Raw genomic sequence first — 56,549 nt, 5'->3', positions numbered from 1 at the left:
GCAGATCGGCCGCCTGGTGGCCAACAACTTCAAGTCCAGCATCATCGACGTGCCGCTGCTCGAGTCCTACCCGGACCCGCAAGACCAGGGCCGCCTGATCAAACTCGACTACCAGCAGTTCTCCCACCAGCTCGAAGAGAAGATCCGCAACAAGTACCAGGCGCAGAACCCGGACATACAGGTTCACATCATCGGTTTCGCCAAGAAGGTTGGTGACCTGATCGACGGCCTGGTGATGGTCGCGCTGTTCTTCGGCGTGGCACTGCTGATCACCTTCGTGCTGCTGTACTGGTTCACCTGGTGCATCCGCAGCACCATCGCCGTGCTGATCACCACCCTCGTGGCGGTGGGCTGGCAGCTGGGCCTTATGCACACGGTGGGCTTCGGCCTCGACCCGTACTCGATGCTGGTGCCGTTTTTGATCTTCGCCATCGGTATTTCCCATGGCGTGCAGAAGATCAACGGCATCGCCTTGCAGTCCGGCGGCTGCGACAACTCGCTGACCGCCGCGCGGCTGACCTTCCGCCAGCTGTTCCTGCCGGGCATGATCGCCATCCTCGCCGACGCCGTGGGCTTCATCACCCTGCTGCTGATCGATATCGGCGTGATCCGCGAGCTGGCCATCGGCGCCTCCATCGGTGTGGCGGTCATCGTGTTCACCAACCTGATCCTGCTGCCGGTGGCGATTTCCTATATCGGCATCAGCAGGAAGGCCGTGGAGCGCAGCAAGCGCGACGCGGTGAGCGAGCATCCTTTCTGGCGCCGCCTGTCCAACTTCGCCAGTGGCCGCGTAGCACCGATTTCCGTGAGCCTGGCGCTGATCGCCGCGGTCGGCGGCTTCTGGTACCAGCACCAGCACCTGCAGGTGGGTGACCTCGACCAGGGCGCGCCTGAGCTGCGCCCGGATTCGCGCTACAACCTGGACAACGACTTCGTGATCCGCAACTACTCGACCAGCTCCGACGTGCTGGTGGTGATGGTCAAGACCGCGTCCGAAGGCTGCTCGACCTTTGAGGCCATGGCGGCCATGGACGAGCTGATGTGGACCATGGAAAACACCCAGGGCGTGCAATCGGCGATCTCCATGGTCAGCGTGTCGCGCCAGGTGATCAAGGGCATGAACGAGGGCAACCTGAAGTGGGAAACCCTGTCGCGCAACCCTGACGTGCTCAACAACTCCATCGCCCGCGCCGACGGCCTCTATAACGCCGACTGCTCGGTGGCGCCGGTGCTGGTGTTCCTCGAAGACCACAAGGCCGAAACCCTCAAGCGTGCGGTGAATGCGGTAGAGGGCTTCGTCGCCGAGCATCAGTCCGACAACGTCGAGTTCCTGCTGGCCGCCGGTAACGCCGGTATCGAAGCGGCCACCAACGAAGTGATCAGCACCTCGGAACTGCTGATCCTGATCCTGGTGTACCTGTGCGTCGGCGCGATGTGCATGATCACCTTCCGCTCCTTCGCCGCGACCATCTGCATCGTGCTGCCGCTGATCCTCACCTCGATCCTCGGCAATGCCCTGATGGCCTTCCTGGGCATCGGCGTGAAGGTCGCGACCCTACCGGTGATCGCCCTGGGCGTCGGCATCGGCGTGGACTACGGCATCTACATCTACAGCCGCCTGGAAACCTTCCTGCGCGCCGGCCTGCCGCTGCAGGAAGCCTACTACCAGACCCTACGCTCGACCGGTAAAGCCGTGCTGTTCACCGGCCTGTGCCTGGCCATCGGCGTGGCCACCTGGATGTTCTCGGCGATCAAGTTCCAGGCCGACATGGGCCTGATGCTGACCTTCATGTTCATCGTCAACATGTTCGGCGCACTGTGGCTGTTGCCGGCCCTGGCCCATTACCTGATCAAACCCGAGAAACTGGCGGGCAAGAAGGGCGGTTCGCTGCTGGCGCACTGACGGGTTGGTTCTGTAAAAGGCGCGCCCTCTACGGTATTTGCATGCTGTAGAGGGCGTTTTGCTACTGCACGATGGGGCTGATTTTTATAGGGCAGTGCTGGCCGTGGAAATGCGGGATTCAGGCGAATACAGGTGGTGCGGTGCTGTAGGTCGGCAAACTACTGATTGATATGGATTTTAATTTTTGCTAATACGGGTAGGGCGCGCTTATACAGAACGCTTTACTATTGCGTTAATGCAGCATTCTGTTTAATCACTGTTATCCACGCAATATATAGACCGAGTTCAAGGAGCCGTAAATGCCAAGGACTCAGGCTGGCGAAAAATCGAAAAAGCAGCTATTGCGCAGTATGGACACTCGGCGGCGCTTAACTAAGCTAATGCACACGCCGAGTCTCTATACTGCGTTACAACGTGATTTTTCATTTTTATCCCGCCCGAACTTTCATTGCATTTACAGCTCTGCTGCGCAGAGCGGAGTGTATTGATGGATAACAAGTCGCTGAAGCACACGCTCGCCAAAATCGCGCGAACGGTGCTTAGCGTCCCACGTTAGATTCTTTGGGAGTACTAAATGAGTAGCGGACAAGAATTAATTCCAAGTGCAAATATGGAAATCATCGAAGCTTCTGGTGTTAATGCTTTGCTGTTACAAATTCGTCCACATTGGCAAGCGAAAAACCTTATCCAGCGTGTCACAAAATTGCTGCATGTTGACCCTAGTAGTGCTTGCCAGAGACTATTTAACGCATCTATTCATGATCTTAGAGAGAAAATATTATTTGCGGGTATCGATATCGCTGCTGAAGCTGCAAAACAACATAAACTACCACCGATATCATCAGCGGAAAATATAGAAAACTATTCAACCCTGCGAATGATTGATCTAGCTTATCGCATGGGGCTTCTTTCTCGTCCAGAATATCGACGAATTCTTCGTGCTTACGATATTCGCAAAGACTTAGAGCACGAAGATGATGAGTACGAGGCGGGAGTTGAAGATTGCGTATACATTTTCAGAACTTGTGTGGATGTAATCCTATCTAAAGATCCTATCGAGCTTATTAAGCTTACGGATATTAAAGAAATTGTTGAACGTTCCGAGGCAACCTCTCTCAATGAAAGTCTTCTTGAGGAGTTTAGTCATGCGCCCGAACCTAGACAAATGGAAATCTATAAATTCTTAATAAGCTCCTCGCTGAATGTTGAACTACCTGATGTTGTTCGTCACAACTGCTACATGGCTCTTTATTCATTAAGGTCAATGGTGCATAATCAAGTTTTAATTACTTGTGCTAGGGAGTTTGTTCAGCGCATTGGGAAACGTGGTCCGACTCTAATAGAAGCTCGTGTTGCTTATGGTTCAGGTCTTTTACCCTATTTAAAGCAAGCGCAAATCAAAGATTTTTATGATAGCTATTTTGATGAAATGAAAAAGGTTGGGTATTCATGGGGGCACATAATTCCCATGGAGAGCTTTTACGAAATCTTGAAGAAATTGGTGGCTTGGAGTTTTGTCCAGAAGAGTCTTTGGCCCAATATGTGGAGTGGCTAGTATTGTGCTACATCGGATCATCTGGCGGGAGAACTTCATATGGTAATGTGCGTAATGTTTTTTATAGCAATGTTGGTGCTCCAATAGCTATTAATATTTTGAAAATCAAATCGCGAAATATATATCCAATCGTTGCTGGCTTAGAGAAAAAGAGTAAGCCCGTTAGATACGCAATAAGCGACGAACATGTAGCACGCCGTTTTAACTCAGTTTTAGATGAGCTAGAGCCTTGAAGGCGGAATCTAATAATCACAAACGCTGCGACGTCCTTTGCATTGTGGCTTCGGCTTCATTGCAAAGCCGCGAATGCTGCGGCCGTTAAGTGTCCAGTAGGAGAGAATAATATGATTGAAGGAATATCTCATGTTCCTCCAGCTTTAATAATTTTGCACCAAGAACTAGCAGGGAAAGAGTCTTGGTCTGATATGAGAAAAACATTAAAAGGGATGCTAAAGGAGTTGAGAGATCAATCCGAAGGTTATTTCTATTATCAGGCAAAGCATGGAAGAGATATAGATTCACAAAATAATTTTGAAGTTCATCTTCATGGAGCCATGGATTTATTGATAGGTGCCGGTTGTGAGGAACTCCCCTGCAGAGTCGCAACTGCCGAAAGAATATCACGAAGCATGGGGTTGATTTCTGATCGAGTGTGGATGACAGATCTTTTGACTGAAAGGTTTATTGATTTTGGTCGGCCCACAAATGAGAAATTAGACTACATGCTTGAAGACTTGATGGTCTTGTTTACCCTGTTTCCATTGATTTCTAAGGGAATTATAAAATTCAGAACCCCTTGGGCGATCACGTGTTCCTCCTGCTTCGCTGAGTTCTACTCAAGAATTGAAGAAGCCACCGAAGTAATAGCAAAGGAATTTAAAGCAGAGTTCAGCTTGGAAAAAACGTCTGATGGCTTTGTGGCAGATGTCGGATCATGTGTTTACCCTTCAATCAAACTCACGGGGTTTAATCAAAAAAAGCCCAAGAAAATGGATTTCGCGCGAGCATGGACAGCGGAGCAAATTAGGTCAATTTTCTGGACTGCGCGAGAGGCTTCTTTAACTGGTGGTTCCGTTGTTTCTAATTCAAGAATAGGTTTGGCTGGCTTATTGCATAGCGAGGGGCGGTTCGTAAATCACTCTGCGCTACAGCTATTGGATAATGAAAGAGAGTTCTCTATTCCTTGGGTAAGCTCTCTTAACCCAGCACAAATTTTGGAGTTGAGAGAAGAAGCTAGTGAGGCTTTACCGCTATTCAGAGAAAAATTATTTCAGATAATGTCCGGCTCTACCTCAAGTGGAAAATCGTCTAGAGAGCAAATAATGGAGCTGAGGGAGCAGGCTGCGCAAGTCAGAGCAGAGTTGCAACGAACCCAAAAGCATTCAGCCAAATATTGGAAAGTTACCTATGGGCTCTTGGGCCTCGGCCTATCGGCATATGGGGTTGCAACAGATCAAGTATTGCCAGGTGTTGGAGGACTGTTGCCAATATTGCAGCTGCTAATTGGACATAAATCTGGTCATGAATTGGATGTCAATAGTCAATTACATAAGCCTGCATATGTGTTGCTTAAAGCGCAGGACATACTGGCTCATGCACACGAGCAATGAACACTTAACAAGGCGCTGCTGTCGGGAAAATTTTCCGCTGCGCGTAAATTTGCCGCGGAGCGCGGCGTTAAGCGCAATTAGGAATTACTGATAATTTATGAGTGAAAATTATCTATGAAAAAGGGATAGATTTATTTATGGCACTGTGCCATTTGTCTAAAGTAAATTTGTCCGCTTATTTAGAGATGATCGGTAAATGAAAAACCGCGGCCTGGCCGCGGTTTTTTCGTTTCAGAGCATGCAAATTTTCTTCAATACGCCCGCATTGGCGCTGCGTAACGTGCCCCACTCGATCAGCAGTGAGGTATGCGTGATGATGAGTCTGTATCTGTCCATGGCGGCGTTCGCGCTGGCCGCTTCCATTTCACCCGGGCCGGTCAATCTGGTTTCGCTGAGTGCGGGTGCCCGATATGGCCTGCGGGTAGCCATGAGGCATGTTGCCGGGGCGACCCTGGGCTTTACGTTACTGCTGGTGTTGATTGGCCTGGGGTTGCATCAGTTGCTGGTGCTGTTGCCCTGGCTGACGGCGGCGATCCAGTGGGCTGGCGTGGCCTTTCTGCTTTATCTGGCCTGGCGCTTGGTTGTCGATAATGCCGCGTTGCACAGCGCTGAAGGTGGGGCGGTTGCGTCCTTTGCTGGCGGTGCGCTGATGCAATGGCTCAACCCCAAGGCGTGGCTGGCAGCGATTGCCGGCACGGGTGCCTTTGCCGCCGATGGTGATATCGGGCTGGTGGTTCAGTTCGCGGCGATCTACTGCGTGGTCTGTTATTTGTCGCTGGCTTGCTGGGCTATCGCCGGTACCTGTTTGCAGCCGTACCTGCAGGCGCCGCAGCGGGTGCGGGTTTTCAATCGAGTGCTGGCGGGGTTGTTGGTGGCTAGTGCGGGGTATCTGGTGTTGGGGTAAGCCCGTAAAGCCTGTTCGCAGTCTTTATGCTCGTGAAGTTGCAACTACAAGGCGGAAACGGACTTTCCCCGTGGGAGAGGCTTTAGCCTCAAGCTTTTTATTAAGGCAAATAAAGAGCTCGGGGCTAAAGCCCCTCCCACGAGATCGCGAACAGTACGGTAGGGCGTACTCGCGAAGCAGTACGCCGTTGCGGTGGTGTCAGGATCGGCATGAATCGGCGGACTGTTCGCTTCGCTCCTGATACCGCCCTACGAGCTGAGCACGCAAGCAACTCGGTAATGCTGGCGAACTCATTGTGGGGACGGCGGGGACGCCCAGTTCATGCCCGTGATTTTTCGCGGGCATGGCCCGCTCCCACAGTTAGAGACCGCGCGTCCCCCCACCACTTAGCTGCCAAAATCGGCGAGCCTGGGTTGAAAGATTATGAGCAGGTCCTTGGAGCACACAGAACCGTAGCCCGTGGTTGAGCGTAGCGATACCCGGGATGAGCTGGTCGATGATTCCTGGGTATCGCTGCGCTCAACGCCAGGCTACCGGCTTGGGTCAGACTACGGGTTTTGTCGCTAGCCGCGGTACTGGCCGGGGGTGGCGGCGAGGAGTTGTTTGAAGGTGCGCTGGAAGTGCGCCTGGTCGGCGAAGCCGGCTTCCTGGGCGACTTCGGCCAGGGCTGCGCCGCTTTTCAGGCGCGCATGGGCGAACTGGATGCGGCGGTTGAGCAGGTAGGCATGGGGCGTCATGCCGTAGCGCTGCTTGAAGCCGCGAATCAATTGGGACGGCGACAGCTGCGCCGCTTCGCACAGGGTATCGAGGCGCAGCGGCTCGCCGCAGTGCTGCTCGATCAGTTCGGCGGCGATTTCCAGACGCGGATTCAGGCTGTCGTCCCGTTCGCCTTCGAGTACCAGCCGCTGCAGCGTCAGACCAAAGAATGCCTCGGCCTCGGCGCGCTTCTCGGTGGTGCTGAGCAATGGACCGAGCAGGCCACTCCGCAATGCCAGCAGGCCCTGATACAGCTCGGCATCGTCGCTGGCGATATCGGCGAAGCGCTGAAAGGCGGGCGCGTCGGTGAAGCCCTGGGCATGCTGCAACTCGCCCAGCCACTGCGGGTCGACGTAGCACATCAGGTACGACCAGGGGTCGCCGTCGATGGGGTTGCAGGCGTGCACATCGCCGGGGTTCATCAGCACCACTGTGCCCTGGCTCACCTGGCGATCCATCTCGCGGTTGCTGTAGGTGCTCTGGCCGCCGGTGATCGCGCCGATCGAGAAGAACGCATGGCTGTGCCGCCCATAGCAGACCTTTCTGCCGTCTTCGATGGAGCGCAGCTCGATGAAGGGTAGGGCGGCATCACGCCAGAAGCTGGGGATGGGCGAGGCGGGGCGAGCGTCCATGGTGGCTCCCTTCAGCGCGGGTAGAGCGGCGGCAACTGGCCGCTGTCTTGCCCGTTGTCCTGGGTTTTTTCCGCCGCCGGCAATTCGCCGATGGCCTGCCAGAGCTGCTTGCCTTGCCAGTGCTGGCCGGCTTCGCTGTACAGCGCGCCGTTCAGGCCATCGAGAGCTTCTGACAGCGGCGCGAAGCGGGCGGCCATGTCGGCCAGAGTTTCCGGTTGCTGGCGCGCCCAGGCATCGAGGGCCTGGCGGGTGGCCTGGCTGTCGTTGGCCAGGCAGGCGCGCTTGAGGTCGTCGAGCAGGGTGCGCGGGCTGGGCCCGACCTGGGCGCTGCGCTGCACCGCCGGCTGGCTGCGTGCGTGCCACCACAGACCAAAGCCGAGCAGAGTGGTCAGCGCCAGCAGCACGGTGCTCAATTGCCACGGCCACAGCAGCACATCTACGGCACTGCTTCCGCGTGGGCGCGTTTCCACCGGCTGTTCGACGCTCAGGGCCGGATCGGCCGCCACGTTCAGGGTGCGTGCTGGCAGGCTGGTGTGTTCCAGGCGGTCTTCATGGGTGTTCCACCACACCACGTCCACGGCAGGCAGTTCCAGGTTGCCGGCTTTGCCTGCCACCAGGGCTTCGCGTTCTTCACGGCTGCCGATCACCCCACGCTCGCTGGCTTCATTGTTCAGCTGGGGCTGATCGGGGTAGCGGCGCAGGCCCTCCACCTGGGTCGCCGGCAGTGGCGGCAACTGGGCGCTGGAGAGTCCATCGGCCTTGAGCATCAGGCTGCGGGTCAGCGAGTCGCCGACTTTTACCTGACCCGGTTCCGGGCTCCAGGCCTCGGCCAGGCTCAGGGCGCGGGCCGGCAGCCAGGGCGCGTCGGCCGGGTAGCCGGCGGGCTTGGCCTTGACCGTCAGGGGAATCTCCGGAGAACGCACGCGGGTGACCTTGCCCGGGCGCGGGCCGAACGGCGTATAGCCGTTGCGGCTGCTACGGTCGGCCAGGGTCGCACTGAATACCTGGCTGGGGATGGTCAGCTGGCCGCTCTTCTGCGGGAAGATGGCGTAGCGCAGCTCGATCACGCCATGACGCACGCCGCCGATATCCTGCTCGTAGGTGCGGGGTTCACCCAGGGATTCGACCCGGGCATCGGCGATCTCCAGCGGCGTCAGGCTGCTGTCGTCGTACAGCGATACCGAGTGATAGATGCGCAGGGTCAGCACGCTCTGCGCCTGCACGTAGACGCTTTCGTGATCCAGGCTGGCATCGATGAACACCGGCGCCATCTGCTCGTCCGTGCCCTGGCTGGACGATTCCACTATGTGCAGGCTGACGGGCTGGCTCTGTGAGTCGCCCAGGCGTAGCGGCGGCACCACCACATAGCCGCTGTGCCGCGGCTTGATAGTGACGATCCAGCGGGTGCTGGCGCGCGCCTGGCCATCCAGGGTGGTCAGGCGGTTGACCTGGCGCGTGGCAAGTACGTCGAACAGCTCGTTGAGCGGCGTCAGGTCGGGCTTGCCGAACTCGGTGGCGTCCGCCGATTCGAGAATCAGGTCGAGGCTTTCGCCCAGGTTCAGCCGGCTGCGGTCGACGCTGGCGGTAAATTCCTGCGCGCTGGCCTGGAATGCCAGCAGGCAGAAAAGCAGGGTGCAGAGCAGGCGGGTCATCGGGGTTGTTCCTGGCGCTGTTGCTGTTCGTACCAGAATTTGCGGCGCAGCAATTCGCCCGGGTCATCGGGAATCTGCCGCAGCCATTGTTCCAGAGCCTGGCGACGCTCGCCATCGAGCGGTGCATCGGCGTCCTGGGCCTCGCCGTCTGGCGGCGAGGCCTGCGCCGGCTCGGCCTTTTCGTCGGGCTCGCCGGCCTGGCTGGGCGCCTGCTCCTGCTTGGCGGGTGGCTGATCCTCGCTGGTCGGCGGCTGGCCCTGGCCTTGCTGCTGCTCGTCTTCGCTGGAGGCCGAGGACTGGCCGGGCGGCTGCTGCTCGTTGGGCTGGTCCGTGGATTGCTCGTCGTCACCGGTGTCCGGCTGCTCTTGCTCTTGTTGCTGATGCTGGCGCAGCAGCTCCTCGACCAGGGCCTTGTTCTTCGCGGCCTGCTGCAGTTGCGGATCGATTTCCAGCGCCCGTTCGTAGGCATCGATGGCCGCCTCCAACTCGTTGCTGCGGGCCAGGGCATTGCCGCGGTTATAGAGCGAGGGCGCGCTGTCATCCTTGGCGAACTGTTCGGCGGCCGCCGCGTAGTCGCCTGCTTCATAGAGCGCCGTGCCGCGCCAGCGTGGGTCCTCGAAGCGCTCGGCAGCCTCCTTGGGGCGGCCCGCGTCGAGCAGGCGCTGGCCCTGCTGGTCGGCGCGCAGCCAGAGGTCGTCGAGGCTCATGGCCATGCTGCTTTGCGGCGTGCCGAGCAACAGCAGGGGCAGGCACAGCAGCCAGCCACGGCGCCCCGCGCAGGCGGCCAGCAGCAACAGCGGCAGGAGCAGCCAGTGACCCTGGTCGGCCCAGCTGCGCAATTGCGTCTTGTGGCCGTTGTCGCGCAGTTGCGACGGGCCGTCGAGCAGGCCGAGGCTACGCAGGTCGCGATCGTCGAGGCTGATGCTGCGGTATTGTCCTTTGACGCTCGCCGCGAACTGCCGTAACCCGCTGGCGTCCAGGCGCGGCATGAGAATGGCGCCTTGCTCGTCCTTCATGAAAGTGCCGTCTTCCCGGACGATCGGCGCACCCTCGCTGCTGCCTACGCCGAGGATGCGCAAACGCTCGCCACGGCTGCCGAGCAATCTGGCGATGGCGCTGCGTTCGCCGTCGTCCAGGCTGCTGGTGATCAGCAGCAGGCGGCCCTGGCCCTGGGCGCCGCCCTTGAGCAGTTCGAGCGCCTTGGCCACCGCCAGGTCGGCACGTTTTCCAGGCTCCGGCATGATCGACGGTTTGAGCGCTTCGAGCAGGTTGCGGCTGGTGCCCAGGTCATCGGACAGCGGTACCAGGGTGTGGGCGCTGCCGGCATACACCACGATGGCGGTCTGCGCGTCGCCACGGGCTTGCAGCAGGTCGAGCAATTTGCGACGGGCCTGGGCCAGGCGGTTGGGGGAGGCGTCGCTGGCCAGCATCTGCGGCGTCAGTTCGAGCATTACCACCAGCGGGTCGGCCGGTTTGACGTCGTTCTGCTCGATGCGCTGCCAGCTGGGGCCGACCAGCGCCAGGGTGGTCAACAGCCAGGCGAGCGCGAGAATGATCAGCGGCAAACGGCTGCGCCGGCCCCGACCGCCGCGCAGCAGCACGGCGTGAAAGGCGGGTGGCAGCAGGCTTTGCCAGCGGCCGCTGCGGGTTTTGCGGTGCCCCAGCGACCACAACAGCCAGGCCAGCATGGGCAGCGCCAGCAGCCACCAGGGGCGCAGCAGATGGGGCAGGAATTCGCTCATGGCGTCTTGCGCCCCAGGCGTTGCGCGGCGCTCAGCGCCTGCTGGTGCAGTTGCGGCCACAGGCTGCGGATCACCAGCAGCAGGCTCAACAGCAGAGCCGCCGCCAGCGGCCAGACGTAAAGCGCCTGGGCCGGGCGCGCCAGGGTCGGTTGCTGGGCGACCGGTTCGAGGCGGTCGAGGGTCGCTTCGATGTTCTGCAATTCGCTCTGGTCGCGGGCGCGGAAATACTCGCCGCCAGTGAGTTCGGCAATGGCGCGCAGGCTCGGTTCATCCAGGTCAAGGCTGGGGTTCAGGCCGAAGGCGGCAAAATTGCCAGCCTGCTGCGGGTCGGAGCCGATGCCGATTGTGTAGATGGTCACGCCTTCCTCGGCGGCCAGGCGGGCGGCGGTCATCGGTTCGATCTGCCCGCCATTGTTCGCGCCATCGGTAATCAGCACCAGCACGCGGCTATCGGCCGGGCGTTGGCGCAGGCGCTTGACCGCCAGGCCGATGGCGTCGCCGAGGGCGGTGTTCTGCCCGGCGATGCCGATCACCGCTTCGTCGAGCCAGGTGCGTACCGTCTGCCGGTCGAAGGTCAGCGGCGCCTGCAGGTAGGCCTGGCTGCCGAACAGGATCAGGCCGACGCGATCGCCGGTGCGGCCATCGATGAATTCGCCGATCAGTTGCTTGACCAGGGTCAGGCGGCTGACGTCCTCGTCGTCCAGGCGCATGTCGGCGTAGTCCATCGAGCCGGATACATCCACGGCGATCAGCAGGTCGCGCCCGCTGGCCGGCAGTGGCAGGGGCTCGCCGACCCATTCCGGGCGCGCGGCGGCGATCAGCAGGAGCAACCAGAGCAGGGCGAAATGCACCTGCTTCTTCCAGGGCGGCAGTTGCAGACGCGCACGGCGCCCGGACAGGTTTTCCAACTCGCGGAGAAAGCTCACCTGCAGCGCCGCTTCACCGCTGTCGGCGGTCGGCAGCCACAGGCGCAGCAGCCAGGGCAGGGGCGCGAGCAGGAAGATCCACGGCCAGGCGAATTCAAACATGCTTGCGAATCCAGATGGCGACCGCCTGGTGCAGGCCGTCGATGGCCTTGTCGTCCAGGTTGCACTGCGGTTTGTAGGCGCCCTCGACGAGAATCATCCAGCGCGTCAGCCCGGCGGCCGGGCAGCGGTTGTCGAGAAACGCCAGCCAGGCGCGGCTGCTCAGGGTGTGGCTGTGACTGTCCGGGTAGCGTTCGCGGCACAGGCGCTTGAGCAGGCCGTTGAGCTGCTGCAGCCAGGGGCCGGCGGCAGCGCCGTCATAGGGTTTGCTGAGGCGCTGCAGTTCTTGCAGAGCCGCTTCACGCAGCGGATCGAGGGGTTGTTCGACGGCCTGCTTGCGGCGTGGCCGGGGCAAGCGCGGTGCCAGGCGCCAGGCGGCCCACAGCAGTACCGGCAACAGCACGGCGAGCAGCCACCAGCCGGGCGCCAGCGGCCACCAGCCGATGGCGGCGGGGGCGATCAAGGGTTCGAGCTGGTCCAGCGGATTCATGCCGATCGACCCGTGCGCAGGTTGTTCAGGTGCTCGTGCAACTGTTCGACCAGTTCCTGGCCGGTCGACAGTGACAGCAGCGGCACGCCGAGCTTGTTCGCCAGGCGCTGCCAGCGCGCGCGGCGTGCCTGGGCCTGATCGCGGTAGCGGTGCTGCAGGTTGGCATCCTCGGTGTCCACGTCCAGTTGAGCGTCGTCCTCGGCGAAGCGCAGCAGGCCGGAGGCGGGCAGGGCGTGATCGAGCGGGTCGGAGACCGGCAGCAGCAGCAGGTCGGTGTGCCGGGCCAGCAGCATCAGTTGCTGCTCGCTGCTGTCACCCAGGGTGCGTTCGTCGCAGAGCACCACCACCAGGCTGCCGGGGCGCAGCACTTCCCGGGCACGGCGCAGGGCCTGGCCGAAGCTGTCGCGCACCAGCGGCGTATCGGCGGACAGCGCCTGGTTGGCGCGGGCCAGGCGGCTGAGCAGTTGCAGCAGGCTTTGCTTGCTGCGCCGCGGTTTGATTTCGTGGTGATCCTGGCCGCCGAAGACCAGCCCGCCGATGCGGTCGTTGTGACCCAGCGCAGCCCAGCCGATCAGCCCGGCTGCGCGGGCGGCGAGCACCGACTTGAACATCAGGCCCGAGCCGAAGAACAGCTGGCGGCTCTGCTCGACGAGCAGGTAGATGGGCCGTTCGCGTTCTTCGTGGAACAGCTTGGTGTGCGGCTCCTGGGTGCGTGCGGTGACGCGCCAGTCGATGGTGCGCACGTCGTCGCCCGGCTGGTAGACGCGCACCTGGTCGAAGTCGACCCCGCGCCCGCGCAGTTTCGAATGGTGCAGGCCGATCAGCGGGCTGCGTCGGCCGGGGGTGGAAAACAGCTGCACCTCGCGCACCCGGTGGCGCATGTCGATCAGTTGCTTGAGATCGGTACGGATGCCCGCCTGCAGCTCAGGGTTATCCGCGTGCGAAAGCATCAGGCCACCGCGACCACGTCGAGGATTCGCTGGACCACGCGGTCCTGGTCGATGCCCGAGGCCTCGGCCTCGAAGGACAGGATGATGCGGTGGCGCAGTACATCGAACAGCACGGCCTGGATGTCTTCGGGGCTGACGAAATCGCGGCCGGCCAGCCAAGCGTGGGCCCGTGCGCAGCGGTCCAGGGCGATGGAGCCGCGCGGGCTGGAACCGTGGGCGATCCACTCGGCCAGCTCGGCGTCGAACTTGCCGGGGGTGCGCGAGGCCATCACCAGTTGCACCAGGTATTCCTCCACCGCATCGGCCATATAGAGGCCGAGAATTTCCTTGCGGGCGGCGAAGATCGCCTGCTGGCTGAGGCGGTGATCGGGCTTGGTTTCGCCGTGCAGCGCTTCGCCGCGGGCCTGGGCGAGGATCTTGCGTTCCACGCTGGCGTCGGGGAAACCGATCTTCACGTGCATCAGGAAACGGTCGAGCTGGGCTTCGGGCAGCGGGTAGGTGCCTTCCTGCTCGATGGGGTTCTGGGTGGCCATGACCAGAAACAGCGGCGACAGGTCGTAGGTGCTGCGGCCCACCGATACCTGGCGTTCGGCCATGGCTTCGAGCAGTGCCGACTGCACCTTGGCCGGCGCGCGGTTGATCTCGTCGGCGAGCACCAGGTTATGAAAGATCGGCCCCTGCTGAAACACGAAGCTACCGGTTTCCGGGCGATAGATCTCGGTGCCGGTGATGTCGGCCGGCAGCAGGTCGGGGGTGAACTGGATGCGGTGGAACTCGGCTTCGATGCCTTCGGCCAGTTCCTTGATCGCCTTGGTCTTGGCCAGGCCGGGAGCGCCTTCGACCAGCATGTGGCCGTCGGCGAGCAGGGCGATCAGCAGGCGGTCGATGAGCTTTTCCTGACCGAGAATCTGGCTGGCGAGAAAGTGGCGAAGAGCGAGCAGCGCGTCTCTGTGTTCCATGGGGCTGTCCAGATGCGAATCGCGAGCGACGAACCCCGCTCGTCAGGGCCGCCCATGATAATCGAAGGCGGGGGCGTTAAGCCATGCGAGCCGGATGCGGTCTGTGACCGGATCGCCAGCCGCATGCCGGAGCATGCGGCCAGTACCGGCTCAAACGATACGGAACTGGCCGGCGCTGTGGTTGAGCGCCTCGACCTGCCGCGACAGGCCCTGGGTATGTTCGTCCAGGCTCAGGCGCAGGGTCTTGGTCTTGCCGGTATGCAGGTTGATGTCCTCGACCTTGGCGGCGATCTCCTCGGTGGTGCAGGAAATCTGCTCGATGGCCACTACCACCTGGCTCATCTCGGCGCTGAGGTGCTCCATGGAACCGGTGATGCCGTCGATGGCCTGGGCCACTTCGCCTGAGCTGCGCTCGCCCTGGGTAGCCAGGTTGAGGCCGCTGGTCATCAATTGGTCCATCTGCTGGGTCTGCTGGCGCAGCTCGTTGACGATCACCGCGATATCGGTGGTAGCTGCCACGGTCTTCTGGGCCAGGGAGCGCACTTCGTCGGCGACCACCGAAAAGCCCCGGCCGGCTTCCCCGGCGCGGGCCGCTTCGATGGCGGCATTGAGGGCCAGCAGGTTGGTCTGGTCGGCCAGCCCGTTGATCACGTCGATGATGCTGGAGACCTTGGTGCTCGACTGGGTGAGGGCGCTGACCTGGGCGTGGGTGTCCTGGATCAGCTGCGACAGTCGGCGCATGTCGTCGGCGCTGGCATTGATCACCGAGGCGCCATCGCGCGCCGACTGATAGGCCGCCTGGGTAGCGTTGCCGACATCGGTGGTGCGCTGGGCCATTTCATGAACCGTGGCGGAAATCTGCTGGGAGGCCGAAGCGGCCTGCTCGGTCTGCATCTCCACCTGGGTGCTGTTCTCTTCCAGGCGGCGCATGGCGTCGTTGAGATAGCTGTGCAGCTGGTTGAGTTGCTGGTTGCCGTCGAGCACCTGGCGGATCACCCCGGCGATGCCCTGGGTCATCTGGTTCGAGGCGCTGCCCAATTGGTTGAATTCGTCACGGTGGTTCTGGCTGACATCGATCCGCGCGGTGAGATTGCCCGCCGCGACCTGGGCGAGCAGGCGGTTGACCCTGTCCAGTTGCGCCATCAGCAGGCGTGAAGCGCGGCTCAGGGTGATCAGCATGAACAGCGACACCGCCACGAAGGTCAGCCCCATCGCCCAATTGGCGGTGCTGCGCGCCTGTTCGGCCTGGCGAGTGGCGTTGGCCAGCACGGTCTGTTGCAGATGAACGCCCTGGGCTTCGATGCTGTTTTCGATCTGTCGGCCCTGGTCGAGCAGGTGTTTTTCGGTGCCGGCGATGCGCTGGATCATCGAATCCGCAGCGGCGAAATCGGCGCTGTAGGTGGCAACCGCCTTGCCGACCTGGCTGTCCTGCCATTCCAGTTCGATGATGCGTGTCTGCAGGTCGGCCAGCGCCGCCTGCACGTGTTCGGCATAGGCCCCGTCGAAGGTGGCCAGGTAATCGCGCTGGTTGCTCAGCGCATCGGCGATCGATGCCTGGATCAGGCTGATGCTCACCCGTTCCAGACCTTTACCGCTCTCGGCGAGCTTGGCGCGCTGCCCGGTGAACGATGTCAGGCCCAGCTCGTGGGATTGCTCCAGCCAGCTGTGTTGCAGGCGGATGTCTTCCTGCAGCAGTTCGTCGATCTGCCTGGAGCTGTCGATCACCGAACCATCGCCCAGTCGCTCGGCGCGCTCGGCATATTGCCTGGAGAGCGCACTGAGCGCCGTCAGCCTGTCCTGGAAATCCTCCTCATCGCCGGGCGTGAGACGTCGCCGCTCCGCGCCCAGCTTGAGCCACTGGTTCATCAGCGTGGCCGAGGCGCCGGCATAGGCCGTGGCGTTTTCCCTGGCTTGCAGGGCAGTGCTCAGGGTTTGCGTGGCCCAGAACGAGGCGGCTGTCATCAGCGCCAGGCTGGAGAGGGTAATGAGAATCAGCAGGCGAAACTTCTGCTTCCAGGAAAGGAACAGTGACATGGGCGACGTCCGTTGGCTTTATTTTTATTGACGCCAGACTTTAGGCGTTGTGCTGGCACAGTGCAAGCGGTCGTACGATGTCTGCTGTGCCACTGGCAGCGTGAACGAAAATGTCGCTGCACCGCAAGCGTGCAGCGCACTCGCCTCGTTAAGCTCTCCGGGCACCTGTGACCGGAGCGTCATCGCGCATTTCAGGTAGCGTTTGCAGGCAGCCGGTCTAAGGTTGAACTACGCATGGAAACACGAATCGCACATACCAAGCCCATAGACGGAGCATACAAATGGCGTTCTTCACCGCGGCCAGCAAAGCCGACTTCCAGCACCAACTGCAAGCGGCCCTGGCGCAGCACGTCAGCGAGCAGGACCTGCCACAAGTAGCCCTGTTCGCTGAACAGTTCTTTGGCATCATCGCACTCGAGGAACTGACTCAGCGGCGACTTTCCGACCTCGTTGGCTGCACCCTTTCGGCCTGGCGCCTGCTGGCCCAGTTCGATCCTGCCCAGCCGCAAGTCCGCGTATTCAACCCCGACTATGAAAAGCACGGCTGGCAGAGCACCCATACCGGCATCGAAGTGCTGCACCCGGATATCCCGTTCCTGGTCGACTCCGTGCGCATCGAACTCAAACGCCGCGGCTATAGCATTCATACCCTGCAGAACAGCGTGCTCAGCGTGCGCCGCGATGCCCAGGGCGCACTGCTCGAACTGCTGCCCAAGGGCAGTACCGGCGAGGGCATCAGCCTCGAGTCGCTGATGTTCCTGGAGATCAACCGCTGCGCCAGCAACGCTGAAATCAAGTCGCTGCAGAAGACCCTGCTCGATGTGCTCGAAGAGGTGCGCCTGAGCGTGGCCGACTTCCAGCCGATGAAGGCCAAGGCCCAGGAACTGCTGGCCAAGCTAGGCGACGGCACCTTCGGCAAGGGTGCCACCGACCCGGCCGAACTGGACGAGATCAAGGTGTTTCTCGCCTGGCTGCAGGACAACCATTTCACCTTCCTCGGCTATGAGGAATTCACCGTTCACGACGCTGTCGATGGCGGCCACCTGCAGTACGACGAGAGCTCGCTGCTGGGCCTGTCGCGGCGCCTGCGTAGCGGCCTGAGCAAGGACGACCTGCACATCGAGCCCTACGCGCTGGCCTACCTGCGCGAACCGACCCTGCTGTCGTTCGCCAAGGCGGCGCAACCGAGCCGCGTGCATCGTCCGGCGTACCCGGATTTCGTCTCCATTCGCGAGATCGACGCCAGCGGCAAGGTGGTCAAGGAGTGCCGTTTCCTCGGTATCTACACCTCGACCGCCTATAGCGAGAGCGTGCGCGAGATTCCCTACATCCGCCGCAAGGTCGCCGAGGTCGAGAAGCGCTCCGGCTTCATCTCCCAGGGCCACCTGAGCAAGGAGCTGGTCAAGGTTCTCGAAGTGCTGCCGCGCGACGACCTGTTCCAGACGCCGGTCGACGAACTGGCCAGCACGGCGCTGTCGATCGTGCAGATTCAGGAGCGCAACAAGGTGCGCCTGTTCCTGCGCTTCGATCCCTACGGTCGTTTCGTCTACGCCCTGGCCTACGTGCCGCGCGACGTCTATTCCACGGAGACCCGCCTGCGTATCCAGCAGGTGCTGGTCGACCGCCTGCAGGCCAGCGACTGCGAGTTCTGGACCTATTTCTCCGAGTCTGTGCTGGCTCGCGTGCAGTTCATCCTGCGCGTGGACCCGAAGACCAAGCTGGACATCGACCCTCAGCAGCTCGAGCGCGAAGTCGTCCAGGCCTGCCGTTCGTGGACCGACGACTACGCCGCCATGGCCGTGGAGAATTTCGGCGAAGCCAAGGGCACCCGCGTGCTCACCGACTTCCCGAAAAGCTTCCCGGCCGGTTACCGCGAGCGCTTCGCACCGCATTCGGCAGTGGTCGACATGCAGCACCTGCGCAGCCTCTCCGAAGAGCGCCCGCTGGTCATGAGCTTCTACCAGCCGCTGGTGCCCGGTGAGCGTCAGCTGCATTGCAAGCTGTACCACGCCGACACGCCGCTGGCGCTGTCCGACGTACTGCCGGTGCTGGAGAATCTCGGCCTGCGCGTGTTGGGCGAATTCCCCTATCGCCTGCAGCACCAGAGTGGTCGCGAGTTCTGGATTCACGATTTCGCCTTCACCTATCCCGAAGGCATGAAGCTCGACATCCAGCAGCTCAATGACACGCTGCAGGACGCCTTCGTGCACATCGTGCGCGGCGATGCCGAGAACGATTCCTTCAATCGCCTGGTGCTGACCGCTGGCCTGGCCTGGCGCGATGTGGCCCTGCTACGCGCCTATGCCCGTTACCTGAAGCAGATTCGCCTGGGCTTCGACCTGGGTTATATCGCCAACACGCTGCTCAACCATGCCGATATCGCCCGCGAGCTGGTGCGCCTGTTCCGGACGCGCTTCTACCTCGCCCGCAAGCTCAATGCCGACGACCTCAACGACAAGCAGCAGAAGCTCGAACAGGCCATTCTCGGTGCGCTCGACAACGTCGCGGTGCTCAACGAAGACCGCATCCTGCGTCGCTACCTGGACCTGATCAAGGCGACCTTGCGCACCAACTTCTACCAGCCCGACGCCCTGGGCGAGGTGAAGAACTACTTCAGCTTCAAGTTCAACCCGAGCGCGATTCCCGAACTGCCACGGCCGGTGCCGAAGTTCGAGATCTTCGTCTACTCGCCGCGTGTCGAAGGCGTGCACCTGCGTTTTGGCAACGTCGCTCGTGGTGGTTTGCGCTGGTCGGATCGCGAAGAGGACTTCCGTACCGAGGTGCTCGGCCTGGTCAAGGCCCAGCAGGTCAAGAACGCGGTGATCGTGCCGGTCGGCGCCAAGGGCGGTTTCGTGCCACGGCGTCTGCCGCTGGGTGGCGGTCGCGACGAGATCCAGGCGGAGGCGATCGCCTGCTACCGGATCTTCATCAGCGGCCTGCTGGACATCACCGACAACCTCAAGGATGGCGAGGTGGCGCCACCGGCCAGCGTGGTGCGCCACGATGCCGATGATCCCTATCTGGTCGTTGCGGCGGACAAGGGCACTGCGACCTTCTCCGACATCGCCAACGGCATCGCCAACGAATATGGCTTCTGGCTCGGCGATGCGTTCGCCTCGGGCGGCTCGGCCGGTTACGACCACAAGGGCATGGGCATCACCGCCAAGGGCGGTTGGGTTTCGGTGCAGCGCCACTTCCGTGAGCGTGGCGTCGACGTGCAGAAGGACCTGACCACCGTGATCGGTATCGGCGACATGGCCGGTGACGTATTCGGCAACGGCCTGCTGTTGTCCGAGTCACTGCAACTGGTCGCGGCCTTCAACCACCTGCACATCTTCATCGACCCGAATCCGGATGCGGCGCGCAGCTTCGTCGAGCGCAAGCGTCTGTTCGACCTGCCGCGTTCGAGCTGGGCCGATTACGACGCGTCGCTGATTTCCCAGGGTGGCGGCATCTTCCTGCGCAGTGCCAAGAGCATCGCCATCAGCGCGGAGATGAAGGCACGCTTCGATATCCAGGCCGACAAACTGGCGCCGACCGAACTGCTCAACGCATTGCTCAAGGCGCCGGTCGACTTGATCTGGAACGGCGGTATCGGCACCTACGTCAAGTCCAGCCGCGAGAGCCATGCCGACGTCGGCGACAAGGCCAACGACGTGCTGCGCGTCGACGGCCGCGAACTGCGCGCCAAGGTGGTGGGCGAGGGCGGCAACCTGGGCATGACCCAGCTCGGTCGCGTCGAATACGGCCTGGGTGGCGGGGCCAGCAACACCGACTTCATCGACAACGCCGGTGGGGTGGACTGCTCCGACCACGAGGTGAACATCAAGATCCTGCTCAACGAGATCGTCACCGCCGGCGACATGACCGGCAAGCAGCGCAACACGCTGCTGGCCGAGATGACAGAGGACGTGGGCAATCTGGTGCTGGGCAACAACTACAAGCAGACCCAGGCGCTGTCGCTGGCCGAGCGCCGCGCCCGCGAACGTCAGGGCGAGTACAAGCGCCTGATGGTGGCGCTGGAAGCCTCCGGCAAGCTGGACCGCGCCCTGGAGTTCCTGCCCAGTGAGGAGGAGCTCAACGAGCGCGCCACCAAGGGCCAGGGGCTTACCCGTCCGGAGCTATCGGTGCTGATCTCCTACAGCAAGATCGAGCTGCAGGAAGCGTTGATCAAGTCCGATATCGCCGACGACGATTACCTGTCGCGCGAGATGGAAACCGCCTTCCCGGCGCGCCTGGCGCAGGAGTACGGCGAGGCCATGCGTCGTCATCGCCTCAAGCGCGAGATCGTCAGCACGCAGATCGCCAACGACCTGGTCAACCACATGGGCATCACCTTCGTGCAGCGCCTGAAGGAGTCCACCGGGGTAGGTTCTGCCCAGGTGGCCGCTGCCTACGTGGTCGTACGCGACGTCTTCCACCTGCCGTTCTGGTGGCGTCAGATCGAGGCCCTGGACAACCAGGTGCCCGCCGATGTGCAGCTGACCATGATGGACGAGCTGATGCGTCTGGGGCGTCGCGCCACGCGCTGGTACCTGCGCAGCCGCCGCAACGACCTGGATGCCGCTCGTGACGTGGCGCACCTTGGCCCACGGGTCAAGGCACTGGCCATGCGCCTGGACGAGTTGCTCGAGGGCCCGGCCCGCGACGAGTGGATGGCACGCTACCAGACCTACGTCGAGGCCGGCGTACCGGAGTTGCTGTCCCGCGTGGTGGCTGGCACCGGCCATCTGTACACGCTGCTGCCGATCATCGAGTCTGCCGACCTCACCGGCTATGAGCCGACTGAAGTGGCGTCCGCCCACTTCGCGGTGTCCGATGCCCTGGACCTGTCCTGGTATCTGCAGCAGATCAGCGGCCTCAGCGTGGAAAGCAACTGGCAGGCCCTGGCCCGCGAAGCGTTCCGCGACGACCTGGATGCGCAGCAGCGCGCCATCACCGTCTCGGTGCTGCAACTGGCCAACGGGCCGGAGTCGATCGAGGCACGGGTCGAGATGTGGCTGGAGCAGAACCGCCGGCTGGTCGACCGCTGGAAGGCCATGCTCGCCGAGCTGCGTGCGGCAACCGGCAGTGACTACGCCATGTACGCCGTGGCCAATCGCGAGCTGAGCGACCTGGCGCAAAGCCAACCGCCGGTATTGCCGGCTTGAGCTGAGTAGCGGCTGTAAATGAAAACGCCCCGACTGGTTCGGGGCGTTTTTCATTCCGGGGCCTGCTAGCTGCAAGTGGCCGAGTAGCCCGCAGATCACCGAGCGAGCGCGGTTGGTAAGGCGGTCACAATCGAATTGCCCTCGGTCCATGGGCGTGTGTGGCATCGGTGGGAGTTTGTGGAATGCCTGCAGCCGCGTCGCGCCGAGGGCGACGCTCCTACGCAATTGCTGAAGCATCCGCGGCCGCGTAGGAGCCGCGACCCGCGGCGAGCGTTGTGGGGTCAGCCAGGGCGATAGTCCTGCCTGACCCCAGCGGTGAAAAATGGGTGTCAGCGCTTCTGGCCGAGCCCCTCGAGCAGTGCCTTATGGAAACGCTCGGGTTCCTGAATCTGCGGCGAGTGGCCAAGGTCCGGGAAGGTCACCAGTGTCGCATCGGGAATACGCTTTGCCGTGGCTGGGCCGAGCGCCTTGTAGTCTCCCAGCTTACTGCGCATCGCCTCCGGCGCCGCGTCCTTGCCGATGGCGGTGTTGTCCTGCTCACCGATCAGCAGCAGCGTGGGCATTTTCAGGTGGGAAAATTCGTACACCACCGGCTGGGTGTAAACCATGTCGTAGGTCAGCGCCGAGTTCCAGGCGACGATCTTCTTGCCGTCACCCTTGAACATGCCCGCCTGCATGTCGACCCAGCGATCGAACTCCGGCCGCCACTGGCCGGCGTAGTAGGTGTTCTTCTGGTAGTTGCGGCTGGCCTCGGCAGTGGTTTTCAGCTCGCGCTGGTACCACTGGTCGACGCTCAGGTAAGGCACGCCGAGGGTTTTCCAATCTTCCAGGCCGATCGGGTTGACCATCACCAGTTGCTCGACCTGCTCGGGATATAGCAGGGCGTAGCGGGTGGCCAGCATGCCGCCCATGGAGTGACCCATGACGGTCACCTTGTCGACACCGATCTGTTCGAGCAGCGCGTGGGTGTTGCTGGCCAGTTGCTGGAAGCTGTACTGGTAATGCGCCGGCTTGCTGGATTTACAGAAACCGACCTGATCCGCTGCTACGACGCGGTAGCCGGCGTCGCTCAGCGCCTCGATGCTGCCTTCCCAGGTTGCGGCGCAGAAGTTCTTGCCGTGCATCAGCAGCACCGTGCGACCGTTGGCGTTCTCAGGCTGCACGTCCATATAAGCCATCTGCAACGAGACGCCTTGCGACTCGAACTTGAAGCGTTTGACTTCATGGGGGTAATCGAACCCCTGCAGCTCGGCGCCATAGCGCGGTGTTTCGGCGGCGAGGACAGGCAGGCTGCCTGCGATCAGCAAAGAAGCGAGGGCAATGCGCACGGCGATGCTCCAGACAAAGAGGGGAACAAAGACTGACCCCTGGTCGCCCCGTGCATCCGGGAAAAGTGGTTACAAAACCTGTCGGTCAGCTCAGCTCGCGCACGTAGCGCAGCATGTCCGGTGCGCCGGCCTGGAGCAGGCCTTCGCCCAGCGCACAGGCCTGCGGCGAATGTTTGGGCAGCAGCAGGAACTCGGGCGAGCCCGGCGTGCGCATCAGGCTCAGGCGAGCGTAGGGCACCTCATGCTCCATCAACAGTTGCATGAAACTGGCATCGCTCCAGGCGGCGCAGGGCATCGCCAGGGCGTGGTAACGCTGCTCCAGATCACGCAGGCCGTCGGGGCTGATGCGGTAGTAGGTGATCTTCGCCGGCAGGGTAATTTCCAGGCCACGCAGCCGCGCGTAGGCCACCGCGCTGGCGAAGGCTTCAGGGTTGCCGTCACCGGCCCAGAACAGTCGCTCGCCGCGCCACTGGGCGTGGAACAGCTCGAGGCTCTGGTGCGGGTATTCGGGCAGTGCTTTGCCGAGGTGCTTGAGGAAGTCGCGGTAGCTGATGATACGAATCTGCCGACAGGCTTCGCTGGCCGCATAGTCCTCGAGGCTGCCGTAGCTGCCGTCGCAGTGCACCAGGCTGTCGACCAGGCGCAGATCGAACTGCTCCAGATTGCGGTGTTCGACTCCGATGAGCTGAATCAGTGCGGCGTGGGCTTCGGCCTTGTCTTCCTGTACCGGGCCGGACAGCGCGCTACGGGGCAGGTCCTTGAGGCGCTGCAGGGGCGGGCCGCCGAGCCAGCAGATGTTGTCCCCGAAGGTGGGGATGGCGGAGAACGGCAGCTGCAACTGGCTGGCGCGTTCGAAGATGGGCTTGCAGCCGCGGCCAAGCAGGCCCACGCGCTGAGCCAGGGCGGCCAGGCGTGAGGCAAGGGGGCTGGGCTGTTCAGGCAGGCTCATGGCAGCTCGCGTACGTCGGTTTGCCCGGCGCAGTGTGGCAGAGCCGACGGCGACTTGCACGACCTCTGGCGCAGAATGTCGACCCCGGGGGCCGCAATACATGGGCAGGCCGCGTGCAGCGCCTGGGAGTGTGGCAGAATCCGTCGATTGATTTGCAAGGAGCCTCCATGGCTAGCCTGGTGCTGGATATCGCATTACCCGCAGACCGCATTCAGGCGATCTATCAGGGGCGGGCCAACCGCATCCAGGCGATCAGCCGTGACGGGCGCCGGGTCAGCATTCCGGCCCACCATTTCCGGCCGTTTCTGACCCATGCCGGTATTCATGGTTCCTTCGAGCTGCAATTCAACGATGCCGGTGAGCTGCTGAGCCTGCGGCGCTTGCCCTAATCCTCGCTACGCGGACGCTTGGCCGGCTATAATTCGCGCCTTTCGATTCGCCACTGTCGAGCTAAGCCTGCCCATGTACAACCTGGCCCGCGAGCTGCTGTTCAAACTGTCCCCGGAAACTTCCCACGAACTGTCCATCGACCTGATCGGCGCCGCTGGCCGCCTGGGGCTGGCTGGCCGCCTGACCAAGGCTCCGAGCAGCCTGCCGGTCACGGTCATGGGCCTTCAGTTCGCCAATCCGGTGGGTCTGGCAGCGGGCCTGGACAAGAACGGTGATGCCATCGACGGCTTCGCGCAGCTGGGTTTCGGCTTCGTCGAGATCGGCACCGTCACTCCTCGGCCACAGCCGGGCAACCCCAAGCCGCGTTTGTTCCGCTTGCCCGAAGCCGAGGCGATCATCAATCGCATGGGCTTTAACAACCACGGAGTCGACCACCTGCTGGCCCGCGTGCAGGCGGCCACGTATCGCGGCGTGCTGGGCATCAATATCGGCAAGAACGTCGATACCCCGGTCGAGCGCGCGGTAGACGACTACCTGATCTGCCTGGACAAGGTCTACGCCTACGCCAGCTACATCACCGTCAACGTCAGCTCGCCGAACACCCCGGGGCTGCGCAGCCTGCAGTTCGGCGATTCGCTCAAGCAGTTGCTCGATGCCCTGCACAACCGGCAGAACGAGCTGGCCCTGAGTCACGGTCGGCGTGTGCCGCTGGCGATCAAGATCGCTCCGGACATGAGCGACGAGGAAACCGTGCAGGTCGCTGCGGCGCTGCTGGAAAGCGGTATGGATGCGGTGATCGCCACCAACACCACGCTGAGTCGCGAGGGCGTCGAGCATCTGCAATTCGCCGCCGAGGCCGGTGGGCTCTCCGGGGCGCCGGTGCGCGACAAGAGCACCCATACGGTCAGCGTGCTGGCAGGCGAGTTGGGCGGGCGGCTGCCGATCATCGCCGCCGGTGGTATCACCGAGGGGCGACACGCGGCAGAGAAGATCGCCGCAGGCGCGAGCCTGGTGCAGATCTATTCGGGCTTCATCTATAAGGGACCAGCGTTGATTCGCGAGGCGGTGGACGCTATCGCGGCAGCGCGGCGTTGAATCCCGGGCAATAAAAAGGGCTCCCTTAGGGAGCCCCTGGGCTTGCGCCCGCCGCTCGGATGGAGCGTGCTTGGTGAAGTCGGTAGGTCCTTGGCGTTAGCCGACTGCGCGAAGTTCGTTGAGTCGATGAATGCCGGCAGTGCCGGTCAAACCGTCCCAGTTGTCACCGCGGCCTTCACGCCAGCCATTGAGCCAGGCTTGACGCACGGACGGAAGAGTGAAAGGACACAGCTCGCGGGATTTACCACTGATACCGTACTGATAGCCGCGTAAAAATGCTTTTTCTAACGGATCACGCTTAAGTCTTCTCATAGGGTGTTGCCCTCACTTGTTGACTGTTTTATGTCCCGTTGACCTCCAGGAGGTCAGGCAGAAGGTCTGCCGTTGGAGTCCGCTGCCGGCGTCGCGAGCCTCCATGTGCCATCGTCGTTGCGACGACGGCCTGGGTAGATTTCTATCGAATGCACGAAGCGGTGTGAATGATCGATTTGTCATAAGGACGTAACGCTTTTGAGGGTCAAGCCATAAGCTGCATGAGCTGTAACCGCGCCGGACGCTGAAACCCGCGCGGCTGGTGGCTCTCATCGAGTCTGCTGGTGATTTGCCATCGTGAATGGCTATCGATTGCAGCTGCTATTTATTCGGACGAAGGGTCGCATTGCGACTTCTTGTCACTTATTTTTGGTTGCGCCCACCTTGGGGCCAACCCATTACCGCCTTCGGGCACTGGATCTATGATGTCGGACCAAAATGAACTCTTCCTCACTTGCCCGAAGGGGCTCGAAGGCCTGCTGCTCGAGGAAGCCAAGGCACTGGGCCTAGACGAGGCCCGTGAGCACACCTCGGCCATTCGTGGCATTGCCAGCATGGAAACCGCCTACCGGCTGTGCCTGTGGTCGCGCCTCGCCAACCGGGTGTTGCTGGTGCTGGCACGCTTTGCGGTGCGCGATGCCGAGTCGCTCTACCAGGGCGTGCTCGACGTCGACTGGTTCGAGCACCTGGAGCGGAGCGGCAGCCTGGCGGTGGAGTTCAGTGGCCACGGTTCCGGCATCGACAACACCCATTTCGGCGCCCTGAAGGTCAAGGATGCCATCGTCGACAAGCTGCGCCAGGCCGACGGCACTCGCCCCTCGGTGGACAGGCTCAACCCGGACCTGCGTGTGCACCTGCGCCTGGACCGCGGTGAAGCGATCCTGTCGCTGGATCTGTCCGGCCACAGCCTGCACCAGCGCGGCTACCGCCTGCAGCAGGGCGCCGCGCCGCTGAAGGAGAACCTGGCCGCGGCCGTGCTGATCCGCGCCGGCTGGCCGCGCATCGCCGCCGAGGGTGGTGCCCTGGCAGACCCGATGTGCGGCGTGGGCACCTTTCTGGTCGAAGCGGCGATGATCGCCGCCGATATCGCCCCGAACCTGACGCGCGAGCAGTGGGGCTTCAGCAACTGGCTCGGCCATGTGCCGGCCACCTGGAATTGCCTGCGTGCCGAGGCCGAGGCACGCGCCGCAGCGGGACTGGCCAAGCCGCCGCTGTGGATTCGCGGTTACGAGGCTGACCCGCGGCTGATCCAGCCAGCGCGCAACAACATCGATCGTGCCGGGCTCAGCGACTGGATCAAGGTCTATCAGGGCGAAGTGGCGACCTTCGAGCCGCGCCCGGATCAGAATCAGAAAGGCCTGGTGATCAGCAATCCGCCCTATGGCGAGCGCCTGGGCGACGAAGCCAGCCTGCTGTATCTCTACCAGAACCTCGGTGAGCGCCTGCGCCAGGCGTGCATGGGTTGGGAGGCGGCGGTGTTCACTGGCGCGCCCGACCTGGGCAAGCGCATGGGTATCCGCAGCCACAAGCAGTACTCGTTCTGGAACGGCGCCCTGCCGTGCAAGCTGTTGCTGATCAAGGTGCAGCCCGAGCAGTTCGTCACCGGCGAGCGCCGCACGCCCGAGCAGCGTGAACGTGAGCGCGAGCAGAGTGCCTTGCAGGCCGAGGCGCCGAAGCTCAACCGCAACGGCAACCCGATCAAGCCCGCGCCGGCGCCGGTCGAGCAGGCACGCCTGAGCGAGGGCGGGCAGATGTTCGCCAATCGCCTGCAGAAGAACCTCAAGCAACTCGGCAAATGGGCGCGTCGCGAGGGCGTCGACTGCTACCGCCTGTACGATGCCGACATGCCCGAGTACGCCCTGGCCGTCGACCTGTACCACGATTGGGTGCATGTGCAGGAATATGCTGCGCCGCGCTCGATCGACCCGGAGAAAGCCCAGGCGCGCCTGTTCGATGCCCTGGCGGCGATTCCCCAGGCCCTCGGCATCGACAAGAGCAAGGTGGTGATCAAGCGTCGTGAGCGCCAGAGCGGTACCAAGCAGTACGAGCGCCAGGCGGCCCAAGGCCAGTTCATGGAGGTGAAGGAGGGCGGCATCAAGCTGCTGGTCAACCTCACCGACTATCTGGATACCGGCCTGTTCCTCGACCACCGCCCGCTGCGCCTGCGCATCCAGAAAGAGGCGGCAGGCAAGCGCTTCCTCAATCTGTTCTGCTACACCGCCACGGCCAGTGTGCACGCGGCCAAGGGGGCCGCGCGCAGCACCACCAGCGTCGACCTGTCGAAGACTTATCTGGACTGGGCGAGGCGCAACCTGTCGCTCAACGGCTTCTCGGACAAGAACCGTCTGGAGCAGGGCGATGTGATGAGCTGGTTGGGCGATGATCGTGGCGAATACGACCTGATCTTCATCGATCCACCGACCTTCTCCAACTCCAAGCGCATGGAGGGGGTGTTCGACGTGCAGCGCGACCACGTCCAGTTGCTGGACATGGCCATGGCGCGCCTGGCGCCGGGTGGCGTGCTGTATTTCTCCAACAACTTCCGCAAGTTCCTGCTCGACGAGCAGTTGCCAGCGCGTTATCGGATCGAGGAAATCAGCACCGAGACCATCGACCCGGACTTCGCTCGCAATGCCAAGATCCATCGTGCCTGGAAGATCATGGCGAAGTGACGCGGCTACGGTCGCCTGGTTCGAGCCAGGCGATACCCTGGATGGCTTCCCCGGGCGTCGCCTAGCTCGGCCCGGGCTGCCTCAGGCGGTTAGCGGGCAGCGCTTTTCGGCTGCTTGTAGAGGTCGAGCAGCACCTGGTCGAGAATCACCGAGGCGCCCCAAGGTTTCGGATCGTTGAGAATGGCCACCACGGCCCAGCTGTTGCCGTTGTTGTCGCGGCTGAAGCCGGCGATGGCGCGCACGTTGTTCAGAGTGCCGGTCTTGATGTGCGCCTGGCCGGCCATCGGCGTGTTGCGCAGGCGTTTGCGCATGGTGCCGTCCAGCGCAACGATCGGCATCGAGCTGATGAACTCAGCCGCGTAAGGGCTCTTCCAGGCCGCCTCCAGAATCCGACCCATTTCCCGGGCGCTGATGCGCTCGGCGCGGGACAGCCCGGAACCGTTCTCCATGACCAGCTGCGACGCGGTGATGCCCTTGCGCGCCAGCCAGGCACGAATCACCCGTTGCGCGGCGTGAGCGTCATCGATGTCGGCCTCGTTGCGGTTCTGCGCGCCGATGCTGAGGAACAGCTGACGGGCCATGGTGTTGTTGCTGTACTTGTTGATGTCGCGAATGATCTCCACCAGGTCAGGCGAGAAAGCGCGGGCCAGCAGGGTGGCGCTCTTAGGCACTTCGGCCTGGCGATCCTTGCCCATGATGCTGCCGCCCAGCTCACCGAAAATCGCCCGCACCGCGCCGGCGGCGTAGGACGGGTGATCGAGCAGTGACAAGTAGGTCTGGGCGCTGCAGCCATCGGTCAGCTGGCCGGTGACGATCACGCGGGTACCATCGAACTCCTTGACCGGGTTGTAGCGCACATCTGGCCAGGCCGGGCATTTACCGGCCTTGAGCACCTTGACCTGATTGTCCAGCTTCAGCCCGACCAGAGGCGGCTCGGCAGCCACGGTGACCTTGCCGTTCTCGGCACGGGCGATGAAACGCAGCGCCTTGAGGTTGACCAGCAACGAATCGGGGGTGACCAGGTAGGGCTTGTTGGCATCGCCGCCATCATCATTGAAAGCGGGCAGATCCGGTTGCACGAAGTGGGTACGGTCGAGCACCAGATCGCCGGTCACCTGGCGTACGCCGTTGGCGCGCAGGTCGCGCAGCATCAGCCAGAGCTTTTCCATGTTCAGCTTGGGATCGCCGCCCCCCTTGAGGTACAGGTTGCCGTTGAGCACGCCGTCCTTGAGCTGGCCGTCGGTGTAGAACTCGGTCTTCCACTGGAAGGTCGGGCCGAGCAGCTCGAGGGCGGCGAAGGTGGTGATCAGCTTCATGGTCGAGGCCGGGTTCACCGACACGTCGGCATTGAAGATGGTGCCGTTGCCCGGCCCGTTGAGCGGCAGGGTCACCACGGACAGCGACTGTTGACCCATCTTGTTGGTCTTCAGGCTCTTGGCGACGCTTTCCGGAAGCGTCGCGCTGGTGGCTGCATAAACAGGTAAGGCGGCGGGCAGAACGAGGCAGGCGAGGGCCAGAGGGCGGAGGATGCGCAGCCTCCGAACGGCGGGTACAACGGAAAATCGCATTACGAGCTCCCACAGCGGTTTGGGACAATATCGCGCATTATGCCCCATCATCGGGCCGCCAAGGGCCGTGATTGCGGGATTTTATGGTCGGTCATCCATTGGCTGTCGGTGTGGACCTTCGAGACGACGATCGCGGTCGATTTTTCGTCGGCTGGCAGGCATCGCCGCCGCTAAACTGGTAGAGTGCCGCGCGTTATCACTCTGCAAGGATTTATACCCATGGCTACCAATCGTTCCCGTCGTCTGCGCAAGAAACTCTGTGTGGACGAGTTTCAGGAGCTGGGTTTCGAACTGAACCTGAATTTCAAGGAAGACCTGAGCGATGAAGCGGTCGACGCCTTCCTCGATGCCTTCCTGAGTGACGCGATGAACGCCAATGGCCTGGGCTATGTTGGCGGTGACGACTATGGCCTGGTGTGCCTGGCCAAGCGTGGTTCGGTCAGCGAAGAGCAACGCGCCGCTGTGGAAGCCTGGCTGAAGGGCCGCTCCGAGCTGGTCGATTTCAGCGTCAGCCCGCTGCTGGACGTGTGGTACCCGGAAAAAGAGATCAACTCGGCTTCCTGATCCACGACAAAGGGCCTCATTCGAGGCCCTTTTCTTTTCTGCCCGCCAGGCTCGTTACGAAAAGTACCTGCGTTCGCAGGCTTTTCGTACCGACCTAGGGTCTCTCGCCGCCCACCTGATTTGTTTCCGATTGCTGCGCCGGCGCTCGCTCGTCCGCTGCCGCTGTGCCTAGCTTGGCGGCGTCGCGGTTATCCAGCCATTGGCGCAGGCCGTGCATCAGCAGGGCGATGAACAGGGTCAGCACGATACCCAGGGTGACGTTGAACAGGCGCACCTGGGGCAGGTGCCAGTCCTTGGCCAGGCTTTCGGCCAGCAGCACGAAGCAGACCGTCGTCTGCAGCACGAACAGACCGTAGTGGTTGGCTTGCAGGGCACGGCTGAGCATGATCAGCGGCAGCATGATGGCGACCATCAGCGGTGGGCTCTGCAGGCTATGGCCGAACAGGATCAGCAGGCCGGCGGCCGTCAGGCTGGCCATGCTCGCTTGCAGCGCGCGCACCAGGCTACCCCTGAATTCCAGTTGCAGGGTGGTGACCACCGCCAGGGTCAGCCAGTAACCGCGCTGCAGGTGGGCCAGATTGACGATCAAGCCGGCCATGGACACCGCCACCGTACAGCCCAGGGCGTACAGGCCCCATTGTTGGCGAGATTGCCGCTGCGCATGCCGTCGCAACACCTTGAGCAGGCTGATCAGACGCGGCATGTGCGGCCACATGCGCAGGCCATGCAGGCCGCGCAAGCCGAAGGCCAGCAGCATCACCCACAGCCCGCCGAGCATGAACAGCATGGCGATGGCGTTGGGGTTGTTGAGCATGCTGCTGCCGTACTGGCCTTGGCCCAGGCACAGACAGACGGTCAGGCCGATGCCCAGCTTGCCGGCCTCGGTGCCGTAGCGCTGCAGCCAGGCCAGCAGCAGGCCGAAGGCGGCGAACAGCGACAAGCTGATCAGCGGGTGGGTGGCCGACCAGAAACCTAGGCCGGCGCTGCAGGCGCCCAGGCCGGTGAGCAGCAACATGCGTAGCATGCCGAAGCGGTGCAGCGGGTTGGCCTGGGCGGCCTGGAACGCGCCCACCGAGGCCCACAGAAAGCCCGGGTGGGCGCTGAACAGACCGAGCAGCAGCGGCAGCGCACAACCCAGACCGGCGACCACCGCCGGCCCCCAGGCGGGTGGCCCGGCGTGCCAGCTGAACAACTGCTTGAACACTTGGCGCATGCTCAGACCGGACTCGAGCGACCGGTCATTTCCCGCGCCATCTCGGTGGCGTAGCTGTCGGTCATGCCGGCGATGAAATCGATCATGCGCAGGAACGAGCGGTACAGTGGCCAGTGTGGATCGGGTGCGTTGTGGCCCAGCAGGTCGAGAATGCGTCGGTTCTTGAACGACGGCGTGCGCCCGCCGTGTTGCTCCAGCGCTGCACCACAGAAGGCATTGAGGAGAATTTCCAGCGTGGTGTAGGCGCCGATCTCGTGCAGCGTCTTGCGTTTGTCCTGAAAGATTTTTTCGCGGGCCATGGCCTTCGCTGCCTGCACGCAGTGCTTGGCCGGGCCGTGCATGTGCTCGACCAGATCGCCCTCCAGGCGGCCGGCCAGCAGGCTCGGCTGCTGCTCGACGAAGGCCTGGGCGGCCGAGTTGGTCAGGTGCTCGATGGCCTTGCCGCGCAGGATCGCCAGCTTGCGCCGCCGTGAATCGTGCGGGCCGAGCTGACGGTAGGTTTCCGGCAGGTCGTCGCCGACCAGATCGAGCAGGAGCGATTCCACCTCGGCGTAGTCGAGAAGCTCCATTTCCAGGCCGTCTTCCAGGTCGATCAGGCCGTAGCAGATGTCGTCCGCAGCCTCCATCAGGTAGACCAGTGGGTGCCGTGCCCAGCGCTGCTCCTCGAGTTGCGGCAGGCCGAGTTTGCTGGCGATCTGCTCGAGCAGCGGCAACTCGCTCTGGTAGCAGCCGAACTTGTGCTTCTTGTAACCCAGCGCCTCGGCATGCCGCGACGTCCAGGGGTATTTGAGGTAGGCGCCGAGGGTCGCGTAGGTCAGCCGTGTGCCGCCATCGAACTGGTGATACTCCAGCTGAGTGAGTACGCGAAAGCCTTGGGCATTACCCTCGAAGCTGAGAAAGTCGCCGCGCTCGGCATCGCTCATGGCGTCCAGCCAGCCGCGCCCGGCGGCCTGCTGGAACCAGTGGCGGATGGCGTCCTCACCGGAGTGGCCGAACGGCGGGTTGCCGATGTCGTGGGCCAGGCAGGAGGACTGCACCACCATGCCCAGATCGCTGGGCTCGCACCAGGCCGGTAGTTCGCCGCGCAGCATCTCGCCGACACGCATGCCCAGAGAGCGCCCCACGCAACTGACTTCCAGCGAATGGGTCAGGCGGGTATGGATGTGGTCGTTGCTGGACACCGGATGCACCTGGGTCTTGCGGCCCAGCCGGCGAAAGGCACCGGAGAAGATGATCCGATCGTGATCCTTGTGGAAGGGGCTGCGGCCTAGTTCATCAGCGCTGGGCGCCGGTTTGCCAAGACGTTCACGGGTGAGCAGGGTTTGCCAGTCCAAGCGTGCTTCCTTTACCGGATACGACGGGTCGGGCGCGTGCGGCCTTCGAAAGGCGGCGCATGCGCGAATGTCCGTTAGCTTCCCTGTTCGTTCCCGCAACTGCAAGGCCGCATGCACTAAAGTCCACTGGCGTCGATGTCGACCAGCAACAGGCGGCTGCTGTTATCGATGAACTGCCCAGCAGTCAGACAGTACTGGTTGGTGGTGGCGTCGCGGTAGGTGTTGGAAAGGATCAAGCGGCGTTCTTCCCAGCCTTCGGCAAGCAATTGGTAGAAGTAGGGGCGCCATGACCAGTTATGGCCCAAGTAGCGATCATCGGCCTGCCAGGCGCCGTCGCGCCACTCCAGGTTGGGGGTGATCTGCGTGCCGTGGCGGTCGCACTGGTACAGGCGGATCAGCCAGGGGTAGGCGCCTGGCGTCACCATTGGCGCGAGCCCGTCGGGGCTGTGCTTGAGCTGGCTGAACAGCTCGGCGAGCTGGCGGCGCAGGGCCATCAGCTGCATGCGGTCGGCGAGCTTCTTGTGCACATAGGCGTCACGCAAGCGGGCGAAGCACTCGACGAATGCGCCACTGTCGAAGAATTCCAGCTCCGGCCTGGCGAACAGATAGCCCTGCACGTAGCGGGCGCCGCACTCCAGGGCAAAATGCAGTTCGGCTTCGGTTTCCACGCCTTCGGCGATGATCCAGCAGCCGGTCTTTTCCGCCATCATCGCCAGCGCCTTGACCACCTCGCCGCTGGGCCCGCCGCGCGCTGCTTCCTGGAACAGGCGCATATCCAGTTTGAGGATGTCGAGGCGCAGCGCGAGCACCCGGTCGAGCTGCGAGTAGCCGGCCCCGAAATCGTCGATGGCGATACGCACGCCGGCCTCGCGGTAGCGCGCGGCTACTGCCGCCAGGCGCTGGCTGGCGCCGCCCAGCTCGGTGATCTCGAACACTACGCGAGTGGGATCGACGCCACTGCCTGCCAACTGCTTGAGGCTCGGCAGCGCCTGCTGTGGGCGCAGGCGACCAATCCAGCGTGGCGAGATGTTCACACTCAGGAACCAGTCGGGCGGCGCATCATGGAAGCGCGCGAATGCCTGCTCACGTATCGCTCGGTCCAGCCGGCGCAGAGCCGCGGCGGGTGTTTTCGGATCGGCGAACAGTGGCCCCGCAGAATGTAGGCGGCCAGCGGCGTCGCGCAGGCGAGCCAGGGCTTCGATGCCGGCGATCTGGCCGGTGGCGGTATCGATGAAGGGTTGGAAGACGGCGGTAGGTTGACCGTCGAGCACCGGGCACATCCTTAGTGAGAGGGCAGGTTAGCCAGGTTTCACCCAGGCTTTTTGTGCTCTCGTAGCAAGAAGGTGGCCAGGTTCAGGCTTGATCGGATTTCTCTGCTGGCTCTTCGCGTTCATGGCCAGACGAGCGTTTGCGCAGGTCAGGGAACGCGGCGAGCGCCATGCGCAGCCAGCGGCGCCATTGGCCGCCGCGCATGCCCAAGACGGTCAGGGCGAATACGCCTCCGGTGATCCAGATTGGTGCGTGGCTACCCTTGAGTTCCTGGCGCCAGTGAGTACTCAAATCCTTGGCCTTGCGCAATGGTTCCAGCATCACTTGGGTTTCGTAGCGGATTTCCTGGCGATGCATTTCCAGGCGCAGCCGCAACATGGTCTTGCGCAGTTCCTGAGTATTTTTGTCGCTCATGGCAGCAGTTGCTCGCGGTCGCGGGCCAGTTCTTCGAGGCTGGCGCTGAACGGTGCCGGAGCGTTGCGCATGCGCTGCACCAATCTCCAGCCGCAAACCAGCAGACCGGCTGCATAGAACAGGCAAAGCAGGGTGATGACCAGAATACGGTGGGTATCCCAGAAGCCAATCAGCAAGGCAGCCGACAGGCCGACGATCAGCAGCAGGCCGAACAGTACGCAAAGACCGGTCAGGATCAGCAGGGTGACGGTGCGCGCCTGCTGCTCCCGAAACTCTTCGCTGAACAGTGCGACATGGCCATGGACCAGCCCGAGCAGCGCACCGGCCAGGCGCCGTGGCGAGGGGCCGCGGCTGGGAGGTGCTGCTGTCTGGCTGTCATCCATGTGCTGTCCTGATCAACGTCGGCTAATGAGCATGCCGATCAGTATACCAATGCCAGCGGCAATGCCGATGGTCTGCCATGGATGGGTTTGCACATAGTCTTCGGTCGCACCCACAGCCGCGCGGCCGCGCTGTACCACGGTTTCTTCGGTGTTCTTCAGGGTGGTGCGCGCACGGCCCAGGCTGTCGCGGATCTGCGCGCGCAGCTCTTCGGCCTGATCGCCGACCAGGCTGGCCGAATGCTGCAGCAGTGTTTCGGTGTCACGTACCAGTGCCTGGAACTCTTCGAGCAGCTCTTCCTTGTTGGCCGGAGCTACGGGGCGCGAGGGGAGTGGGCGGGCCATTGATCAATCTCCTGTAGGTATGAGGCGGTGTAAGGGGTTCGAGTGGCGCACCACTGGCAGGTTCACTCTATCTGCCGGGACGGACGCGGAGCCCGCCCAGCAGGGCACAGGCATTGCATTGGCGAACGGCGACGTAGGCCACCATGCATGGTTATGGTGCTTGGCATCCGTCCTGGCATCTGTCTGGTGCCCTGTTAACCATCTGATAAACAAAGAATTAGCTTTGAAAGGGCGGGGCGATGGAGCGCCGTGATGCCGATGCGCTCCCAATGGGTGCGCGATGAGGCGAGATAGCGTGCTTGTAAATGGTGCTTCTTGCTGGGCCGGTGTTCCTTTTTGGTGCTTTTTCGCTGCGGAGTCTGTGCTTCGATGGAAAATCTCGACAGTGCCGTGCAAACCCTGATTCATGGCTCGAACACCTTATTCATCCTGATCGGCGCCATCATGGTCCTGGCCATGCATGCCGGCTTCGCCTTTCTGGAAGTCGGCACCGTGCGGCAGAAGAACCAGGTCAATGCGCTATCCAAGATTCTCTCGGATTTCGCGATCTCGGCCGTCGCCTACTTTTTCGTCGGCTACTGGATCGCCTATGGGGTCAGCTTCCTGCACCCGGCCAGCGTCCTGGTCGAGGGCAACGGCTACGCGTTGGTGAAATTCTTCTTCCTGCTGACCTTCGCGGCAGCGATCCCCGCGATCATTTCCGGGGGCATCGCCGAGCGAGCGCGTTTCGGCCCGCAGTTGTGCGCCACCGCCCTGATCGTCGCGTTCGTCTACCCGTTCTTCGAAGGCATGATCTGGAACGGCAACTTTGGTTTCCAGGCCTGGCTGCAGACGACTTTCGGTGCACCGTTTCACGACTTCGCCGGCTCGGTAGTCGTGCACAGCGTCGGCGGCTGGCTGGCGTTTGCCGCGGTAGTGCTGCTGGGGCGCCGCCATGGCCGCTACCGCGACGGCCGCCTGGTGGCCATGGCACCCTCGAGCATCCCCTTCCTGGCGCTGGGCTCCTGGGTGCTGATCATCGGCTGGTTCGGCTTCAACGTGATGAGCGCGCAGACCCTGGGCAGCATCAGCGGGCTGGTGGCCGTCAACACCTTGATGGCGATGGTGGGCGGCACCCTGGCCGCGCTGATCGTCGGCCGCAATGACCCGGGCTTTCTGCACAACGGCCCGCTGGCCGGGCTGGTCGCCATCTGCGCCGGCTCCGACCTGATGCATCCGGTGGGCGCCCTGGTCACCGGCGTCATCGCCGGTGCGCTGTTCGTCTGGGCCTTCACCGCGACACAGGTTAAATGGAAGATCGATGACGTACTCGGCGTCTGGCCGCTGCACGGACTGTGTGGCGTCTGGGGCGGTATCGCCTGCGGCATCTTCGGCCAGCCGCTGTGGGGCGGTCTCGGCGGCGTGAGCATCGCCAGCCAACTGGTAGGCAGCCTGGCTGGCGTTGCCGTGGCTCTGCTTGGCGGCTTTGCGGTGTATGGATTGCTCAAGCAGGCGGTAGGCATTCGCCTGAGTCAGGAGCAGGAGTATTACGGCGCCGACCTGTCGATTCACAAGATCGGTTCGGTGAGCCAGGATTGACGCGCGAGCCGCCCGGTCGATTGGTTGACTGTCAGCCCTAAACTTTTGCCGAAGGCTGCCGTCAACCTTGAACATGCTCCGCTTCGGTGACTTGCCATGGCTATCTCAATCCCCCTGTCGACCAACACGACAGGCCGCTCGCCGCAACTCGGCGGTCAGCCCGCCACCATTCGCAATGCGGCCGACGCCCAGGCGGCGCTGTCCAATCGCCTGGCCGAGCGCCTTGGCCTGCCGCCCGGCTCGCTGACGGCCAAACAAGACGACTTCTCGCCGGAGAAGGTCGCCGGTCGCGTCATGGGCCTCGTCGAGCAGCGGCTCAAGAGCGAGGCGGCGTCTGGTGCCAGCCCCGAGAAACTGCAGCAGCTGCTCGATCAGGCGCGTTCCGGTGTGCAGAAAGGCTTCGACGAGGCGCGCAAGATCCTCGACGGCATGGGCGTGCTCAAGGACAAGATCGCCAGCGATATCGACGACACGTTCAAGCGCATTCAGCAGGGCTTTGCTGGGCTCGACAAGCTTTACGGCGCGGTGCCGAGCGCGGGTGAGAACAGCGCTGTGACGCCCGCGTCCAGCGATCGCTTCGCTGCGGTAGCGGAAAGTTTCGAACTCAATATCACCACTCGCGATGGCGACCGCCTGCGTGTTTCGGTGGCCCAGGCGTCAGCAGCCTGGTCGCGTACCGAGGGCGCCAACAGTCAGTCCGGTAGTCTGCAGATCGGCGGTTGGCAGGTCGACGTAGAGGGCGAGCTGGACGATCAGGAAAAGGCTGCACTGGAGAAGCTGTTCTCGCAGGTGCAGGATCTGTCCAATTACTTCTATTCGGGCGATGTGGCCGGCGCCTTCGACCGCGCCATGGCGCTGGACATGGACAGCTCGCAACTGGCCTCCATGTCGCTGCGCCTGACCCAGACCAGCGTACGCCAGGCCACCGACACCTATGGTTCGGTGTCCAGCCAGGGCGGGCAGTCGGCCAGTGCCGTCAATGGTGCGCTGACCGATTATGCCCAGGGTCTGCTTGATGCCCTGCGTAATGCCGACGCCTGGGTCAGTGACGGCAAGGGCTTGCTGCAGGATCTGCTCAAGGGCGGGTTCTCGCTGGACGAGCGCTTCGATGCTGGGCGCCTGGACAAGGCCGAGCAGGTCAACGGGCGCTTGCTCGACGGCTTGCAGGGCCTGCTGGGCTCGACGCTGACGCCGCCGTCGGGCAAGGGTAGCGAGAAGGCCTGAGCAACGCTGTCGAGGTGATAAACTCAGGGTTTGATAACCTCGCAGGCCGCGTCGACCATGCTCCCTGAATGCCAGCTGCTCGGCACACTCGGCTGTCACCTGTGTGACCATGCGGAAGCCGTGCTGATGCCGTTCGTGGAACACGGCCTGTTGGTCGAGCTGGTGGATATCGCCGAAGGGCCTGGGCTGCTGGAGCGCTATGCCCTGGTGATTCCCGTGCTGCGGCGTGTGGACACGGGCGCCGAACTGCGCTGGCCATTCGATGCGCCGCAGGTGGCCGCGTTTCTCGGCTGACCGCCTGCCTTGGCGCAATGAGCCGGGCGCCATGCCGCCGGGCCACTTTTTAGCTTTTGATGGATGGGGAAATACGGGTATGAACATGGTGCTCGGCGACGCGCTGTCGCTGTTGCTATTTCGTTTGCACAACGGCCGCCTCCTGGGCATCAATCTGCTCAAGGTCAACGAGATCATTCCCTGTCCCGCCTTGACCAAGATGCCTAGCCGACACCCCCATGTGCTTGGTGTCGCAACCTTGCGTGGCTCTGCGCTTACGGTGATCGACCTGGCCCGGGCGATCGGCGAGCGCGGCGGCAGCGATGCCGGCGTAGGTTGCCTGATCGTCACCGAGCTGAGCCGCTCGCGGCAGGGCCTGCACGTGCACAGCGTCGAGCGTATCGTGCAGTGCTCGACCCGCGACGTGCGTCCGCCACCTTCGGGGGCCGGCACGCGTGCGTTCATTACCGGCGTGACGCAGATCGATGGGGTCATCGTGCAGATTCTGGATATCGAGAAAGTGCTGCATGAAATCGCCCCAGCGCCGCTCGAAGAAGTCAGCGAGCAATTGCTTACCCCGGCTGAGCGACAATTGCTGCAGGGGCGGCGCGTGTTGGTCGTCGACGATTCCCAGGTGGCGCTGCAGCAGACCCTGATCACCCTTCGCAAGCTCGATCTCGATTGCCAGGCCGTGCGCAGTGCAGCCAGTGCTTTCGAGGTGCTACGTGTGGCGAGAAAGGAGGGGCGGCCCATCGAGGTACTGGTCTCGGACATCGAAATGCCGGAGATGGATGGCTATGCTCTGGTCCAGCAGATTCGCAAGGATGCCGAGCTTGGCGAGACCTACGTTCTGTTGCATACCTCGCTGGATAGCACCATGAACACCGAGAAGGCCCGCTTGGTGGGTGCCAACGATGTGCTCACCAAATTCTCCAGCGTGGATCTCAGCCAAGCACTGCTGCGCGCCTTCCAGCGCCTGCAGGGCTGAGGCTACTCGACGCGTTGTTCGCCAGTGAACAGCAGGGTGATCTTGCAGCGCCGGCAGAAGTAGCGGCGCCCCTTGGCCACCAGTGCGTGGCGCTGGGCGGAGAACGGAAACTCGCCTTGCGGGCACTGGCATCGGTAGATGAACCGGCTGACCTGGCGGCGCTTCACGTCATAAGTATGGCAGCGGTGTGGCGGTAGTTCGTAGACGCCGCGCATGATCAACTGCCATTCCTCGCCGTGGGGCTGGATGCTCAGGCCGAACAGCTGGTGGGCGATCAGGTGGGCCACTTCGTGGGCTACGGTCTGGCGCAGGAAGTCTTCCTGATTCTCGCGATACAGCTGCGGGTTGAAGCGCAGCTTGTTTTCGGTGAGATGCGCCACGCCAGCTTTTTGCCCGCGTAGCTTGAAGCTCACCTGCGGGCGGGCGAAGCACCGCTTGAAAAAGGTTTCCGCCTGCTGGTAACAGGCTTCGACGCGGGCGTGGATCTGATCGGGCATGACGGCTTCGAAGGCGGGACACTGGCGCCGATTATGCCGCAGATAGGCGCCCGCTGCAGGGCCATAAGCCGAGCGGTGGCCTCAGGGCTGTTCAAGATATTTATTCGTCTCAAGCGGCAACTGCGAGGCAGTAGCGGTTATCGGCGCAGCATCCGTGGGAGCGGGCGGGGCACCCAGTCCAGGCCAGCGATTTTTGCGCGCATGGCGCGCTCCCACAGTGGATCGGTTGCGGCCGCTCTCGCCACTCGGCTACAAAAAGGGGCGAGCCTGGGCTGAAAGATGATGAGCCGGTTCTCAGCGGTAGTAACGCTGCAGCGTTTCCATGGCGCTGTTGATGCGCTGCAGGCGCTGCGTGCAACCGCCTCGGTCCGGGTGATGAACGCTCACCAACTGCCGGTAGCGCTGGCGGATGACGCCCAGATCGAGCTCGCCAGCCTGCTCGTCGAACTCCAGCGCCGCTAGGGCCTGCTGCCGATCTTCGGCCCCGTGCAGGCGCACCCAAAAGGCGCCGAGCATCTGCTCGACATCCTCAGCGCCAGTGTCGTGCAAATGGGTGAGATCGAGATAATACTCGCGCAGCGGTTCCGGTTCGCTCAAGGCGCTCTGCGCAGCCTGATAAGGCAGCAGGCGGATGCATAACGGGCTGATCTGTAGCGATGCGCGGCGCTCGGCGTGTAGTTCATCGCGCAGCCGATACAGCGTGTGGAAGAGCAGGAAGTGGCTGCGAAACAGTTCCAGGGTATCGCTGGGCAGGCGCTCGTCACGGCCCTGCCAGCGGCTCAGGCGCAGCATCAGTTCGTACTCGGAGAGCCCTTCGGGTGCGGCCTCCAGCAAATCGAGCAGCCGGCTGCCGGGTAAGGTTTCCTGGTTCATCGGCTTTCCTTGGTCGATGAGAAGGTGCGTTGCTGGCTGGTTTCGTCGGCATGCCGACGGTTAGCTGTTTTGTAGCTGGGGTGCGCCCCGTTTTCTGGGTAAAATGCGCGGCCTCAGTACTTATAGCGGATTCCTGCGCGCCATGGGCACCCTCTCGGTCAATCAGAACAAACTGCAAAAACGCCTGCGTCGTCAGGCCGGCGAGGCCATCGCCGACTTCAACATGATCGAGGAGGGCGACAAGGTCATGGTCTGTCTGTCCGGTGGCAAGGACAGCTACACCATGCTCGACATCCTGCTGCACCTGCAGAAGGTCGCGCCGATCAAATTCGAGATCGTTGCGGTGAACATGGATCAGAAGCAGCCCGGCTTCCCCGAGCACGTGCTGCCGGCCTACCTGGAATCCATCGGTGTGGCGTACCACATCGTCGAGAAGGACACCTATTCCGTGGTCAAGGAAAAGATCCCGGAAGGCAAGACCACCTGCTCGCTGTGCTCGCGTCTGCGCCGCGGCACGCTGTACACCTTTGCCGACGAGATCGGCGCGACCAAGATGGCCCTCGGTCACCACCGTGACGACATTCTCGAAACCTTCTTTCTCAACATGTTCTACGGCGGCACGCTCAAGGCCATGCCGCCCAAGCTGCGTGCCGACGATGGCCGCAACGTGGTGATTCGCCCGCTGGCCTACTGCAGTGAGGCTGACATAGAGGCCTACAGCACGCTCAAGGAATTTCCGATCATCCCGTGCAACCTGTGCGGCTCCCAGGAAAACCTGCAGCGCCAGGTGGTCAAGGACATGCTGCAGGAATGGGAACGCAAGTCGCCGGGGCGTACCGAGATCATGTTCCGCGCCCTGCAGAACGTGGTGCCGTCGCAACTGGCGGACCGCAACCTGTTCGATTTCACCAGCCTGAAGATCGACGAACAGGCCACGCCGCGCTTTCTGAACGTAATGAACCTGTAACTTTCGAGGGCTGACCCCAAGCGATGCACGATTATCGATGGCTGCATGAATACTGCGTGAACCGTTTCGGCTCGCTCCAGGCACTCGAGGCGCGCCTGCCGCAGCCCGTCTCCGACAAGAAGCTACGGGCGCTGGGCAATGATCGCTACCTGTCGATCATGAGCCTGCGCATATTCCGGGCTGGCCTCAAACACAGCCTGGTCGATGCCAAGTGGCCGGCCTTCGAGGAAGTGTTCTTCGGCTTCGATCCGGAAAAGGTCGTGCTGATGGGCGGCGAGCGCCTGGAGCGGCTGATGCAGGATGCGCGGCTGATTCGCCATCTGGGCAAGCTCAAGAGCGTGCCGCGCAATGCGCAGTTCATTCTCGACGTGGAGCGTGGTGCGCTGAGCGGGCCTGCCGCTGCCGCGAAGGCCAGCGCGCCGAAGCCTGGTCTTGCCTTTGGCGGGTTGATCGCTGATTGGCCGGTGACCGATATCGTCGGTCTCTGGCACTGGCTGGCCAAGCAGGGCAGCCAGTTGGGCGGACTTTCCGCGCCGCGTTTCCTGCGCATGGTCGGCAAGGACACCTTCATCCCCAGCGATGACATGGTCGCTGCCCTCAAAGCCCAGAAGATCATCGACAAGGTGCCCAACAGCCAGCGCGACCGGGCGGCGGTGCAGGCCGCCTTCAATCAGTGGCATGCAGAAAGCGGCAGACCGATGTGCCAGCTTTCAGTGATGCTGGCGCACACGGTCAACCATTGATGGCAGCGCAACTGCAGCGCCTGGTTTCGGCGTTCATCGAAGCGCAGCGCATCCTGATCATCACTGGGGCGGGAATTTCCGCGGATTCCGGCTTGCCGACCTACCGTGGCATCGGCGGCCTCTACAACGACCACACCGATGATGGCGTGCCGATCGAAGTAGCGATGTCCGGCGACATGCTGCGCCACGATCCGGCGCTGTGCTGGAAGTACCTGGCGCAGCTCGGCAGCGCCTGCCTGGGCGCCCAGCCCAATGCGGCCCACCGGGCGATAGCCGAACTGCAGACGCTCAAGCCGGATTGCTGGGTGCTGACCCAGAACATCGACGGCTATCATCGCCTGGCTGGCAGTCCTGCGGATCGACTGATCGAGATTCACGGTGAACTGTCGCCCCTGCATTGCCAGGTTTGCCGGGAAACCGACGAGCGGTTGGGCGAGCATCTACAACGGCCCCTGCCACCACGGTGCGTGACCTGCGGCGGGGTGTTACGGCCACCTGTGGTGTTGTTCGGCGAGCGACTGCCGCCATTGGCCGTGGAGCGTCTATATGGGCAATTGCGGCAGGGCTTCGACCTGGTGATCAGCGTCGGGACCAGCGCCAGCTTCCCTTATATAGCCGAGCCGTTGATGCAGGCACGCCGTTCGGGCAAGGTCACGGTCGAGGTCAATTTGTCGCATACGCAAGTCAGCGCACTGGTTGATTTCAGGCTGGAAGAACGGGCCTTAGATGTTTTCCCTGAACTACTGAGTCACATTGCTGATCATAATATTTGCAAATGATCTCGTTAGTGGGCATAGTCGCGGCTGTTCATTTTTCATGCCACGGTCGTGCCCATGCGCCAACGCTTCGCACCCCTCGTGCCTCTCGCACTCACAATGGTTCTCGCCGCCTGCGTTAACCATGTTCCACAATCCCAGATCGATGCGTCGCCGGCTCAGGCTTCCTTGCCTGCCAGGCCAGTAGTCGCCGCGCCCGTTCTCGATCAGGCCGACGCCGGTGCAGACGGCGCCGCTGCCGAGTTTGTCGGTCACGCACCCTATGAGCTGCCGCAACTGGCCGATAGCGTGCTGGAGAAGGGCATCTCTCTGATCGGCACCCGTTACCGTTTCGGTGGCAGCTCGGTGAAGACCGGGTTCGACTGCAGTGGCTTCATCGGTTATCTGTTCCGCGAGGAGCTGGGCATGGAACTGCCACGCTCGACCCGCGACATGATCAACATCGATGCCCCGTTGGTCGAGCGCAAGGCGCTCGAGCCGGGTGATCTGGTGTTCTTCAGCACTGCTGGCCGTGGCCGCGTCAGCCATGCGGGCATTTACCTGGGCGACGATCAGTTCATCCATTCCTCCAGCAGCCGCAGCGGTGGCGTGCGCATCGACAGCCTGGATGATGGCTACTGGAAGCGCACATTCATCGAAGCCAAGCGCGTCCTGGCGCTGGCGCCGACCGAGCATCTGGCCTCCGAGCATTGATAAAACGTTGCCTGATCGCATCGGTCAGGCAACAATTTGAATGTTTTCAAGTGACTGCAGCATAAAGCTAAAGCTTGCACTGCAGTTGCGAACGCGGCAGAGTAGGGCGCATTCAGGCTCCAGGATCGTCCGTCCATGACTGCCACCATCCGCATCGCCTTCCTCTTGCTCGCGGCACTGCTCAGTGCCTGTTCCAGCCGTGCGCCCGCACCTGCTCCACAACCTGTCGTCGCCATGCCCGCGCCTGGTGCTTACCAAGGTGGCGCGGATGATGTGCTGTTTCGCGCGCTCGGCCTGGTGGGCACTCCTTATCGCTACGGCGGCAACACGCCGGACAGCGGTTTCGATTGCAGCGGCCTGATCGGCTACGTCTACCGTGATGCCGCCGGCATCAGCCTGCCACGCTCGACCCGCGAGCTGATCAGCATGCGTGCACCGACCATTGGCCGTGATTCCTTGCGCAGTGGTGACCTGGTGTTCTTCGCCACCAGCGGTGGCCGGCAGGTCAGCCACGCCGGCATCTACGTCGGCGAAGGTCGCTTCGTGCATGCGCCGTCTTCGGGCGGCACCGTCCGCCTGGACAGCCTCGGCAACAGTTATTGGCAGCGCACCTATATCGAAGCCAAGCGCGTTTTCCCGGTAGAGCTTGCCAGCCATCCTTGAGCTGTCGTTGCCCATGGCCGCGCTACATGGCTGACTCTTCGATTGACGCTTATGCCGTCAGTCCTTACCCTTTGCGACCTGCTTCAGGTGTCCCCGGTCTCGGCCGGGGGTGAAACTGGGAAGTCGGTGCGCCGCCGCCAAGCGAGCAATGCCGACGCTGCCCCCGCAACGGTAAACGAGCCCAACCATGCTTCTGGCCACTGTATCTTAGATGCGGGAAGGCGGCGTGGTTCGTCGTGTTCTGTGAACGCGGCACTCGTGAGCCCGGAGACCGGCCTGTCGCTTTTTCCTTAGGTTGCGCGGTGGGCGCGGCCGGTGCGCGGCCCCTGGGCCAGCCCCTGCCTGCTCCTGCGTGATCGTTTTTATCGTCGGGCACCGATACCTGCCCGAACTGCGCGAGCTTGCTGGCGCCGAGGAGATCCCATGAGCGAATCGACCCCATCCCCCAGCCGCGAGTCGGCCGAGCGCGACGCGCGCCATAACGCCCGCATGGCGCGCAAGAAGGCGCTGATGGACGAAAAGATCGCCCAGGCCCAGAACGAATACGGCTTGCTGCTGGTACACAGCGGCAATGGCAAGGGCAAGAGCAGTTCGGCCTTCGGCATGGTTGCTCGCGCGCTCGGCCATGGCCTGAAGGTGGGCGTGGTGCAGTTCATCAAGGGTGGCATGGCCACCGGCGAAGAGCACTTCTTCCGCCGCTTTCCCGATGAAGTCAGCTACCACGTGATGGGCGAGGGCTATACCTGGGATACCCAGGATCGCCAACGCGATATCGAGAAGGCACGCCTGGCCTGGGATGTTGCCAGGCAACTGCTGAACGACCCGCAGATCGCGCTGGTGGTGCTGGACGAGTTGAACATCGCGCTCAAGCACGGCTACCTGGACGTAGACGTGGTGCTTCGCGACATCGAGTCGCGCCCCGAACTGCAGCACGTTGTCGTGACCGGTCGTGGCGCACCGCCGGCCCTGCTCGAAGCGGCCGATACGGTGACCGAAATGACCCTGGTCAAACACGCCTTCAAGGCCGGTGTGAAGGCGCAGAAGGGCGTGGAATTTTGAGCACGACAGATGCGCTTTCCGCCGAGTCTGGGGCGCCACGGCAGTGCCCGGCCCTGGTGATCGCCGCGCCCGCCTCGGGGCAGGGCAAGACCACCGTCACCGCTGCCCTGGCGCGCCTGCACACCCGGCAAGGCAAGCGGGTACGGGTGTTCAAGTGTGGGCCGGACTTTCTCGACCCGATGATTCTTTCTCGCGCCAGCGGCAACCCGGTCTATCAGCTGGACCTGTGGATGGTCGGTGAAGCCGAGAGCCGCCGCCTGCTCTGGGAAGCCGCTGGCGAGGCCGATCTGATTCTGATCGAGGGCGTGATGGGGCTGTTCGACGGCTCGCCGTCGGCGGCTGATCTGGCGCGCCGTTTCGGTGTGCCGGTGCTCGGGGTGATCGATGGTTCGGCCATGGCCCAGACCTTCGGCGCCCTGGCCGTCGGCCTGGCCAGCTACCAGCCTGACCTGCCGTTTTCCGGTGTGCTCGGCAACCGCGTCAATCCGGGGCGCCATAACGATCTTATCCGTGACAGCCTGCCGGCTTCGATCCGCTGGTATGGCTCGTTGCCACGCAGTGCGGCCATCGAGCTGCCCAGCCGGCACCTCGGCCTGGTGCAGGCTGGCGAACTTGCCGACCTCGATATGCGCCTGGATACCGCGGCCGATGCCCTGGAGCAGACGGCGTCGATCACGCTGCCGCCGCCGGTGACCTTCGCCGCACCCTCGATAGAGCCGCTGGCGCCGCTGCTCGCTGGCGTACGCATCGGCGTGGCCTTCGATGCGTCCTTCGCGTTCATCTACCAGGCCAATCTCGACCTGCTCGAGCAGATGGGTGCGACGCTGACGTTCTTCAGCCCGCTGACCGACGAGGCGCTGCCCGAGGTGGACAGCCTCTACCTGCCAGGCGGCTACCCGGAGTTGCATCTGCAGGCGCTGGCCGCCAATCGGCCGATGATCGAGGCGATCAAGGCCCATCAGCAGACCGGCAAGCCGCTGCTCGCCGAGTGCGGCGGCATGCTTTATCTGCTCGAGTCGCTGAGCGATGTCGCTGGCGAGCACGCTGACCTGGCCGGCCTGCTGCCTGGCCACGCGCGGATGCAGAAGCGCCTGGTCGCCCTGGCCCTGCAGCGTGTCGAACTGCCCGAGGGGGTACTGCGCGGGCATAGTTATCACCACTCGCGCCTGGACTCTGCGCTGCAGCCGCTGGCCCGTGGGGACTGCCCGAATGACAAGCCGGTCAGCGAGGCGGTGTTCCGACTCGGGCGCCTGACCGCGTCCTACATTCATTTCTACCTGCCTTCCAATCCGTCAGCCGCCGCGGCGTTGTTTCGTCCATGACCGCGCACGCCTTCAGCGCCGAGGAACGCACCGCGGTCTACCGCGCCATTGCCGAGCGCCGCGACATGCGCCATTTCAGCGGCGGCGAGGTGGCGCCCGAATTGCTCACTCGCCTGCTCGACGCAGCGCACCAGGCGCCCAGCGTCGGTCTGATGCAGCCGTGGCGCTTCATCCGCATCACCCGGCCGGCGCTGCGTGAAGACATCTATCAGTTGGTCGAGCGCGAACGCCAGCTGACCGCCGAGGCCTTGGGCGAACGTTCGGACGAATTCATGCGCCTGAAGGTCGAGGGCGTTCGCGACTGCGCCGAAGTGCTGGTGGCGGCCTTGATGGAAGGCCGCGAGGCTCATGTGTTCGGTCGGCGCACCTTGCCGGAAATGGACATGGCCTCGCTGTCCTGCGCCATCCAGAACCTGTGGCTGGCGGCCCGTGCCGAAGGGCTGGGCATGGGCTGGGTGTCGCTGTTCGACCCCGTCGCTCTGGCCGACTTGCTGGGTATGCCGCCGGGTAGCAAGCCGGTCGCGGTGCTTTGCCTGGGGCCGGTGCAGGCTTTTTATCCGGCGCCGATGCTGGCCCAGGAAGGCTGGGCGCAGGTGCGGCCGCTGCACGAGCTGCTGTTTGAGGATCGCTGGGATCACCATGAATAACGAGAACCATCCATGAGCCTGATCCTCAGCGCTGTCGCGGGCGTGGCCCTGGATGCCGCCCTTGGTGAGCCGAAGCGCTGGCACCCGTTGGTGGGCTTCGGCAAGCTGGCCAACCGCCTGGAGCAGCGCTTCAACCCGTCCGGTGGTGGCTGGCGCAGCCATGGCGTGAGCGCCTGGTGCCTGGCGGTGCTGCCGTTGACGCTGCTTACCGTGCTGCTGGTGCAACTGCCGTGGATCGGCTGGCTGGTGCAAATCGTCGCCCTCTACGCCGCCCTGGGGCTGCGCAGCCTCGATCAGCACGCCCAGCCGGTGGCCCAGGCGCTGCGCCTGGGTGATCTGCCGGAGGCTCGCCAGCGAGTGGGCTATATGGTCAGCCGGCGTACCGAGGACTTGGACGCCACTGGCGTGGCCCGTGCCGGTACCGAGTCGGTGCTGGAAAACGGTAGCGACGCGGTGTTCGCCGCGCTGTTCTGGTTTCTCGTCGCCGGGGCGCCGGGCGTGGTGCTGTATCGCCTGAGCAACACCCTGGATGCCATGTGGGGCTATCGCAACGAGCGTTTCGAACGCTTCGGTTGGGCCGCCGCGAAGATCGATGACCTGCTCAATTACGTGCCTGCCCGACTGGTGGCGCTGACTTATGCCGTACTGGGGCGTAGCGCCCTGGCGATGCGCTGCTGGCAGCGCCAGGCGCCACAATGGGACAGTCCCAACGCTGGGCCGGTGATGGCCGCGGGAGCGGGCGCGCTGGGCGTCAGCCTCGGTGGCGCGGCGGTCTATCACGGTGAGCTGCACCAGCGCCCCGAGCTGGGCGAAGGGCCGTTGCCACGGGCGCGGGATATCGAGCGAGCGATGAATCTGGTATCGGGCGGCGTGCTGCTCTGGTTGCTGCTGATGCTGATCGTGGAGGTGTGCATTGCTTGAGCACGGCGGACGGTTACGCAAAGCGGCGCTTCGTTATGGCATCCCGCTGAGCGACTGGCTGGACCTGTCGACCGGGGTAGCGCCCTACGGCCTGCCGCTGCCGGAGATCCCAGCGCACGCCTGGAATCGACTACCGGAGCAGGCCGACGGCCTGGAAGCTGCCGCCTGCACCTATTACGGTGTCGCCGACCTGCTACCGGTGGCCGGCTCCCAGGCGGCGATCCAGTGCCTGCCGCGGCTGCGCCGTGAGGCACGGGTCGGCATCGTTTCACCGGCCTACGCCGAGCATGCGGCGGCCTGGCAACGCGAAGGGCATCGGGTGCTGGAGATCAGTGAGGCCGGCGTCAACCGCGCGCTGGAGCGGCTCGACGTGCTCTTGCTGGTCAATCCCAACAACCCTACCGGGCGACGGTTCTCCCCCGAGCAACTGTATGCCTGGCATGCGCACCTGGCCGAGCGGGGCGGCTGGCTGATCGTCGATGAGGCCTTTATCGACTGCACCCCGGAGCAGAGCCTGGCTGCTCATGCACAATTGCCGGGGCTGATCGTGCTGCGCTCGTTCGGCAAGTTCTTCGGCATGGCCGGCGCCCGCCTGGGCTTCGTGCTGGCCGAACGCGCGCTGCTCGATGAATTGGAAGACATGCTCGGGCCCTGGACGATCAGCGGCCCGACCCGCTGGCTGGCGACCCGCATGCTCGAAGACAAAACTGCTCAGCAGGCTCAGCATCAGCGCTTGAGCACGGATGGCCAGCGCCTGGCCAGCCTGCTGGGTGAACATGGCCTGGCGCCCACCGGTGGCTGCGCGCTGTTCCAGTGGCTCGCCAGCGAGCACGCCGCGCTGCTGCACGAATTTCTCGCCTGCAATGGCATCTTCACCCGCCTGTTCGAGCGCCCGGCCAGCATTCGTTTCGGCCTGCCGCCCGATGAAGCCGGGTGGCAGCGCCTGGCTGCGGCGCTACAGGTCTTTGCCGAGGAGGCGCGATGAGTCATTTGCAAACCGGCGCCACCCTGATGGTGCAGGGCACCACCTCGGACGCGGGCAAGAGCACCCTGGTGACCGCCCTGTGCCGCTGGTTGCGGCGCCAGGGCGTCAGCGTGGCACCGTTCAAACCGCAGAACATGGCGCTCAACAGCGCGGTGACCGCCGACGGTGGCGAGATCGGCCGTGCCCAGGCGGTGCAGGCCCAGGCTTGCGGCCTGCCGGCGCACACCGACATGAACCCGGTACTGCTCAAGCCCAACAGCGATACCGGCGCCCAGGTGATCATTCATGGCCAGGCCGTCGGCAACATGAATGCCGTGACTTACCACGACTACAAGCGCGTCGCCCGTGAAGCGGTGCTGGCGTCCCACGCTCGCCTGCGGGCGAACCACCAGGTGGTGATGGTCGAGGGCGCCGGCTCCCCGGCCGAGATCAACCTGCGTGCCAACGACATCGCCAACATGGGCTTCGCCGAGGCGGTCGACTGCCCGGTGATCCTGATCGCCGATATCGACAAGGGCGGCGTCTTCGCGCATCTGGTCGGCACCCTTGAGCTGCTGTCGCCAAGTGAGCAGGCGCGCCTCAAGGGCTTCGTGATCAACCGGTTTCGCGGTGATATCGCCTTGCTCAAACCAGGGCTGGAGTGGCTCGAACAGCGCACCGGCAAACCGGTGTTGGGCGTGCTGCCGTACCTGATGGATTTCCACCTGGAGGCCGAGGACGCCATCGACCGGCGTCAGGTGAGCAAGGCCGATCAGGTGCTCAAGGTGGTGGTGCCGGTGCTGCCGCGCATCAGCAACCACACCGATTTCGATCCGCTGCGCCTGCACCCCCAGGTCGAGCTGACCTTCGTCGGCCCCGGCGAAGCCATTCCGCCGGCCGACCTGATCATCCTGCCCGGCTCCAAGAGCGTGCGCGCCGATCTCGCCTTCCTGCGCAGCGGCGGCTGGGCGGCGGCCATCGACCGGCACCTGCGCTATGGCGGCAAGCTGCTGGGCATCTGCGGCGGCTTGCAGATGCTTGGGCGCCGGGTCGAGGACCCGCAAGGGCTGGAAGGGCCGGCGGGGGGCAGCGACGGTTTCGGCCTGCTGCACATCGATACCGTGCTGGAACCGCACAAACAGCTGCGCAACGTCAGTGGCCGGCTGTGCCTGGACGATGCCGCCATCAGCGGCTACGAAATCCATGCCGGGGTAACGTCCGGCGCCGGCCTGCAACACGCCGCCGTGAGGCTCGACGATGGCCGCAGCGACGGCGCGTCGAGCGAAGATGGTCAGGTCATGGGCACCTATCTGCACGGGCTGTTCGAGTCCTCGGCGGCGTGCAGCGCGCTGCTGCATTGGGCCGGGCTGCGTGACGTGCAGACCGTGGATTACCACGCGCTGCGCGAGCGCGATATCGAACGTCTGGCCGATCTGGTCGAAAACCATCTGGATAAAGCCGCCTTGCGTGCGCTCTGTGGTCTGGCCGAGGAGGCCCGTTAGATGGCTGAGCTGATTCTCGGCGGCGCCCGCTCGGGCAAGAGCCGCCTGGCCGAGCGCCTGGCTGCCGAGTCCGGGCTGGAGGTCGTCTATATCGCCACCAGCCAGCCGCTCGACGGCGAGATGAGCAGCCGCATCCGTTCGCACCGTGACCGCCGCCCGGTCGAGTGGGGGCTGGTCGAGGAGCCTTTGGCGCTGGCACGAGTGCTCGAAGAACAGGCTTCGCCAGGGCGTTGCCTGCTGGTCGACTGCCTGACCCTGTGGCTGACCAACCTGCTGATGCTGGAGGACGAAGCACGCCTGAGCTGCGAGTGCGACGCACTGCTGGCGGGCCTGCAAGCCTTGCCCGGTCGGGTGATTCTGGTCAGCAACGAAACCGGCCTCGGCGTGGTGCCGATGGGCGAGCTGACCCGCCGTTACGTCGATGCCGCCGGTTTGCTGCACCAGGCCGTTGCCGAGCGCTGCGAGCGCGTGGTGTTTACCGTGGCCGGCTTGCCGATGATTCTCAAGGGAGACCCGTTATGACCCTCGACTGGTGGCTGAACCCCACGCAGCCGCTGGACCCGGTGGCGCGCGACAAGGCCGCGGCTCGCCAGGCCCAGCTGACCAAACCGGCCGGTTCGCTCGGCGAGTTGGAGCGCCTGGCTGTGCATCTGGCGGCGCTGCAAGGCCGTGAGCAGCCGCTGGTCGACAAAGTGTGGATCGCCATCTTCGCCGGCGACCATGGCGTGGTGGCCGAGGGCGTCTCTGCTTATCCGCAGGCGGTGACCGGGCAGATGCTGCGCAATTTCGTTGCCGGAGGGGCGGCGATCAGCGTGCTGGCCCGTCAGTTGGGTGCTGCCCTGGAAGTGACCGATCTGGGCACTGCCGAGCCGCTCGAGCCTTTGCCAGGCGTGCGTCATCTGCAGGTCGGCGCGGGTACCGCCAACCTGATGCGCGAGGCGGCGATGACCCCGGCTCAAGCGCTGATCGCCATGCAGGCCGGGCGCGACAGTGTGATTCGTGCTGCCGAACAGCGTCATGAGCTGTTCATCGGCGGCGAAATGGGCATCGGCAATACCACCGCTGCCACCGCGCTGGCCTGCCTGTTGCTCGACTGCCCGGTCGGCGAGCTGGTCGGGCCGGGCACTGGCCTGGCGGCGGCTGGCGTTGCCCACAAGGCGCAGGTGATCGAAACGGCGCTGAAGCTGCACCAGAGCGCCGCCGATCAGCCCATCGAGGCGCTGCGGTGCCTGGGTGGCTTCGAGATCGCCGCGCTGACCGGCGCCTACCTGGCCTGCGCTCAGCAAGGCGTGGTGGCGCTGGTCGATGGTTTCATCTGCAGTGTCGCGGCCTTGCTGGCGGTGCGCCTGAACCCGGCCTGCCGCGACTGGCTACTGTTCTCCCACCAGAGCGCCGAGCCCGGCCATCAGCGCCTGCTCGCCGCACTGCAGGCCACGCCGATCGTCAGCCTGGGGCTGCGTTTGGGCGAGGGCAGTGGCGCGGCGCTGGTGGTGCCGATGCTGCGCCTGGCCTGTGCGCTGCATAACGGCATGGCCACCTTCGCCGAAGCAGCGGTTGCGGATCGCCCGGCGTGATACTGCATCTGCTGCGCCACGGCGAAACCGAGCAGGGTGGCGGCCTGCGTGGCAGCCTCGACGATGCCCTGACCGCCGCAGGTTGGGCGCAACTGCGGGCCGCCGTACAGGCCGATGAGTGCTGGGATGCGCTGGTCAGCTCGCCGCTGCAGCGCTGTGCGCGCTTTGCCGAGGAACTGGCGGCTGCCCGCGGCCTGCCGCTGCAATTCGAGCCGGGTCTGCAGGAACTGCATTTCGGTGACTGGGAAGGGCGCACGGCTGCGCAACTGATGGAGACCAATGCGGATGATCTTGGCCGCTTCTGGGCCGATCCGTACGCGTTCACACCGCCGGGCGGCGAGCCACTGCCGGCTTTCGAAACGCGGGTATTGGATGCGCTGCAACGGTTGCACGTCGAGTATCGTGAACGACAACTGCTGGTAGTCACCCATGGCGGTGTGATGCGCCTGTTGCTGGCCAGGGCGCGGGGCTTACCGCGCGAGCAACTGCTGCAGGTCAGCGTGGCCCACGGCCAGCGCGTGCACCTGCAGTTCGATGGGCACGGGTTGCGGGAGCTACCATGACGCCATTGTGGATCGCCCTGCAGTTTCTTACCCGTTTGCCGGTGCGCCTGGCGGGCATGCCCACGCCACAGCAGATGGGCCGTTCGCTGCTGTTCTACCCAGTGGTAGGCGCGGTGGTTGGTGGGTTCTTGCTCGTTGCCACTCGTTTTCTCGACGGTGCGCCGGTGCCTTTGCAGGCGGCTTTGTTGCTGACCCTCTGGGTGGGCCTGAGCGGAGCCTTGCACCTCGATGGCCTGGCTGACAGCGCCGATGCCTGGATGGGCGGCTTCGGTGACCGCGAGCGCACCCTGGCGATCATGAAGGACCCGCGCAGCGGGCCGATTGCCGTGGTGGTGCTGGTATTACTGCTGCTGCTCAAGTTCAGCGCCTTGCTGGCACTGCTCGAACAGGGTAGTCACCTCGTGTTGTTGCTGGCGCCGGTGTTGGGGCGAGGGGCGTTGCTGGCGCTGTTTCTCTACACGCCGTACGTGCGACCCGGCGGGCTCGGCGATGCGCTGAAAACCCATTTGCCGCGCTCCAGCGCCACGGTCGTGCTGGTCGTTACCGCGTTGCTCGGCCTGCTGCTCGGTGGTTTCTGGGTGATGGTGGCGGTGGCGGGCGTCTTCCTCTGGCTGCGCCTGATGATGCTGCAGCGCCTGGGCGGCACGACCGGCGATACGGCTGGCGCGTTGCTGGAAGTGGTCGAATGCGCGGTGCTGCTCACTGCGGCGTTGCAGGTCAGCTAACAATCTGTTCATGATCTTTCGGCCCAGGTTTGCCGGCGCAAGCGGCCGATCACGCAAACGTGTGGGAGGGGCTTTAGCCCCGAGCTCTTTGCACCCTCAAAAAGCTCGGAGCTAAAGCTCCTCCTACAAAAGTAGTAGCGTTCACTGTCCGCTTCTGCCTTGTAGTTACCGCTTCAGCGCATAAAGATCGGGAACAGGATTTAAGCCCGAAAGACACCGTATTCGGCTTTCGCCCGATTCGGCAGCACATAGCTTGTTAAAGCCGAATTGCGGGTATATACCTATATCCATGTTGCCGACCGAATGCCTGTGCACTCGCTTGCGTCGCGCCAGCCGTGGCGTCAGCAAGCTCTATGACGACGCCTTGAGCGATGTCGGGCTGAGCGTTGCCCAGTACTCTCTGCTGCGCCACCTGCAACGGCTCGATCGACCGAGCATCACTGACCTGGCCGATGCGGTGGGCCTGGAGCGCAGCACGCTGGGTCGCAACCTCAGGCTGCTCGAAGGTCACGGCCTGGTCGCCCTGGCGGACGGCGCCGATCAGCGTAATCGCCTGGTGAGCCTGACTATCAGAGGCGAGGCGCTACTCGCCGAGGCGCAGGATGCCTGGCAGGCTGTGCAGCTCGAACTCAAGCAACGGCTACAACCGCATCATCTGCAAGCGCTGGACGAACTGCTCGCCAGCCTGGATTGACGGATAGAGTACGCGGCGCCACTGCCGTTCCCCGTTTCGACCTACAACAAAAGGACATGCAATGAATTCGGTTTGGCGCACCAGTGTCTGGATCATGTTGGGGGCTTCGCTGATCCTCGCCCTGTCCCTTGGCGTCCGTCACGGCTTCGGCCTGTTCCTGTCGCCGATGAGTGCGGATTTCGGCTGGGGGCGGGGCGTGTTCGCTTTCGCCATCGCCTTGCAAAACCTGATCTGGGGCATCGCACAGCCGTTTACCGGCGCCCTGGCCGATCGTTTTGGCGCGCAGCGGGCGATCGTCGTTGGCGGCGTGCTCTACGCCGCGGGCCTGGTACTGATGGGCTTGGCGGATTCGCCGCTGTCGTTGTCGCTGAGCGCCGGTTTGCTGATCGGCATCGGCCTGTCGGGCACCTCGTTCTCGGTGATTCTCGGTGTCGTCGGTCGGGCCGTGCCGGTGGAGAAGCGCAGCATGGCCATGGGCATCGCCGCGGCGGCCGGCTCCTTCGGCCAGTTCGCCATGTTGCCGGGCACCCTGGGGCTGATCGGCTGGCTGGGCTGGTCGGCTGCGTTGATTGCCCTGGGCATGATGGTGGCGCTGATCGTACCGTTGGCGCTGATGATCAAGGATCGCCCGCAGGTCAGCCAGGGCCCGCAGCAGACCTTAGGCGAGGCGCTGCGCGAGGCCTGTAGCCATTCCGGTTTCTGGCTGCTGGCACTGGGCTTTTTCGTCTGCGGCTTCCAAGTGGTGTTCATCGGCGTGCACCTGCCGGCTTATCTGGTCGACCAGCATCTGCCGGCCATCGTCGGTACCACGGTGCTGGCGCTGGTGGGGCTGTTCAACGTGTTCGGTACCTACATTGCCGGTTGGCTCGGCGGGCGCCGTTCCAAACCGAGGCTGCTCAGCGCCCTGTATCTGGCCCGCGGTATGGTCATCGCGCTGTTCATTACGGTTCCGTTGAGCATATGGACGGCCTACGCCTTCGGCATCGCCATGGGGCTGCTGTGGCTGTCCACGGTGCCGCTGACCAATGGCACCGTGGCGACCCTGTTCGGCGTGCGCAACCTGTCGATGCTCGGCGGTATCGTGTTTCTGTTTCACCAGCTGGGTTCGTTCATGGGTGGCTGGCTCGGCGGTTACCTGTATGACCACACGGGCAGCTATGATCTGGTGTGGCAGATATCCATTCTGCTCAGCGTGCTCGCCGCCGCACTCAACTGGCCGGTTCGCGAGCAACCCGTAGCACGACTGCAGGGAGCCCAGGCATGACCTTCAAGCCTACTTTCGCACTGGCAGCGCTGGCTGTATTTGCAGTGCTCGCGCTGACCTTCTGGGCCTGGCGCTCGAGCGGGCTGGCGATCATGCAGTTGGGCATGAACCTGTGCTGAGACCGACAAGGAATCCTTTCATGCGATTGTCACTGTTTGCCATACCCTTGGCCTTGCTGGCCCTGAGTGGCCAGCTCCAGGCCGCCGAATGCCCGGCGTTGCTGGCCGATCAGGGCGAGCTGCCCAAGCTGCGCTCCAAGGACAAGATCGACCTGTGCGAGCAGTTCGCCGGCAAACCGCTGCTGGTGGTCAATACCGCCAGCTTCTGCGGCTTCACCTCCCAGTTCGAGGGGCTGGAGGCGCTCAACAAGCGCTATCGCGCGCAAGGGCTGGAGATTCTCGGTGTGCCGTCCGACTCGTTCAAGCAGGAGTCCGACGATGCCGAGGAAACGGCCAAGGTCTGCTACGTGAATTACGGCGTGACCTTCACCATGAGCGAGACTCAGCCGGTCACCGGTGACAAGGCCATTCCCCTGTTCAAGGAGCTTGCCCGGCAGACTGCAGCGCCGCGCTGGAATTTCTTCAAGTACGTGGTCGATCGCCAGGGGCAGGTGATCGCGCGGTTTTCCAGCATGACCAAACCGGATGATCCGGAGTTGCTCGCGGCCATCGAAAAAGCGATCGCTTCGGCACCTTGAGGCCCGTTCAGGCATAAAAAATCGCGGCAAAGCAGACTGTGTGAAAACCTAGCAGTCCGAGGGTGAGTTGAAGACAATGCCTCTATCGGTTGATAGGGGCATTGTCGTTTATGGGTTATATCCAGGGCGAAGGTCGCGGGCAAAGCA

General features: G+C 63.3%; 52 protein-coding genes and 1 riboswitch (1 of these 53 running past the window's edge). Of the genes, 32 read left to right on the top strand and 20 right to left on the bottom strand.

What is annotated here, in order from left to right; translation table 11 throughout:
• The 4 genes from BVH03_RS15900 to BVH03_RS15890 all read left to right on the top strand — a co-directional run.
• Positions 1-1,903 carry the 3' portion of an RND family transporter gene (locus tag BVH03_RS15900; protein WP_075962077.1) on the top strand. It extends 476 nt beyond the left edge of the window, so the window shows 1,903 of its 2,379 coding nt (coding positions 477-2,379); its start codon lies off the left edge, out of view; its stop codon occupies positions 1,901-1,903.
• Between the two features lie 574 nt (positions 1,904-2,477).
• On the top strand, positions 2,478-3,458 hold the full coding sequence (locus tag BVH03_RS25985; RefSeq protein WP_143485981.1) for a hypothetical protein: 981 nt from the start codon (positions 2,478-2,480) through the stop codon (positions 3,456-3,458).
• A gap of 344 nt (positions 3,459-3,802) precedes the next feature.
• Positions 3,803-5,068 carry a hypothetical protein gene (locus BVH03_RS25980; protein ID WP_143485980.1) on the top strand — a complete coding sequence of 422 codons (1,266 nt, stop codon included), beginning with the start codon at positions 3,803-3,805 and terminating at the stop codon, positions 5,066-5,068.
• A gap of 316 nt (positions 5,069-5,384) precedes the next feature.
• On the top strand, positions 5,385-5,972 hold the full coding sequence (locus tag BVH03_RS15890) for a LysE family translocator (RefSeq protein WP_075962272.1): 588 nt from the start codon (positions 5,385-5,387) through the stop codon (positions 5,970-5,972).
• Between the two features lie 563 nt (positions 5,973-6,535).
• Here the strand turns inward: BVH03_RS15890 and BVH03_RS15885 are convergent.
• The 8 genes from BVH03_RS15885 to BVH03_RS15850 form a co-directional block, all read right to left on the bottom strand.
• Positions 6,536-7,360: an AraC family transcriptional regulator gene (locus tag BVH03_RS15885; protein WP_075962076.1), complete on the bottom strand. Its 825-nt coding sequence runs from the start codon at positions 7,358-7,360 to the stop codon at positions 6,536-6,538.
• 11 nt (positions 7,361-7,371) lie between these two features.
• Positions 7,372-9,012, bottom strand: a complete 1,641-nt coding sequence (locus BVH03_RS15880) for a BatD family protein (RefSeq protein WP_075962075.1) — start codon at positions 9,010-9,012, stop codon at positions 7,372-7,374.
• Positions 9,009-10,754, bottom strand: a complete 1,746-nt coding sequence (locus BVH03_RS15875; protein WP_075962074.1) for a VWA domain-containing protein — start codon at positions 10,752-10,754, stop codon at positions 9,009-9,011. Before BVH03_RS15875 ends, BVH03_RS15880 begins: the two co-directional genes overlap by 4 nt.
• Positions 10,751-11,782, bottom strand: coding sequence for a VWA domain-containing protein (locus BVH03_RS15870; RefSeq protein WP_075962073.1), 1,032 nt, complete (start codon positions 11,780-11,782; stop codon positions 10,751-10,753). Before BVH03_RS15870 ends, BVH03_RS15875 begins: the two co-directional genes overlap by 4 nt.
• Positions 11,775-12,269, bottom strand: coding sequence for a DUF4381 domain-containing protein (locus BVH03_RS15865; RefSeq protein WP_075962072.1), 495 nt, complete (start codon positions 12,267-12,269; stop codon positions 11,775-11,777). The genes BVH03_RS15870 and BVH03_RS15865 overlap by 8 nt, the downstream gene beginning before the upstream one ends.
• On the bottom strand, positions 12,266-13,219 hold the full coding sequence (locus BVH03_RS15860) for a DUF58 domain-containing protein (RefSeq protein WP_075962071.1): 954 nt from the start codon (positions 13,217-13,219) through the stop codon (positions 12,266-12,268). The genes BVH03_RS15865 and BVH03_RS15860 overlap by 4 nt, the downstream gene beginning before the upstream one ends.
• Positions 13,219-14,178: a MoxR family ATPase gene (locus BVH03_RS15855; RefSeq protein ID WP_075962070.1), complete on the bottom strand. Its 960-nt coding sequence runs from the start codon at positions 14,176-14,178 to the stop codon at positions 13,219-13,221. Before BVH03_RS15855 ends, BVH03_RS15860 begins: the two co-directional genes overlap by 1 nt.
• Before the next feature lie 150 nt (positions 14,179-14,328).
• Positions 14,329-16,212, bottom strand: a complete 1,884-nt coding sequence (locus tag BVH03_RS15850; protein ID WP_083640075.1) for a methyl-accepting chemotaxis protein — start codon at positions 16,210-16,212, stop codon at positions 14,329-14,331.
• Positions 16,213-16,493: 281 nt separating this feature from the next.
• Between BVH03_RS15850 and BVH03_RS15845 the strand changes: the two genes are divergently transcribed.
• Entirely contained in the window at positions 16,494-21,362 is a 4,869-nt protein-coding gene (locus BVH03_RS15845; protein ID WP_075962069.1) for an NAD-glutamate dehydrogenase, read from the top strand.
• Positions 21,363-21,691: 329 nt separating this feature from the next.
• On the opposite strand, the gene BVH03_RS15840 is transcribed toward BVH03_RS15845, so the two are convergent.
• Together BVH03_RS15840 and BVH03_RS15835 are read right to left on the bottom strand one after the other, a co-directional pair.
• On the bottom strand, positions 21,692-22,696 hold the full coding sequence (locus tag BVH03_RS15840) for an alpha/beta fold hydrolase (RefSeq protein WP_075962068.1): 1,005 nt from the start codon (positions 22,694-22,696) through the stop codon (positions 21,692-21,694).
• A 79-nt stretch (positions 22,697-22,775) separates the two neighbouring features.
• A complete protein-coding gene (locus BVH03_RS15835) occupies positions 22,776-23,639 on the bottom strand; it encodes a DUF6685 family protein (protein ID WP_075962067.1) in 864 nt (287 codons plus the stop codon).
• Positions 23,640-23,806: 167 nt separating this feature from the next.
• Between BVH03_RS15835 and BVH03_RS15830 the strand changes: the two genes are divergently transcribed.
• Both BVH03_RS15830 and BVH03_RS15825 read left to right on the top strand, forming a co-directional pair.
• The gene (locus BVH03_RS15830; protein WP_075962066.1) at positions 23,807-24,028 is read left to right on the top strand and encodes a DUF2835 domain-containing protein; all 222 of its coding nucleotides are present in this window, start codon (positions 23,807-23,809) and stop codon (positions 24,026-24,028) included.
• Positions 24,029-24,101: 73 nt separating this feature from the next.
• On the top strand, positions 24,102-25,124 hold the full coding sequence (locus BVH03_RS15825) for a quinone-dependent dihydroorotate dehydrogenase (RefSeq protein WP_075962065.1): 1,023 nt from the start codon (positions 24,102-24,104) through the stop codon (positions 25,122-25,124).
• A 96-nt stretch (positions 25,125-25,220) separates the two neighbouring features.
• Here BVH03_RS15825 and rmf read toward each other — a convergent pair whose 3' ends face one another.
• Complete coding sequence (rmf, locus tag BVH03_RS15820) at positions 25,221-25,436, bottom strand: ribosome modulation factor (RefSeq protein ID WP_073268316.1); 216 nt, start codon at positions 25,434-25,436, stop codon at positions 25,221-25,223.
• Positions 25,437-25,861: 425 nt separating this feature from the next.
• On the opposite strand from rmf, the gene rlmKL reads away from it, so the two are divergent.
• The gene (rlmKL, locus tag BVH03_RS15815) at positions 25,862-28,108 is read left to right on the top strand and encodes a bifunctional 23S rRNA (guanine(2069)-N(7))-methyltransferase RlmK/23S rRNA (guanine(2445)-N(2))-methyltransferase RlmL (protein ID WP_075962064.1); all 2,247 of its coding nucleotides are present in this window, start codon (positions 25,862-25,864) and stop codon (positions 28,106-28,108) included.
• Between the two features lie 89 nt (positions 28,109-28,197).
• Here the strand turns inward: rlmKL and dacB are convergent, their stop codons facing one another.
• A complete protein-coding gene (dacB, locus tag BVH03_RS15810; protein WP_075962063.1) occupies positions 28,198-29,676 on the bottom strand; it encodes a D-alanyl-D-alanine carboxypeptidase/D-alanyl-D-alanine-endopeptidase in 1,479 nt (492 codons plus the stop codon).
• Positions 29,677-29,895: 219 nt separating this feature from the next.
• On the opposite strand from dacB, the gene BVH03_RS15805 reads away from it, so the two are divergent.
• Positions 29,896-30,240: a YggL family protein gene (locus tag BVH03_RS15805; protein ID WP_013790960.1), complete on the top strand. Its 345-nt coding sequence runs from the start codon at positions 29,896-29,898 to the stop codon at positions 30,238-30,240.
• Between the two features lie 94 nt (positions 30,241-30,334).
• Here BVH03_RS15805 and BVH03_RS15800 read toward each other — a convergent pair whose 3' ends face one another.
• The 6 genes from BVH03_RS15800 to BVH03_RS15775 all read right to left on the bottom strand — a co-directional run bounded on the left by BVH03_RS15800 (position 30,335) and on the right by BVH03_RS15775 (position 35,195).
• Entirely contained in the window at positions 30,335-31,453 is a 1,119-nt protein-coding gene (locus BVH03_RS15800; protein ID WP_075962062.1) for an FUSC family protein, read from the bottom strand.
• A 2-nt stretch (positions 31,454-31,455) separates the two neighbouring features.
• Positions 31,456-32,787, bottom strand: a complete 1,332-nt coding sequence (locus BVH03_RS15795) for a deoxyguanosinetriphosphate triphosphohydrolase (RefSeq protein WP_075962061.1) — start codon at positions 32,785-32,787, stop codon at positions 31,456-31,458.
• A 116-nt stretch (positions 32,788-32,903) separates the two neighbouring features.
• Positions 32,904-34,058, bottom strand: a complete 1,155-nt coding sequence (locus tag BVH03_RS15790; RefSeq protein WP_075962060.1) for an EAL domain-containing protein — start codon at positions 34,056-34,058, stop codon at positions 32,904-32,906.
• An 82-nt stretch (positions 34,059-34,140) separates the two neighbouring features.
• Positions 34,141-34,470 (bottom strand): hypothetical protein, encoded by a 330-nt coding sequence (locus BVH03_RS15785; RefSeq protein WP_075962059.1) that lies wholly within the window; start codon positions 34,468-34,470, stop codon positions 34,141-34,143.
• Positions 34,467-34,853 (bottom strand): phage holin family protein, encoded by a 387-nt coding sequence (locus BVH03_RS15780; RefSeq protein WP_075962058.1) that lies wholly within the window; start codon positions 34,851-34,853, stop codon positions 34,467-34,469. The genes BVH03_RS15785 and BVH03_RS15780 overlap by 4 nt, the downstream gene beginning before the upstream one ends.
• A 12-nt stretch (positions 34,854-34,865) precedes the next feature.
• Positions 34,866-35,195, bottom strand: coding sequence for a YqjD family protein (locus tag BVH03_RS15775; protein ID WP_075930724.1), 330 nt, complete (start codon positions 35,193-35,195; stop codon positions 34,866-34,868).
• Positions 35,196-35,564: 369 nt separating this feature from the next.
• On the opposite strand from BVH03_RS15775, the gene BVH03_RS15770 reads away from it, so the two are divergent.
• The 4 genes from BVH03_RS15770 (at position 35,565) to BVH03_RS15755 (ending at position 39,258) form a co-directional block, all read left to right on the top strand.
• A complete protein-coding gene (locus tag BVH03_RS15770) occupies positions 35,565-36,773 on the top strand; it encodes an ammonium transporter (protein WP_075962057.1) in 1,209 nt (402 codons plus the stop codon).
• A 96-nt stretch (positions 36,774-36,869) separates the two neighbouring features.
• Complete coding sequence (locus tag BVH03_RS15765; RefSeq protein WP_075962056.1) at positions 36,870-37,997, top strand: DUF5610 domain-containing protein; 1,128 nt, start codon at positions 36,870-36,872, stop codon at positions 37,995-37,997.
• Positions 37,998-38,054: 57 nt separating this feature from the next.
• A complete protein-coding gene (locus BVH03_RS15760; RefSeq protein ID WP_075962055.1) occupies positions 38,055-38,291 on the top strand; it encodes a glutaredoxin family protein in 237 nt (78 codons plus the stop codon).
• 79 nt (positions 38,292-38,370) lie between these two features.
• On the top strand, positions 38,371-39,258 hold the full coding sequence (locus BVH03_RS15755) for a chemotaxis protein CheV (protein WP_075962054.1): 888 nt from the start codon (positions 38,371-38,373) through the stop codon (positions 39,256-39,258).
• A 2-nt stretch (positions 39,259-39,260) separates the two neighbouring features.
• On the opposite strand, the gene BVH03_RS15750 is transcribed toward BVH03_RS15755, so the two are convergent.
• Positions 39,261-39,755, bottom strand: coding sequence for a SprT family zinc-dependent metalloprotease (locus tag BVH03_RS15750; protein ID WP_075962053.1), 495 nt, complete (start codon positions 39,753-39,755; stop codon positions 39,261-39,263).
• Positions 39,756-40,049: 294 nt separating this feature from the next.
• Positions 40,050-40,628: a DNA-J related domain-containing protein gene (locus BVH03_RS15745; protein WP_075962052.1), complete on the bottom strand. Its 579-nt coding sequence runs from the start codon at positions 40,626-40,628 to the stop codon at positions 40,050-40,052.
• A gap of 142 nt (positions 40,629-40,770) precedes the next feature.
• On the opposite strand from BVH03_RS15745, the gene ttcA reads away from it, so the two are divergent.
• The 19 genes from ttcA to BVH03_RS15655 all read left to right on the top strand — a co-directional run bounded on the left by ttcA (position 40,771) and on the right by BVH03_RS15655 (position 56,402).
• Positions 40,771-41,595 (top strand): tRNA 2-thiocytidine(32) synthetase TtcA, encoded by an 825-nt coding sequence (ttcA, locus tag BVH03_RS15740; protein WP_075962051.1) that lies wholly within the window; start codon positions 40,771-40,773, stop codon positions 41,593-41,595.
• 23 nt (positions 41,596-41,618) lie between these two features.
• Complete coding sequence (locus tag BVH03_RS15735; protein ID WP_075962050.1) at positions 41,619-42,338, top strand: DNA-3-methyladenine glycosylase I; 720 nt, start codon at positions 41,619-41,621, stop codon at positions 42,336-42,338.
• The gene (locus BVH03_RS15730) at positions 42,338-43,117 is read left to right on the top strand and encodes an NAD-dependent deacylase (RefSeq protein ID WP_075962049.1); all 780 of its coding nucleotides are present in this window, start codon (positions 42,338-42,340) and stop codon (positions 43,115-43,117) included. The genes BVH03_RS15735 and BVH03_RS15730 overlap by 1 nt, the downstream gene beginning before the upstream one ends.
• Positions 43,118-43,171: 54 nt before the next feature.
• Entirely contained in the window at positions 43,172-43,807 is a 636-nt protein-coding gene (locus BVH03_RS15725; protein ID WP_075962048.1) for a C40 family peptidase, read from the top strand.
• Between the two features lie 135 nt (positions 43,808-43,942).
• Complete coding sequence (locus BVH03_RS15720) at positions 43,943-44,470, top strand: C40 family peptidase (RefSeq protein ID WP_075962047.1); 528 nt, start codon at positions 43,943-43,945, stop codon at positions 44,468-44,470.
• A 68-nt stretch (positions 44,471-44,538) separates the two neighbouring features.
• Positions 44,539-44,765: riboswitch (cobalamin riboswitch) on the top strand.
• A gap of 128 nt (positions 44,766-44,893) precedes the next feature.
• Entirely contained in the window at positions 44,894-45,529 is a 636-nt protein-coding gene (cobO, locus tag BVH03_RS15715) for a cob(I)yrinic acid a,c-diamide adenosyltransferase (protein WP_075962046.1), read from the top strand.
• The gene (locus BVH03_RS15710) at positions 45,526-46,851 is read left to right on the top strand and encodes a cobyrinate a,c-diamide synthase (protein WP_075962045.1); all 1,326 of its coding nucleotides are present in this window, start codon (positions 45,526-45,528) and stop codon (positions 46,849-46,851) included. Before cobO ends, BVH03_RS15710 begins: the two co-directional genes overlap by 4 nt.
• A complete protein-coding gene (bluB, locus tag BVH03_RS15705; RefSeq protein ID WP_075962044.1) occupies positions 46,848-47,498 on the top strand; it encodes a 5,6-dimethylbenzimidazole synthase in 651 nt (216 codons plus the stop codon). The genes BVH03_RS15710 and bluB overlap by 4 nt, the downstream gene beginning before the upstream one ends.
• Before the next feature lie 12 nt (positions 47,499-47,510).
• A complete protein-coding gene (gene cbiB / locus BVH03_RS15700; RefSeq protein ID WP_075962043.1) occupies positions 47,511-48,419 on the top strand; it encodes an adenosylcobinamide-phosphate synthase CbiB in 909 nt (302 codons plus the stop codon).
• On the top strand, positions 48,412-49,404 hold the full coding sequence (gene cobD / locus BVH03_RS15695) for a threonine-phosphate decarboxylase CobD (protein ID WP_075962042.1): 993 nt from the start codon (positions 48,412-48,414) through the stop codon (positions 49,402-49,404). Before cbiB ends, cobD begins: the two co-directional genes overlap by 8 nt.
• Positions 49,401-50,885, top strand: coding sequence for a cobyric acid synthase (locus tag BVH03_RS15690; RefSeq protein ID WP_075962041.1), 1,485 nt, complete (start codon positions 49,401-49,403; stop codon positions 50,883-50,885). Before cobD ends, BVH03_RS15690 begins: the two co-directional genes overlap by 4 nt.
• On the top strand, positions 50,886-51,407 hold the full coding sequence (gene cobU / locus BVH03_RS15685) for a bifunctional adenosylcobinamide kinase/adenosylcobinamide-phosphate guanylyltransferase (protein WP_075962040.1): 522 nt from the start codon (positions 50,886-50,888) through the stop codon (positions 51,405-51,407).
• Positions 51,404-52,459: a nicotinate-nucleotide--dimethylbenzimidazole phosphoribosyltransferase gene (gene cobT / locus BVH03_RS15680; protein WP_075962039.1), complete on the top strand. Its 1,056-nt coding sequence runs from the start codon at positions 51,404-51,406 to the stop codon at positions 52,457-52,459. Before cobU ends, cobT begins: the two co-directional genes overlap by 4 nt.
• On the top strand, positions 52,456-53,022 hold the full coding sequence (gene cobC / locus BVH03_RS15675) for an alpha-ribazole phosphatase family protein (protein WP_177344916.1): 567 nt from the start codon (positions 52,456-52,458) through the stop codon (positions 53,020-53,022). The genes cobT and cobC overlap by 4 nt, the downstream gene beginning before the upstream one ends.
• The gene (locus BVH03_RS15670) at positions 53,019-53,747 is read left to right on the top strand and encodes an adenosylcobinamide-GDP ribazoletransferase (RefSeq protein ID WP_075962038.1); all 729 of its coding nucleotides are present in this window, start codon (positions 53,019-53,021) and stop codon (positions 53,745-53,747) included. The genes cobC and BVH03_RS15670 overlap by 4 nt, the downstream gene beginning before the upstream one ends.
• 289 nt (positions 53,748-54,036) lie before the next feature.
• A complete protein-coding gene (locus tag BVH03_RS15665; protein WP_075962037.1) occupies positions 54,037-54,441 on the top strand; it encodes a MarR family winged helix-turn-helix transcriptional regulator in 405 nt (134 codons plus the stop codon).
• Positions 54,442-54,502: 61 nt separating this feature from the next.
• Complete coding sequence (locus BVH03_RS15660; RefSeq protein WP_075962036.1) at positions 54,503-55,705, top strand: MFS transporter; 1,203 nt, start codon at positions 54,503-54,505, stop codon at positions 55,703-55,705.
• Positions 55,702-55,824, top strand: a complete 123-nt coding sequence (locus BVH03_RS26900) for a hypothetical protein (protein ID WP_256574714.1) — start codon at positions 55,702-55,704, stop codon at positions 55,822-55,824. The genes BVH03_RS15660 and BVH03_RS26900 overlap by 4 nt, the downstream gene beginning before the upstream one ends.
• A 20-nt stretch (positions 55,825-55,844) precedes the next feature.
• Positions 55,845-56,402 carry a glutathione peroxidase gene (locus BVH03_RS15655; RefSeq protein ID WP_075962035.1) on the top strand — a complete coding sequence of 186 codons (558 nt, stop codon included), beginning with the start codon at positions 55,845-55,847 and terminating at the stop codon, positions 56,400-56,402.
• Positions 56,403-56,549 lie beyond the last annotated feature (147 nt).

Origin of the sequence: Pseudomonas sp. PA15(2017) (assembly GCF_001945395.1) — a bacterium.
In the GTDB taxonomy this organism is placed as follows: domain Bacteria; phylum Pseudomonadota; class Gammaproteobacteria; order Pseudomonadales; family Pseudomonadaceae; genus Aquipseudomonas.
Note: the sequence above shows the minus strand (reverse complement) of the source record. Positions and strands in the feature narration are given on the sequence as shown.

Coding starts and splice junctions, on each gene's coding strand:
- dacB (WP_075962063.1), bottom strand. CDS start 29,676: ATGCGATTTTCCGTTGTACCCGCCGTTCGGAGGCTGCGCATCCTCCGC.
- BVH03_RS15735 (WP_075962050.1), top strand. CDS start 41,619: ATGCACGATTATCGATGGCTGCATGAATACTGCGTGAACCGTTTCGGC.
- BVH03_RS15760 (WP_075962055.1), top strand. CDS start 38,055: ATGCTCCCTGAATGCCAGCTGCTCGGCACACTCGGCTGTCACCTGTGT.
- cbiB (WP_075962043.1), top strand. CDS start 47,511: ATGAGCCTGATCCTCAGCGCTGTCGCGGGCGTGGCCCTGGATGCCGCC.
- BVH03_RS15770 (WP_075962057.1), top strand. CDS start 35,565: ATGGAAAATCTCGACAGTGCCGTGCAAACCCTGATTCATGGCTCGAAC.
- BVH03_RS15755 (WP_075962054.1), top strand. CDS start 38,371: ATGAACATGGTGCTCGGCGACGCGCTGTCGCTGTTGCTATTTCGTTTG.
- BVH03_RS15830 (WP_075962066.1), top strand. CDS start 23,807: ATGGCTAGCCTGGTGCTGGATATCGCATTACCCGCAGACCGCATTCAG.
- BVH03_RS15880 (WP_075962075.1), bottom strand. CDS start 9,012: ATGACCCGCCTGCTCTGCACCCTGCTTTTCTGCCTGCTGGCATTCCAG.
- BVH03_RS15690 (WP_075962041.1), top strand. CDS start 49,401: ATGAGTCATTTGCAAACCGGCGCCACCCTGATGGTGCAGGGCACCACC.
- cobT (WP_075962039.1), top strand. CDS start 51,404: ATGACCCTCGACTGGTGGCTGAACCCCACGCAGCCGCTGGACCCGGTG.
- BVH03_RS15855 (WP_075962070.1), bottom strand. CDS start 14,178: ATGGAACACAGAGACGCGCTGCTCGCTCTTCGCCACTTTCTCGCCAGC.
- BVH03_RS15890 (WP_075962272.1), top strand. CDS start 5,385: ATGAGTCTGTATCTGTCCATGGCGGCGTTCGCGCTGGCCGCTTCCATT.
- BVH03_RS15845 (WP_075962069.1), top strand. CDS start 16,494: ATGGCGTTCTTCACCGCGGCCAGCAAAGCCGACTTCCAGCACCAACTG.
- BVH03_RS15765 (WP_075962056.1), top strand. CDS start 36,870: ATGGCTATCTCAATCCCCCTGTCGACCAACACGACAGGCCGCTCGCCG.
- cobU (WP_075962040.1), top strand. CDS start 50,886: ATGGCTGAGCTGATTCTCGGCGGCGCCCGCTCGGGCAAGAGCCGCCTG.
- BVH03_RS15825 (WP_075962065.1), top strand. CDS start 24,102: ATGTACAACCTGGCCCGCGAGCTGCTGTTCAAACTGTCCCCGGAAACT.
- BVH03_RS15660 (WP_075962036.1), top strand. CDS start 54,503: ATGAATTCGGTTTGGCGCACCAGTGTCTGGATCATGTTGGGGGCTTCG.
- BVH03_RS25985 (WP_143485981.1), top strand. CDS start 2,478: ATGAGTAGCGGACAAGAATTAATTCCAAGTGCAAATATGGAAATCATC.
- BVH03_RS15875 (WP_075962074.1), bottom strand. CDS start 10,754: ATGAGCGAATTCCTGCCCCATCTGCTGCGCCCCTGGTGGCTGCTGGCG.
- ttcA (WP_075962051.1), top strand. CDS start 40,771: ATGGGCACCCTCTCGGTCAATCAGAACAAACTGCAAAAACGCCTGCGT.
- rlmKL (WP_075962064.1), top strand. CDS start 25,862: ATGTCGGACCAAAATGAACTCTTCCTCACTTGCCCGAAGGGGCTCGAA.
- rmf (WP_073268316.1), bottom strand. CDS start 25,436: ATGAGAAGACTTAAGCGTGATCCGTTAGAAAAAGCATTTTTACGCGGC.
- BVH03_RS15850 (WP_083640075.1), bottom strand. CDS start 16,212: ATGTCACTGTTCCTTTCCTGGAAGCAGAAGTTTCGCCTGCTGATTCTC.
- BVH03_RS15665 (WP_075962037.1), top strand. CDS start 54,037: ATGTTGCCGACCGAATGCCTGTGCACTCGCTTGCGTCGCGCCAGCCGT.
- BVH03_RS15780 (WP_075962058.1), bottom strand. CDS start 34,853: ATGGATGACAGCCAGACAGCAGCACCTCCCAGCCGCGGCCCCTCGCCA.
- BVH03_RS15835 (WP_075962067.1), bottom strand. CDS start 23,639: ATGAGCCTGCCTGAACAGCCCAGCCCCCTTGCCTCACGCCTGGCCGCC.
- BVH03_RS15870 (WP_075962073.1), bottom strand. CDS start 11,782: ATGTTTGAATTCGCCTGGCCGTGGATCTTCCTGCTCGCGCCCCTGCCC.
- BVH03_RS15655 (WP_075962035.1), top strand. CDS start 55,845: ATGCGATTGTCACTGTTTGCCATACCCTTGGCCTTGCTGGCCCTGAGT.
- BVH03_RS15775 (WP_075930724.1), bottom strand. CDS start 35,195: ATGGCCCGCCCACTCCCCTCGCGCCCCGTAGCTCCGGCCAACAAGGAA.
- cobO (WP_075962046.1), top strand. CDS start 44,894: ATGAGCGAATCGACCCCATCCCCCAGCCGCGAGTCGGCCGAGCGCGAC.
- BVH03_RS15745 (WP_075962052.1), bottom strand. CDS start 40,628: ATGAACCAGGAAACCTTACCCGGCAGCCGGCTGCTCGATTTGCTGGAG.
- BVH03_RS26900 (WP_256574714.1), top strand. CDS start 55,702: ATGACCTTCAAGCCTACTTTCGCACTGGCAGCGCTGGCTGTATTTGCA.
- bluB (WP_075962044.1), top strand. CDS start 46,848: ATGACCGCGCACGCCTTCAGCGCCGAGGAACGCACCGCGGTCTACCGC.
- BVH03_RS15730 (WP_075962049.1), top strand. CDS start 42,338: ATGGCAGCGCAACTGCAGCGCCTGGTTTCGGCGTTCATCGAAGCGCAG.
- BVH03_RS15865 (WP_075962072.1), bottom strand. CDS start 12,269: ATGAATCCGCTGGACCAGCTCGAACCCTTGATCGCCCCCGCCGCCATC.
- BVH03_RS15860 (WP_075962071.1), bottom strand. CDS start 13,219: ATGCTTTCGCACGCGGATAACCCTGAGCTGCAGGCGGGCATCCGTACC.
- BVH03_RS15725 (WP_075962048.1), top strand. CDS start 43,172: ATGCGCCAACGCTTCGCACCCCTCGTGCCTCTCGCACTCACAATGGTT.
- BVH03_RS15805 (WP_013790960.1), top strand. CDS start 29,896: ATGGCTACCAATCGTTCCCGTCGTCTGCGCAAGAAACTCTGTGTGGAC.
- BVH03_RS15670 (WP_075962038.1), top strand. CDS start 53,019: ATGACGCCATTGTGGATCGCCCTGCAGTTTCTTACCCGTTTGCCGGTG.
- BVH03_RS15750 (WP_075962053.1), bottom strand. CDS start 39,755: ATGCCCGATCAGATCCACGCCCGCGTCGAAGCCTGTTACCAGCAGGCG.
- BVH03_RS25980 (WP_143485980.1), top strand. CDS start 3,803: ATGATTGAAGGAATATCTCATGTTCCTCCAGCTTTAATAATTTTGCAC.
- BVH03_RS15720 (WP_075962047.1), top strand. CDS start 43,943: ATGACTGCCACCATCCGCATCGCCTTCCTCTTGCTCGCGGCACTGCTC.
- BVH03_RS15885 (WP_075962076.1), bottom strand. CDS start 7,360: ATGGACGCTCGCCCCGCCTCGCCCATCCCCAGCTTCTGGCGTGATGCC.
- BVH03_RS15800 (WP_075962062.1), bottom strand. CDS start 31,453: ATGCGCCAAGTGTTCAAGCAGTTGTTCAGCTGGCACGCCGGGCCACCC.
- BVH03_RS15785 (WP_075962059.1), bottom strand. CDS start 34,470: ATGAGCGACAAAAATACTCAGGAACTGCGCAAGACCATGTTGCGGCTG.